The organism is Sphingobacterium thalpophilum (assembly GCF_038396785.1).
GTDB classification, from domain to species: Bacteria; Bacteroidota; Bacteroidia; order Sphingobacteriales; family Sphingobacteriaceae; genus Sphingobacterium; species Sphingobacterium thalpophilum_A.
Window position 1 is genome coordinate 4,902,077 of record NZ_CP151087.1, and the last position, 57,671, is coordinate 4,959,747.

The 57,671-nt window shown below is 41.4% G+C and carries 53 protein-coding genes, 2 tRNA genes and 1 pseudogene (1 of these 56 cut by a window edge); 36 read left to right on the forward strand and 20 right to left on the reverse strand.

The features are described 5' to 3' along the window. Together AACH28_RS21630 and AACH28_RS21635 are read left to right on the forward strand one after the other, a co-directional pair. A protein-coding gene (locus AACH28_RS21630) for a TonB-dependent receptor (RefSeq protein ID WP_341831478.1) crosses the window boundary here: on the forward strand, positions 1 to 1,463 show its 3' portion. It extends 1,216 nt beyond the left edge of the window; only the last 1,463 of its 2,679 coding nucleotides appear in the window; its start codon lies off the left edge, out of view; it ends in the stop codon at positions 1,461 to 1,463. Further along, complete coding sequence (locus tag AACH28_RS21635) at positions 1,460 to 2,431, forward strand: NAD(P)H-quinone oxidoreductase (RefSeq protein WP_312351829.1); 972 nt, start codon at positions 1,460 to 1,462, stop codon at positions 2,429 to 2,431. The genes AACH28_RS21630 and AACH28_RS21635 overlap by 4 nt, the downstream gene beginning before the upstream one ends. Here AACH28_RS21635 and AACH28_RS21640 read toward each other — a convergent pair. Next, positions 2,420 to 3,283: an AraC family transcriptional regulator gene (locus tag AACH28_RS21640; RefSeq protein WP_341831479.1), complete on the reverse strand. Its 864-nt coding sequence runs from the start codon at positions 3,281 to 3,283 to the stop codon at positions 2,420 to 2,422. The two genes, AACH28_RS21635 and AACH28_RS21640, sit on opposite strands and share 12 nt — an antisense overlap. Positions 3,284 to 3,427: 144 nt before the next feature. On the opposite strand from AACH28_RS21640, the gene fucP reads away from it, so the two are divergent. From fucP to AACH28_RS21680, 8 genes are all read left to right on the forward strand, one after another. Beyond that, the gene (fucP, locus tag AACH28_RS21645; RefSeq protein WP_341831480.1) at positions 3,428 to 4,693 is read left to right on the forward strand and encodes an L-fucose:H+ symporter permease; all 1,266 of its coding nucleotides are present in this window, start codon (positions 3,428 to 3,430) and stop codon (positions 4,691 to 4,693) included. A gap of 10 nt (positions 4,694 to 4,703) precedes the next feature. Further along, positions 4,704 to 5,036 carry an L-rhamnose mutarotase gene (locus tag AACH28_RS21650; protein WP_286735324.1) on the forward strand — a complete coding sequence of 111 codons (333 nt, stop codon included), beginning with the start codon at positions 4,704 to 4,706 and terminating at the stop codon, positions 5,034 to 5,036. Positions 5,037 to 5,038: 2 nt separating this feature from the next. After that, positions 5,039 to 6,697, forward strand: coding sequence for an altronate dehydratase family protein (locus AACH28_RS21655; protein ID WP_341831481.1), 1,659 nt, complete (start codon positions 5,039 to 5,041; stop codon positions 6,695 to 6,697). A gap of 49 nt (positions 6,698 to 6,746) precedes the next feature. Continuing rightward, complete coding sequence (locus AACH28_RS21660; RefSeq protein WP_341831482.1) at positions 6,747 to 8,060, forward strand: alpha-L-fucosidase; 1,314 nt, start codon at positions 6,747 to 6,749, stop codon at positions 8,058 to 8,060. Between the two features lie 2 nt (positions 8,061 to 8,062). Further along, positions 8,063 to 8,827: an SDR family NAD(P)-dependent oxidoreductase gene (locus AACH28_RS21665; RefSeq protein ID WP_075993924.1), complete on the forward strand. Its 765-nt coding sequence runs from the start codon at positions 8,063 to 8,065 to the stop codon at positions 8,825 to 8,827. 41 nt (positions 8,828 to 8,868) lie between these two features. Beyond that, a complete protein-coding gene (locus tag AACH28_RS21670; protein WP_120336222.1) occupies positions 8,869 to 9,726 on the forward strand; it encodes a fumarylacetoacetate hydrolase family protein in 858 nt (285 codons plus the stop codon). A 25-nt stretch (positions 9,727 to 9,751) separates the two neighbouring features. After that, complete coding sequence (locus AACH28_RS21675) at positions 9,752 to 10,579, forward strand: amidohydrolase family protein (protein ID WP_341831483.1); 828 nt, start codon at positions 9,752 to 9,754, stop codon at positions 10,577 to 10,579. A 181-nt stretch (positions 10,580 to 10,760) separates the two neighbouring features. Next, positions 10,761 to 11,552 carry an SDR family oxidoreductase gene (locus tag AACH28_RS21680; RefSeq protein ID WP_120336224.1) on the forward strand — a complete coding sequence of 264 codons (792 nt, stop codon included), beginning with the start codon at positions 10,761 to 10,763 and terminating at the stop codon, positions 11,550 to 11,552. A 215-nt stretch (positions 11,553 to 11,767) separates the two neighbouring features. On the opposite strand, the gene AACH28_RS21685 is transcribed toward AACH28_RS21680, so the two are convergent. Next, positions 11,768 to 12,751 carry a transposase gene (locus tag AACH28_RS21685; RefSeq protein WP_313262116.1) on the reverse strand — a complete coding sequence of 328 codons (984 nt, stop codon included), beginning with the start codon at positions 12,749 to 12,751 and terminating at the stop codon, positions 11,768 to 11,770. Beyond that, positions 12,744 to 13,097 (reverse strand): transposase, encoded by a 354-nt coding sequence (locus AACH28_RS21690; RefSeq protein ID WP_286767917.1) that lies wholly within the window; start codon positions 13,095 to 13,097, stop codon positions 12,744 to 12,746. Before AACH28_RS21690 ends, AACH28_RS21685 begins: the two co-directional genes overlap by 8 nt. Positions 13,098 to 13,223: 126 nt before the next feature. On the opposite strand from AACH28_RS21690, the gene AACH28_RS21695 reads away from it, so the two are divergent. From AACH28_RS21695 to AACH28_RS21735, 9 genes are all read left to right on the forward strand, one after another. After that, entirely contained in the window at positions 13,224 to 13,589 is a 366-nt protein-coding gene (locus AACH28_RS21695; protein ID WP_341831484.1) for a hypothetical protein, read from the forward strand. 115 nt (positions 13,590 to 13,704) lie between these two features. Further along, positions 13,705 to 14,253, forward strand: coding sequence for a transposase (locus AACH28_RS21700; RefSeq protein WP_341831485.1), 549 nt, complete (start codon positions 13,705 to 13,707; stop codon positions 14,251 to 14,253). A 44-nt stretch (positions 14,254 to 14,297) separates the two neighbouring features. Beyond that, on the forward strand, positions 14,298 to 14,627 hold the full coding sequence (locus AACH28_RS21705; protein WP_115049898.1) for a transposase: 330 nt from the start codon (positions 14,298 to 14,300) through the stop codon (positions 14,625 to 14,627). Next, the gene (locus AACH28_RS21710; RefSeq protein WP_341833135.1) at positions 14,624 to 15,490 is read left to right on the forward strand and encodes an IS3 family transposase; all 867 of its coding nucleotides are present in this window, start codon (positions 14,624 to 14,626) and stop codon (positions 15,488 to 15,490) included. Before AACH28_RS21705 ends, AACH28_RS21710 begins: the two co-directional genes overlap by 4 nt. Before the next feature lie 10 nt (positions 15,491 to 15,500). Beyond that, the gene (locus AACH28_RS21715) at positions 15,501 to 15,821 is read left to right on the forward strand and encodes a transposase (RefSeq protein ID WP_341833136.1); all 321 of its coding nucleotides are present in this window, start codon (positions 15,501 to 15,503) and stop codon (positions 15,819 to 15,821) included. A 30-nt stretch (positions 15,822 to 15,851) separates the two neighbouring features. Further along, entirely contained in the window at positions 15,852 to 16,217 is a 366-nt protein-coding gene (locus tag AACH28_RS21720; protein WP_149525777.1) for a transposase, read from the forward strand. 115 nt (positions 16,218 to 16,332) lie between these two features. Further along, positions 16,333 to 17,181, forward strand: a complete 849-nt coding sequence (locus tag AACH28_RS21725; protein ID WP_341831486.1) for a transposase — start codon at positions 16,333 to 16,335, stop codon at positions 17,179 to 17,181. A gap of 168 nt (positions 17,182 to 17,349) precedes the next feature. Next, positions 17,350 to 17,715, forward strand: coding sequence for a transposase (locus AACH28_RS21730; RefSeq protein ID WP_149525777.1), 366 nt, complete (start codon positions 17,350 to 17,352; stop codon positions 17,713 to 17,715). A gap of 115 nt (positions 17,716 to 17,830) precedes the next feature. Next, positions 17,831 to 18,679: a transposase gene (locus AACH28_RS21735; RefSeq protein ID WP_341831486.1), complete on the forward strand. Its 849-nt coding sequence runs from the start codon at positions 17,831 to 17,833 to the stop codon at positions 18,677 to 18,679. 143 nt (positions 18,680 to 18,822) lie between these two features. Here AACH28_RS21735 and AACH28_RS21740 read toward each other — a convergent pair. Continuing rightward, positions 18,823 to 18,895: transfer RNA gene (locus tag AACH28_RS21740), tRNA-Phe, on the reverse strand. A 42-nt stretch (positions 18,896 to 18,937) separates the two neighbouring features. After that, positions 18,938 to 19,010 (reverse strand) — tRNA-Phe (locus tag AACH28_RS21745). Positions 19,011 to 19,198: 188 nt separating this feature from the next. On the opposite strand from AACH28_RS21745, the gene mnmA reads away from it, so the two are divergent. Both mnmA and AACH28_RS21755 read left to right on the forward strand, forming a co-directional pair. Next, positions 19,199 to 20,290: a tRNA 2-thiouridine(34) synthase MnmA gene (gene mnmA, locus AACH28_RS21750; protein WP_313262122.1), complete on the forward strand. Its 1,092-nt coding sequence runs from the start codon at positions 19,199 to 19,201 to the stop codon at positions 20,288 to 20,290. A gap of 188 nt (positions 20,291 to 20,478) precedes the next feature. Then, complete coding sequence (locus AACH28_RS21755) at positions 20,479 to 21,543, forward strand: PA0069 family radical SAM protein (protein WP_341831487.1); 1,065 nt, start codon at positions 20,479 to 20,481, stop codon at positions 21,541 to 21,543. A gap of 126 nt (positions 21,544 to 21,669) precedes the next feature. Here AACH28_RS21755 and AACH28_RS21760 read toward each other — a convergent pair whose 3' ends face one another. The 4 genes from AACH28_RS21760 to AACH28_RS21775 form a co-directional block, all read right to left on the reverse strand. Then, on the reverse strand, positions 21,670 to 23,088 hold the full coding sequence (locus AACH28_RS21760) for an amino acid permease (protein WP_286775091.1): 1,419 nt from the start codon (positions 23,086 to 23,088) through the stop codon (positions 21,670 to 21,672). A 385-nt stretch (positions 23,089 to 23,473) separates the two neighbouring features. After that, positions 23,474 to 23,635 (reverse strand): FeoB-associated Cys-rich membrane protein, encoded by a 162-nt coding sequence (locus AACH28_RS21765; protein WP_075993917.1) that lies wholly within the window; start codon positions 23,633 to 23,635, stop codon positions 23,474 to 23,476. 6 nt (positions 23,636 to 23,641) lie between these two features. Beyond that, a complete protein-coding gene (gene feoB, locus AACH28_RS21770) occupies positions 23,642 to 25,744 on the reverse strand; it encodes a ferrous iron transport protein B (RefSeq protein ID WP_341831488.1) in 2,103 nt (700 codons plus the stop codon). Further along, on the reverse strand, positions 25,744 to 25,983 hold the full coding sequence (locus tag AACH28_RS21775; RefSeq protein ID WP_286775093.1) for a FeoA family protein: 240 nt from the start codon (positions 25,981 to 25,983) through the stop codon (positions 25,744 to 25,746). Before AACH28_RS21775 ends, feoB begins: the two co-directional genes overlap by 1 nt. A 128-nt stretch (positions 25,984 to 26,111) precedes the next feature. Between AACH28_RS21775 and AACH28_RS21780 the strand changes: the two genes are divergently transcribed. Beyond that, positions 26,112 to 26,561: a MarR family winged helix-turn-helix transcriptional regulator gene (locus tag AACH28_RS21780; RefSeq protein ID WP_075993915.1), complete on the forward strand. Its 450-nt coding sequence runs from the start codon at positions 26,112 to 26,114 to the stop codon at positions 26,559 to 26,561. Positions 26,562 to 26,566: 5 nt separating this feature from the next. Here AACH28_RS21780 and AACH28_RS21785 read toward each other — a convergent pair whose 3' ends face one another. Together AACH28_RS21785 and AACH28_RS21790 are read right to left on the reverse strand one after the other, a co-directional pair. Continuing rightward, positions 26,567 to 27,376, reverse strand: a complete 810-nt coding sequence (locus AACH28_RS21785) for a ZIP family metal transporter (protein WP_075993914.1) — start codon at positions 27,374 to 27,376, stop codon at positions 26,567 to 26,569. Then, positions 27,376 to 27,957: a phosphatase PAP2 family protein gene (locus AACH28_RS21790; RefSeq protein WP_075993913.1), complete on the reverse strand. Its 582-nt coding sequence runs from the start codon at positions 27,955 to 27,957 to the stop codon at positions 27,376 to 27,378. The genes AACH28_RS21785 and AACH28_RS21790 overlap by 1 nt, the downstream gene beginning before the upstream one ends. 200 nt (positions 27,958 to 28,157) lie before the next feature. Between AACH28_RS21790 and glmM the strand changes: the two genes are divergently transcribed. The 3 genes and pseudogenes from glmM to AACH28_RS21805 all read left to right on the forward strand — a co-directional run bounded on the left by glmM (position 28,158) and on the right by AACH28_RS21805 (position 31,704). Beyond that, positions 28,158 to 29,540: a phosphoglucosamine mutase gene (glmM, locus tag AACH28_RS21795; RefSeq protein WP_120336231.1), complete on the forward strand. Its 1,383-nt coding sequence runs from the start codon at positions 28,158 to 28,160 to the stop codon at positions 29,538 to 29,540. An 88-nt stretch (positions 29,541 to 29,628) separates the two neighbouring features. Further along, the gene (locus AACH28_RS21800; protein WP_286833617.1) at positions 29,629 to 30,216 is read left to right on the forward strand and encodes a nuclear transport factor 2 family protein; all 588 of its coding nucleotides are present in this window, start codon (positions 29,629 to 29,631) and stop codon (positions 30,214 to 30,216) included. Positions 30,217 to 30,219: 3 nt separating this feature from the next. Then, positions 30,220 to 31,704 (forward strand): annotated as a pseudogene (locus AACH28_RS21805) (Na+/H+ antiporter). A gap of 144 nt (positions 31,705 to 31,848) precedes the next feature. Here AACH28_RS21805 and AACH28_RS21810 read toward each other — a convergent pair. The 4 genes from AACH28_RS21810 to AACH28_RS21825 form a co-directional block, all read right to left on the reverse strand. Next, entirely contained in the window at positions 31,849 to 32,871 is a 1,023-nt protein-coding gene (locus tag AACH28_RS21810; protein ID WP_286833614.1) for an oxidoreductase, read from the reverse strand. A 13-nt stretch (positions 32,872 to 32,884) separates the two neighbouring features. Next, positions 32,885 to 33,358: a hypothetical protein gene (locus AACH28_RS21815; RefSeq protein WP_286775096.1), complete on the reverse strand. Its 474-nt coding sequence runs from the start codon at positions 33,356 to 33,358 to the stop codon at positions 32,885 to 32,887. Position 33,359: 1 nt separating this feature from the next. Next, the gene (locus AACH28_RS21820) at positions 33,360 to 33,848 is read right to left on the reverse strand and encodes a hypothetical protein (RefSeq protein ID WP_286775097.1); all 489 of its coding nucleotides are present in this window, start codon (positions 33,846 to 33,848) and stop codon (positions 33,360 to 33,362) included. Positions 33,849 to 33,944: 96 nt separating this feature from the next. After that, entirely contained in the window at positions 33,945 to 34,967 is a 1,023-nt protein-coding gene (locus AACH28_RS21825) for a LacI family DNA-binding transcriptional regulator (protein ID WP_286833610.1), read from the reverse strand. A 120-nt stretch (positions 34,968 to 35,087) separates the two neighbouring features. Here AACH28_RS21825 and AACH28_RS21830 point away from each other — a divergent pair, with 120 nt between their 5' ends. From AACH28_RS21830 to AACH28_RS25570, 9 genes are all read left to right on the forward strand, one after another. Beyond that, a complete protein-coding gene (locus AACH28_RS21830; protein WP_286775099.1) occupies positions 35,088 to 36,572 on the forward strand; it encodes a xylulokinase in 1,485 nt (494 codons plus the stop codon). Position 36,573: 1 nt separating this feature from the next. After that, positions 36,574 to 37,902, forward strand: coding sequence for a xylose isomerase (xylA, locus tag AACH28_RS21835; protein WP_286775100.1), 1,329 nt, complete (start codon positions 36,574 to 36,576; stop codon positions 37,900 to 37,902). A gap of 51 nt (positions 37,903 to 37,953) precedes the next feature. Continuing rightward, a complete protein-coding gene (locus tag AACH28_RS21840; RefSeq protein ID WP_153845168.1) occupies positions 37,954 to 39,630 on the forward strand; it encodes a sodium/sugar symporter in 1,677 nt (558 codons plus the stop codon). 121 nt (positions 39,631 to 39,751) lie between these two features. Next, entirely contained in the window at positions 39,752 to 41,707 is a 1,956-nt protein-coding gene (locus tag AACH28_RS21845) for a gamma-glutamyltransferase (protein ID WP_313262136.1), read from the forward strand. Positions 41,708 to 41,749: 42 nt separating this feature from the next. Continuing rightward, positions 41,750 to 42,397, forward strand: a complete 648-nt coding sequence (locus AACH28_RS21850; RefSeq protein WP_341831489.1) for a 2'-5' RNA ligase family protein — start codon at positions 41,750 to 41,752, stop codon at positions 42,395 to 42,397. An 84-nt stretch (positions 42,398 to 42,481) separates the two neighbouring features. Next, complete coding sequence (locus AACH28_RS21855; protein WP_286735337.1) at positions 42,482 to 44,359, forward strand: Nramp family divalent metal transporter; 1,878 nt, start codon at positions 42,482 to 42,484, stop codon at positions 44,357 to 44,359. 120 nt (positions 44,360 to 44,479) lie between these two features. Then, positions 44,480 to 46,390, forward strand: a complete 1,911-nt coding sequence (locus AACH28_RS21860; RefSeq protein WP_201667404.1) for a class II glutamine amidotransferase — start codon at positions 44,480 to 44,482, stop codon at positions 46,388 to 46,390. 130 nt (positions 46,391 to 46,520) lie between these two features. After that, positions 46,521 to 47,783 carry a C4-dicarboxylate transporter DctA gene (gene dctA / locus AACH28_RS21865; RefSeq protein ID WP_341831490.1) on the forward strand — a complete coding sequence of 421 codons (1,263 nt, stop codon included), beginning with the start codon at positions 46,521 to 46,523 and terminating at the stop codon, positions 47,781 to 47,783. Between the two features lie 49 nt (positions 47,784 to 47,832). Then, positions 47,833 to 47,991 (forward strand): IS3 family transposase, encoded by a 159-nt coding sequence (locus AACH28_RS25570; protein WP_376746593.1) that lies wholly within the window; start codon positions 47,833 to 47,835, stop codon positions 47,989 to 47,991. A gap of 76 nt (positions 47,992 to 48,067) precedes the next feature. On the opposite strand, the gene lon is transcribed toward AACH28_RS25570, so the two are convergent. Continuing rightward, complete coding sequence (gene lon / locus AACH28_RS21870) at positions 48,068 to 50,545, reverse strand: endopeptidase La (protein WP_286775106.1); 2,478 nt, start codon at positions 50,543 to 50,545, stop codon at positions 48,068 to 48,070. A gap of 342 nt (positions 50,546 to 50,887) precedes the next feature. Between lon and AACH28_RS21875 the strand changes: the two genes are divergently transcribed. Both AACH28_RS21875 and AACH28_RS21880 read left to right on the forward strand, forming a co-directional pair. Next, positions 50,888 to 51,544, forward strand: a complete 657-nt coding sequence (locus tag AACH28_RS21875; protein ID WP_075993900.1) for a tetratricopeptide repeat protein — start codon at positions 50,888 to 50,890, stop codon at positions 51,542 to 51,544. Positions 51,545 to 51,804: 260 nt separating this feature from the next. Then, entirely contained in the window at positions 51,805 to 52,359 is a 555-nt protein-coding gene (locus tag AACH28_RS21880) for a ferritin (RefSeq protein ID WP_286775107.1), read from the forward strand. A gap of 98 nt (positions 52,360 to 52,457) precedes the next feature. On the opposite strand, the gene AACH28_RS21885 is transcribed toward AACH28_RS21880, so the two are convergent. The 4 genes from AACH28_RS21885 to gpmI form a co-directional block, all read right to left on the reverse strand. Next, on the reverse strand, positions 52,458 to 54,752 hold the full coding sequence (locus AACH28_RS21885) for a TonB-dependent receptor (RefSeq protein ID WP_341831491.1): 2,295 nt from the start codon (positions 54,750 to 54,752) through the stop codon (positions 52,458 to 52,460). A 163-nt stretch (positions 54,753 to 54,915) separates the two neighbouring features. Then, entirely contained in the window at positions 54,916 to 55,230 is a 315-nt protein-coding gene (locus AACH28_RS21890; protein ID WP_157626199.1) for a hypothetical protein, read from the reverse strand. A 213-nt stretch (positions 55,231 to 55,443) separates the two neighbouring features. Then, positions 55,444 to 56,031 carry a hypothetical protein gene (locus AACH28_RS21895; protein WP_286775110.1) on the reverse strand — a complete coding sequence of 196 codons (588 nt, stop codon included), beginning with the start codon at positions 56,029 to 56,031 and terminating at the stop codon, positions 55,444 to 55,446. Beyond that, a complete protein-coding gene (gene gpmI, locus AACH28_RS21900) occupies positions 56,012 to 57,544 on the reverse strand; it encodes a 2,3-bisphosphoglycerate-independent phosphoglycerate mutase (RefSeq protein ID WP_286775111.1) in 1,533 nt (510 codons plus the stop codon). Before gpmI ends, AACH28_RS21895 begins: the two co-directional genes overlap by 20 nt. Positions 57,545 to 57,671: the final 127 nt, after the last annotated feature.

Sequence of the window (57,671 nt, forward strand, 5' to 3'; positions counted from 1 at the left end):
ATAGTACAGAAAGTCCTGCAGCAGCTTTAGATCTTTTTTACGTGCGAAGTTTTACTAAACCGGGGCGGAAAGTACTTTATACATTGCATACGGATTTTAATTCCCTGGATAAAGATGAGGAAGTGCGCGATTTTAATAGAGCGATCGACAGCAGCACGAACGTGCCAAAAATAACGGAGACTTATCTGAATCAAATGGTCCGTTCCAGCAATGAGAATAAAAATATCCAAAGTCGGTTGTCGTTGGTGGAACCCGTTGATTTAGGGGGTACCTTGGAGATCAATTACGATTTCGACTATACCAAGATTGATGCTCGCCGCTCCACTTTTGATAATAACAATAATTTTAACAACGGCCCCATACTGGTAGACTCCCTTAGTTTGAAGTACGACTATTCCTTTGCTAGCAATAAAGTCGGCATGATTTATCGGCAAGATTTAAGCGACAAAGTGAAAGTGAACTTCGGTTTTGCTGTTCAGCCTTCCGAATTAACGGGAAGTTCAACGGACAAACTGATAAAAACCTCCTATTCAAATGTTAACCTCGTGCCTTCTGCTGGATTGAAATGGAAGTTTACCAAAGAAGAGGATCTTTCCATGGACTACTATGGACGTAATAACCAGCCTAGCTTCTATCAGATACAGCCTGTGGTGGATAATACCAACACACAAAATATTGTGATCGGAAATAAGGATCTGAAATCCGAATTTGCACATAGTATTGTTTCAAAGTATCGGAAATCCATTACACGAAGGGGGCAATATTTAGAGGCCAGTCTGGCTTTTAACTTGGTAAATGACAAGATTGTAGCAAACCGGACAATTGAACCCAATTCAACGATACAGAAAACGACTTATCGCAATACAGAAGGTTATTATGATATTAAGAGCTATTATTTGTTTACAGCTTCTTTATTGTCGGATAATTTGCAGATGAGCTTGAATGGTAATGCAGATTATTACAACAATATTTCCTATGTCAATGATAAAAAGAGCTTTGGTGGACACTTTTTGTTTACGCAGGCTCTTCAATTCCGCTATACCTGGAGTGATATCTTTGAAGCCGAATTAAATGGAAACTATTCTTTAAACAGGGCGACATTTGACTGGCCTGTACAAGATAATATCACGGCGCATTCCGGGATTGTTGGGTTGGGATCTAAAGCGTATTTAGGGAAACATTTTACCATGGGACTTGAGCTTTCTCAAAAATTTAATGCGGGTTATTCGAGCTCATGGAACAATATTAATCCGACGATAATCAATGCCTATATGGAATATACTTTTGGAAGGAATAACTTGGGGATGTTGAGATTTCAGGGATTCGATCTGATGAATCAGAATACTGGTATTTCACGTGCCGTGGTGGGAAATGATATTTTAGATGTTCGGAACAATCGTTTGGCTCGTTATTTTATGCTTTCGCTCAATATAAGGTTACAGAAATACCCAAAAAAATCATGATGAAAGCCGTTATTATTACTGAACCGGGTGGACCGGAAGTTTTGGAAGTCCACGATGTGGAGATGCCACAGATCGGTGAACTGGAGGTTTTGGTGGAAGTAAAGGCTGCAGGAGTAAATAGGCCTGATGTTTTTCAGCGTAAAGGCAACTATCCGGCACCTCCCGGTGTGGATGCGCGAATACCGGGATTGGAAATAGCAGGGATTGTAGTCGCTAAAGGGAAGGATGTGGTTGATTGGTCTATTGGTGATCGTGTATGTGCACTTGTTGGCGGAGGAGGCTATGCTTCCTACGCAAAAGTCTATCAGGGACATTGTTTACCTATTCCCGATCATTTAGATTTTGCGGAGGCTGCTTCGCTGCCCGAGACCGTTTTTACGGTCTGGGACAATGTCTTTCGACGGGGAAGGTTGCAGGCCGACGATCATTTTTTGGTGCACGGTGGTGCTGGTGGGATCGGCAGTACGGCCATTCAATTAGCGACCTTGTTTGGTGCGGTAGTCTATACGACAGTCAGCTCAGCTGAAAAGGCTAGCTTTTGTAAATCATTGGGAGCCAGCAAAACAATAAATTATAAAACCGAGGATTTTCTGGAGGTGCTGAAGCCTTTGGGGGTTGATGTTATTTTAGACAGTATTGGCGGATCATATTTTGAGAAAAATATCAATCTATTGAACCCTGATGGCCGGTTGGTTTACATTAATGCGATGGAAAGCGCAAGAGTCGAGTTAAACTTGCTCAAATTAATGCAGAAACGGATTGTTTTAACGGGAAGTACACTGCGGGCGAGAGACCGTGAATTTAAGCAAGTGTTACGGGATGATATCTGGTCTCAAGTATGGCCCAAGCTTAGCGCTGGCGATTTCAGACCTACTTTATACCGTGTGCTTCCTTTTGCGGAGGCCGCTGAAGCCCATCGATTGATGGAAGATTCAAGCGTATTGGGTAAAATCGTCTTAAGTTTTTGATCGCTGAAAGCTGAGCGGTGTCGTGCCAGTTACATTTTTGAAGTATTTATGGAAGCTCGAAAAGTTTTGAAAGCCCGATTCAAAGCAGATCTGCTTCACCGTCTGTTTGTTTTCTATTAATAAATTGCAGGCTGTCTTCACACGCATTTCGATCAGAAACTGAAAGAGTGTTTTTCCGATTTGTGATTTGAAATAACGGCAGAACGAATTGGGGGTCATTCCCGTTAGGGAAGCAAGTTCCTGCAGTCGTATCTGGTCGCGATAATTTTCACCGATATATTGCATGGCAATCTGCATACGGTTGGCGTCCTGATCTTGCAGCTGTATGCTAAAAGTGGGACTCGTTAATAGATCATGTTGTTCTTCGGCCGAAATATATTGTAAAATTTCTAATAAATGAATAATACGTGTGGTACCTGTTGCTGCCAGTATAGCATCAATTAATTGAACAGTTTTTAGTCGGCTGCTCTCCAATAATGAAATGCTTCTTTTGGCTACACGTATAAGGTCTTTGATGGATTTATTTTCAGGTAAATTGATGAAATCATTTCCCCAAAAATTTTCCTTAAAATGAAGTACACGAATATCTGCACTCTCTGCTTCTTCCTCTTGAAGATAAATTTCGTCAAATAACCAATAGTGAGGCAGGTTTGAACCAACAAGGGTAATATCGCCCGATTCAAAGCGCCGGACGCTATCGCCAATAAATTGGGTACCTGAGCCTTTGGCAAAATAAATCAATTCCAGTTCTTCATGGTAATGCCAAAGATTATGGTACTGGGGCGTATTGTCTCTTCTCGCGTTGAACGAATGCTCAAGATTGCTGTTTAAATGAAGCAGCTGTGCTTTCATAATTATGAAATATATGCAGTAAAGTTACATGATTGTGTTTGGTTATGGTAATATAGCTTAATAATTTGATAATATACTTGAATATTGTCTAGCATTTTTAAGCTTATTTTACATTAAATAACTACTTATAACCATTTGAAAAATATGACGAATAAAAAGAGTTACGCATTTGCCTTGATTTTGGTGACAACCTTGTTCTTTTTTTGGGGATTTATTCATAACCTTGATCCAATTTTAATTCCGCATTTGAGGAATGCGTTTAGTTTATCCCATTTCCAGGCTTCCTTAGTCGATTCAGCTGTATTTATCGCTTATTTTGTGATGGCGATTCCTGCAGGAATTATCATGAAAAAATATGGCTATAAAGCCGGTATTTTGATCGGATTGATCTTTTTTGCCATTGGCTGTTTCCTTTTTGTACCTGCGGCCAATACGATAAGTTATGTTTTCTTTTTGGGGGCTTTGTTCGTTGTTGCTTGTGGTCTTACTATTCTGGAAACTGCAGCAAATCCGTATGTAGCGATTTTAGGAGATCCAGTTTCGTCGGCGCAACGACTTAATTTTGCACAGTCCTTTAATGGGTTAGCAGCCTTTGTTGCTCCGATTTTTGGTGGAAAATTTATTTTATCCCATGAACCCAAATCACAGGAAGAACTGGCGCAAATGGCTGAGCAGGCAAAGATGGCGTATATTCAGTCCGAAACAGCTGCTGTGAAATTGCCTTATGTGGTACTAGGGATATTGATTTTATTGATCGCTGCGTTGTTTTTCTTTACCAGATTACCTGATATCAAAGATGCTGAGGAAGAAGGTAGAGCCGGTTTTTTCCACGCGTTGCGTCATAAAAATGTGCGTTGGGCAGTGGTGGCTCAATTTTTCTATGTCGGAGCGCAAGTTTGTATTTTAAGTTTCCTCGTATTATATGCAACAGAAGCTGCCGGCATATCGGGTAAGGATGGTGCCGATTATGCTGGGTTCGCTGGATTGGCTTTTATGTTGGGCCGGTTTATCGGTACATTTTTTATGCGTTTTGTATCAGCATCCAAGCTTCTGATCATCTATTCCGCTATAGCGATCGTTCTATCCCTATTTGTCATCTTCGGATCAGGTATTCAGACCCTATATGCGCTGATTGGCATTGCGTTTTTTATGTCCATTATGTTTCCAACAATATTTGCGTTTGGTGTACAAGGTATCGGTGCCGATACGAAATCTGCGTCTAGTTTGATCGTCATGTCTATTGTTGGCGGCGCTTTATTGCCTCCAATATTAGGTTTTATCTCCGATAAAACGGGACATTTCCAATATGGCTATTTTGTACCATTGGTTTGTTTTATTGTTGTCTTGTTGTTTGCTTTCCAAAATAGAAATGTCAGTATTGCGGAAACGGAAAATCTTAAATCACATTAATTAGTTAGTAATGAAAAGATATGTCATGGCCTTGGATCTTGTGGACGATCCACAATTGATCAAGGAATATGAGGATTACCACCGCGAAGTGTGGCCGGAAATAAAACGCTCGATTCTGGATACAGGTATTCTGCAGATGGAGATCTATCGTTTTGAAAATAGATTGTTTATGAACATGGAGGTGGGTGAAGATTTTTCATTTGAGAAAAAATCAGCTATGGATGCTGCTAATGAAAAAGTTCAGGAATGGGAACAGCTGATGTGGAAATATCAGGCGGCTATTCCGGGGGCAAAGCCAGGAGAGAAATGGGTAATGATGACAAAAATATTTGAATTAGTATAATTATGGCTATACAGCGCTATTTACAGATCCATCCAATGGATAATGTCCTTGTTGCATTACAGGACTTGGCTGAGGGAACAACGATTGTTTTTGAAGGTAAGGAATTTACATTAAAGCAAGCTGTTGCTGCCAAACATAAATTCACGATCCAGCCAATGGAACAAGATACAGAGATATTGATGTATGGTGTTCTGGTAGGGAAATTGAATACTCCATTAGCTGAAGGGGAACTTATTACCACCGAAAACTTGCGCCATGCATCGGAAGATTTTAGAATGGGCAACCGTAAGACAGCTTGGACAAAACCTGATGTTGCTGCATTTAAAGATAAAACGTTCAATGGATTTCATCGTTCAAATGGGACTGTTGGAACGGCCAATTACTGGTTGGTTATTCCATTGGTTTTTTGCGAAAATAGAAATGTATTGACCTTGAAGGCTGCATTTGAGGAGAAGCTGGGCTATAAAGTAAAAGCGAATAATTACATCTCTGAAGTAGAAGATCTCATCGGCCTATATAAGTCTGGTGCTGATGTAAATGCGATCCTTAGTCAGGATCTGCTTGCTAATTCGACTTCCAGTGAGCAGGAACGCCTATTCAAAAATGTCGATGGAATCAAGTTTTTGAATCATGAGATGGGATGCGGTGGAACGCGTATGGATTCGGATGCTTTATGCGGTCTTTTGGCTGGCTATATTACCCATCCGAATGTTGCGGGGGCAACCGTGTTGAGTTTGGGATGCCAGCATGCGCAGGCTTCAATTCTGAAGGCTGAAATAGAAAAGCGAAGTCCGGGTTTTGACCGTCCGCTGTATATTTTTGAACAGCAGAAAGAGGGCACTGAAAAAGAATTGATGCAAAAGGCTATTAAAGCAACTTTTGCGGGGATGATGCAAGCGGATAAGAATGAGCGTCAACCAGCCACATTGGACAAATTGTGTATTGGACTGGAATGTGGTGGCTCGGACGGATTCTCGGGTATCTCTGCCAATCCTGCGCTCGGTTTTGTGTCGGATATTTTGGTGACTTTAGGCGGATCGGTGATTCTGGCGGAGTTCCCTGAATTATGTGGCGTGGAACAGGAGTTGAGTGATCGTTGTATCGATGAGCCAACTGCGGAGCGTTTTATGTCGCTGATGCGTACGTATAATGCAAAAGCCGAGGCTGATGGCTCGGGTTTCTATATGAATCCTTCTCCGGGAAATATTCGTGATGGCTTAATTACTGACGCGATTAAGTCTGCAGGGGCAGCCAAAAAAGGAGGAACCTCACCTGTTGCAGCAGTGATTGATTATCCTGAATTGGCCAACGGTCCGGGGTTAAACTTATTATGTACTCCAGGTAATGATGTGGAAAGTACCACTGCAGAGGTGGCCGCAGGTGCCAATATCGTTTTATTTACGACGGGCCTAGGTACACCTACAGGTAACCCGATTACACCTGTTGTGAAACTATCCACAAATACCAAGACTTTTGAGAAAATGCCCGATATCCTGGATTTGAACTGTGGTACCATTATCGAAGGTACAGAGACTATTGAGGAGGCTGCACATCGTATTTTGGATTATGTGATAGAAGTTGCTTCCGGTGAAGTGAAACCAAAAGCGGTGTTATTGGGGCAAGACGATTTCATTCCATGGCGTAGAGGTGTTTCATTGTAGTTGAGTATAATGAGTTTATTGAAAATCCATGACAACTAATTATTTACATATGAAACTTAAACATGTAATCTGTGGTTTGGCCTTGCTGATGGGATCTGTATCCGCGAGCTATAGCCAGCAACATTATCAACCGAGTCCCGAAAATCTAAAAAATAGGGAATGGTTTGAACAATCTCGGTTTGGTGTTTTTATCCATTGGGGGGTATATAGTGTGCTGGGAGATGGTGAATGGGTCATGAATAACCAAAATATCAGTTTGGATGAATATGCATTGCTGCCTAAATTTTTCAATCCAATTTCCTTCAATGCGAAAGAATGGGCGAAGTTATTTAAACAGGCCGGAGCAAAGTATATCACCTTTACCACCAGACATCATGATGGGTTTTCGATGTGGGATAGCCAGATTTCGGATTATAACGTGGTGAAGAAATCGCCCTTCAAACGCGATATTGTGAAAGAGTTGGTGGAAGCTTGCCATGCTGAAGGGATAAAAGTGATGTTCTACTATTCACTTTTAGATTGGCACCGGGATGATTATTTACCCGTTGGTAAAACGGGTGGCGGCATTGCGGGCCGCGATTCAACAAAAGGGGATTGGAATCATTATGTCCAGTTTATGAAAAGCCAATTAACGGAGCTGTTGAGCAATTATGGCAACATCGATGGGATTTGGTTTGATGGTCATTGGGACAAGCCCAATGAAGATTGGCATTTCAAAGAAATCTATGAATTGATTCATAAGTTACAGCCACAATGTTTGGTGGGGAACAATCACCATTTGGCACCATTTGAAGGTGAAGATTTTCAGATGTTCGAACGTGATTTACCTGGGGAGAATACCACTGGGTTCGGCACGAAAGCACATGATGTTGGGATATTACCGAAGGAAGTATGTGGAACAATTGCTGGATCGTGGGGATTTGAGCTGAAAGATCGGACACGAAAATCTTTTCAGGAAGTGCTGAAATACCTGGTCAAAGCAGCTGGTCATGGCTCCAATTTATTGCTCAATGTAGGTCCAATGCCGAACGGTGAGATTCAGGACTATCAACAGGAGCGTTTGAAAGAACTTGGAAAATGGCTATCGGTGTATGGTGAAACAATCTATGGAACAGCGGGTGGGGCGGTGTCGCCAACAGACGATTATGCGTTGACAAAAAAAGGAAATCAGGTGTATCTACATGTGTTTAAAACGGATAAAAAGGAATTGTTGATCAATAACCTGCCTTATCAGGTGAAAAAAGTAAGCACATTTATCGGAAAGAAAGAGATTAAGTTTAGTCATAAGAACAATAGTCTACGCGTGGATTTGCCAACATCGACAGATGAAGCAGATTTGGTATTGACATTAACAATTAAATAACAATGGGAAAATTAGAACAAAAAGTAGCTGTAATTACCGGTGGTGGTAGTGGGATAGGCCGTGCGATCAGTCTGCAATTTGCTGCAGAAGGAGCAAAAGTTCATATTCTGGATTTGAATGAAGACGGTGGTAATGCTGTGGTTGATGAGATCTTGGCTTTGGGTGGTCAGGCTGTGTTTAATCGTTGTAATGTAACTGACCAGCAAGAAATTACTGCTATAGCACAAAATATCGGAAAAATTGATATTTTGGTAAATAATGCAGGTATTGCTCATGTTGGTAATTTGGAAAATTGTCAATCAGAAGATTTTGAGCGTGTTTTTAATGTGAATGTTAAGGGCGCTTATAATGCATTGCATGCTATCGTGCCGATGATGAAAGCGCAGGGTTCTGGAGCAATCCTTAATCTAGCATCCATCGCTGCATGGGTTGGTATCACGGATCGTTTTGCTTATTCGATGAGCAAAGGTGCTATTTACGCGATGTCAATGTCTGTTGCAAGGGATTACATGGCATACGGTATTCGTTGCAATAGCATTTCGCCTGCACGTGTACATACGCCATTTGTGGATGGATTTATCGCAAAAAACTATCCTGGAAAAGAGGAAGAAATGTTTGAAAAATTATCAGCAAGCCAGCCAATAGGCCGCATGGCACAACCGGAGGAAATTGCCAAATTAGCACTTTTCCTGTGTAGTGACGACGCGGGCTTTATCACTGGAAATGACTATCCAATTGATGGTGGTTTTATTAAATTGAACAATTAAAAAGCTAAAAATAAAATATCTATTATCTCAATACTATAAAAATGAAATTAATACGTTTTGGAGCTCAAGGCAAAGAGAAAATCGGTGTTCAGATCGATGGTGTAAATTACGATGTAAGCGCATTTGGTGGTGATTACAATGAGCAATTCTTTGCTGAGGATGGTGTAGCTCGTTTAGAAGAATTTGTGAAGGCAAATGAAGGTAAGTTGATTGAAGTTCCTCAAGGCGAGCGTGTCGGAGCACCTTTTGCCCGCCCATCCAAAATTGTTTGTATTGGATTGAACTATTTAGACCATGCAAAGGAGACCAATGCACCTATTCCTGCTGAACCGATCATCTTTATGAAATCGACCACTTCGTTGGTAGGTCCATACGATAATGTGATGATTCCTAAAGATTCTCTAAAAACAGATTGGGAAGTGGAATTCTGTATCGTGATCGGTAAAAAAGCCTCTTATGTAGAAGAGCATGAGGCCTTAGATTATGTGGTTGGTTATGTGTTGCACAATGATGTTTCCGAACGTGAGTATCAGTTGGAACGTGGCGGTACCTGGGATAAAGGAAAAGGATGTGATACTTTCGCACCAATGGGACCCTTCATGGCGACAAAAGAAGAAATCAAAGATATCAACAATGTGCGTCTATGGTTAAAGGTAAACGGAAAAACTTATCAGGATGGCAATACCAAGGATTTGATCTTTTCGGTAGCACATGTGGTATCGTATGTGTCTAAATTTATGACCTTGTTGCCTGGCGACGTTATTTCAACAGGTACACCTGCAGGTGTTGGTTTAGGATTTAATCCACCGATTTACTTGAAGCCTGGCGATGTTATCGAGTTAGGAGCAGATGGTCTTGGGGAGTCCCGTCAGACTGTTGTAGCGTATTCAAAAAATTAATTGCTCATCAGGTTTTCATTTCATTATGCGTATAGATACCCATCAGCATTTCTGGAAATTCGACCCAATTAGAGATCGTTGGATTACCGAAGAAATGCAGGTCATAAAACGTGATTTCAGCCCTTTAGATATTCAGTTTGTGCTTGAACGAAATGGATTCGGAGGGAGTGTTGCTGTTCAGGCAGATCAATCCAAAGAAGAGACTGCTTATTTGGTTCAGCTGGCTAATGATTATCCTTTTATTAAAGGCGTTGTGGGCTGGATTGATCTTCAAGCAGCAGATATTCGACAACAGTTGGATGGCTATCAATCAGATACGGTCATCAAAGGATTTCGTCACATTGTTGAAGGAGAAGCGGATCCTGATTTTCTTATCCGCCCTGCCATACTAAATGGACTGAAGGCATTGGCAGATTATGGTTATACTTATGATCTGCTCATCCGTCCACGTCATTATGCAGCAACACTGGATTGTGTGCAGCAAAATCCAAATCTACAATTTGTGTTGGATCATATTGCCAAACCGCCAATCAAGTCGAAAGCATTTGATGAGTGGGCAACGTTTATCGATGCGCTATCGGCTTTTCCGAATGTTGTATGTAAAGTTTCTGGACTTGCAACAGAGGCCGATTGGGAGGGATGGAAGCTTGATGATTTTAAACAATATCTGGAGCATATCTTTGCACGTTTTGGAAAGGAGCGCATTATGTACGGGTCAGATTGGCCGGTATGTCTATTGGCGGCATCTTACGAAGAAAGTATTGCCATAGTTGAAGATAAACTAGGGCAATTTACAGCTGCAGAGAAGAACGCATTTTGGGCAGAGAACGCTATACGCGTGTATAATCTTTAAAAAGAAAAACTTCAGCATGTTATGAAAGGGAAAAATAGCATGCTGAAGTTTTTTATTGGCCATGAAGCCGGATAAATGGGCTGAATAAAGTCAATATAAAATTAATCAATAACCAGAGAACGAGTTCATTGTTGCGATTGTTAATCACAATCAATGAAACAAACCATTCAATAAAAGTATTATGGATCTTCATTTAAGAGATAAAGTTGTTATTGTTACCGGCGGAGCAAAAGGAATCGGGCGGGCCGTAGTTCATGCCTTAGCTAAAGAACAGGCTATTCCGGTCATTGTTGGTCGTAAACAGGCGGATAATGAAAAAGTCAAGGAAGAAATCAAGCAATTTGGTGTGGATGCACTCTGTATTGAAGCAGAGTTATCTAAACCCGAAGATTGTGAACGAGCAGTCCAAAAAACATTGGAAGTATATGGCCGTATCGATGGTTTGGTGAATAATGCTGGGCAAAATGATGGTGTCGGATTAGCATCCGGTAATTATGAAAAATTTGTTGCTTCGCTGCACAAGAACTTAATTCACTACTATCTGATGGCACATCACGCCTTGGATGCATTGAAAGCTTCTAAGGGCAGTATTGTGAATATTTCGTCCAAAACTGGCGAAACAGGACAGGGGAATACCTCGGCTTATGCGGCATCCAATGGCGGGCGTAATGCGCTTACACGCGAGTGGGCTGTAGAATTGTTGCCTTATTCGATTCGTGTAAATGCCATTATCGTGGCAGAATGTGCCACTCCGCAATACGATACCTGGATTCAAACCTTATCAAATCCGGAGGAGACCTTGAAGAAAATTACGGATCGCATTCCATTGGAGCATCGCATGACGACAGCAGAAGAAATCGCCGATACAACAGTCTTTTTGCTGTCTAACAAGTCAAGTCATACAACTGGCCAATTGATACATGTGGACGGTGGCTATGTGCATCTGGATCGCTCTATTATTGCTGAATCGTAGCAGAGCAGCGATTGGATTTTGGAAAATAAACTTGTGTGGTTTTGAGGTCACAACTCCGGTTCATTTCCAAAATCCATGAGCGTTTTTTGATATTGCCCTTCAATCAATGAAAACATCGCCCATCGAAATCGAGTAGTAGGGATATGGTACATGTTCTACACAGCAGAGGTGAAGGGGAAGTTGGATCATACCGAAAGTTTGGGGGGTAATCATTTTTAAGCATACAATTTCATCACTCTGTACAGGAAGAATGTTGTATCCCTTACTCCACGGAAGACGCTCCTGAAAGCTTTGAGTTTTGCATTGAAGGACTTTGCGGATGCATTGGTGCTTCTATTGTCGAAGTAGTGGAGAATGTATTGATGATGTGCTGCAATGGATCTTGCGACACTCTCGAATGAAGCAATACCCGCGTTCTCAACCTGGTTGTGCCACAGTCCTAACTTTGTGAAAGCAACTTTTTTATCCCTGCATTTATTGAAGATGTCACCTAAGGCAACTCCAAGATCATAAGCCTGTTTTAGCTTGGGAAACCTAATGAACAGCAGTTCTGCACGGCGTTTTTGGCTTTCCGACCATCGACTTGGATGCTTGAACAGGAGGTGTCTCGACCTAGCTAATAGCTGTTTGAGCGTATCACCATTAGGCAACAACTCGGGGTCATATGGGATACCCCGTTTTCGCGATTCCATTATTTTTTTGCTTTCTGCATCTAAGACTTCCCATCGGTATTTGATACGGAGTTCCTGAACAGCATCATAAGCAAGTTTTTGTACATGAAACCGATCGATAACCCTTCTGGCATTTCTGAAACACCTACGGATAGCCTTTGCCATATTGGGGGCCATATCCATCGTTACTTCCCTAACTTTGTTCCTTAGTTTAAGTGGAATGCGCTCTAATACAGCAATAATATCTTCCGCCTTTGTCCCTCTTATGGTAGCCAATATGGTTCCCTTCCTGCCCTTTGCTGATTTACTGCTTACGATCGTGTAAAGTTCACCGTTGCTAAAGCTGGTCTCATCGATGCTCAGGTGTTCCGATATGTTATCAGGAAAAAGGGTCCATTGCTCTGCGTGTGGCTTTTGGTCCCAGTCCTGGAAGTCACTGAGATGGTTCTTGTATTGATCCTGTAGTTGCTTACCGTCCATTTGGAAGAACAGACCTACCAATTGGGCGCTTACAGGATGATTATCCAAATATCTTCTTTAAAAAAAGCCCGAATTCCGTAGTCATTCGAGCACCCTCACGCACCAGATTCCAATCTCTTGTGATGATCTCTCCGGTATCCAGGACCGTCCAGCGACGACGGCGGATATGTAGCGTAACTTTCTGGCCTCGAATGGGAAAGTCTGAAATCTCAGTGGAAGGCATGAAGCCCTTTGACTCCAACTTGCTGTTCTGATAGCCTGTCGGAGCAATATTAAGCTCATCTAAATAAATGTGGAGCTGATTGTCAACCTGATCGACTTCTAAAATCTGAAAGTATTCCAATAGCCCTTCGGGCATCAATAGGGACAGTAATTTACGTTCGGCTTCTTGCAAGGGATATCTGTATTAAGGATGCTAAACTAAGAAATTTTTGACATTCCCCCCAAGAATTGGATCATGTACAAAAGTTGTGGAGGGGATAAAAAATAATTAGATATTTGTGCTTTGATATTTATACAGATGCACGAATCTTTCAACGCGTTAATGCCCTTAATTATTCCCGAAGGAGTTTCCGATTATTTTGAGATGCCCCACTATTCCAAAGAAGAAAAAAGACTGGATATCTTTCTGGAGGAACTCAATAATACACCTGAAGAATATCAAGGCCAGAAGTTGATTTCCAAGGGGTTTTTCGAACCCGTTACCCTTCAAGATTTTCCTATCCGTGGCATGCAGGTCTATCTTCATGTCAAGCGCCGCAGGTGGCTCAACCAGGATACCGATAAAGTAGTCTACAGAAATTGGGAACTAGTAGCCAAAGGGACGCGCATCACACAGGATTTCGCAGCTTTTTTAAAAGGTATCAGCGGACAACCAGGCTCATAGCATTCAGACCATCAGTTCATTCTATGGGATATCAGCCAGTAAACTAAGGAGATACTACCGCAATAAACTGAGCGGTTTCCAGGATTGGGAGCATCGCGAAAATGCGCGAGATGGATTGACCTTCCCACAGAATGTCAGCGGCCATCTTTCTATTGACGAGACCTGCCTATCCCATGGCGAGCTCTATACCGTTGTCACCAATAAAGAAGCACGGGGCAAAAAAGGGACCATTGTAGCCATACTGAACGGGACAAAATCAGAGAACATTATCCCGATCCTTCAAAAGATCCCACAGAGATTACGAAATAAAGTTCAAGAGATAACGCTTGATTTAGCCGGTAATATGGGATTGATAGCCAAAAGATGCTTTCCCAATGCTGTTCAGGTAATAGACCGTTTCCATGTTCAGCAACTTGCTAACGAAGCGCTTCAGGAAATAAGGATAAAGCACCGCTGGCAGGCCATTGACGATGAAAATCAAGCAATTGACCAAGCACGAAAGAATAAGGAAACCTATTTTCCGGAAGTCCTATCCAACAGTGAAACCATCAAACAGTTACTTGCAAGAAGCCGATACCTGCTTTATAAAAGTGAACATAAATGGACTTACGAGCAAAGAGAAAGGGCTGCTGGAGTTGCTACATTTGACCGGAGACTTTTTTAAAGGAAAAATTTACAACTAAAAGAGTTAACAATTAAATTTGAGGCATGGGTAAGCGACCACGTTTTTTTGATTCAGAATTTAAAATCATGGCAGTAGAACTGTCGTACGCAAAAGGGACAGCAGCATCAGCAGCGAAAGAGCTGGGTATAAATGAGTCTATGCTGGGTAAGTGGCGAAGGGATTCCAGGTTCAATTCACGTATTGATGAGTTGAATCTGAGAATTGATCTCAATTCCAGTGACACTAGCAGGAATCTAGAACAGGAAAACAAGTTGTTGAGAAAGGCATTAAAAGATGCCACAATTGAAAGAGATATTTTAAAAAAGGCCATCAGCATCTTCTCCAAGGGAGACCGGAACGATATAGATTTATAGCAGATCATAAGGATAATTTTTCGGTTGGGAAGATGTGCAAAGTAATGCAAGTGAGCAGTAGCGGTTATTATGATTGGCAGAATAGAGATCAGGATATCTCCAAAATCAAAGCAAGGAAAGACCTTCTAAAAAAAATAAAGGCCAGCTATGACTCCAGTGACAGTACATATGGCAGTCCAAGGATTACCAAGGATCTACAACGACAGGGTATACAGATTTCACGCCCATGTGTAGCGCGGATAATGAGAAAGGAAGGTATCCAGAGTATCATCCGCAAGAAATGGAAGATATCAACAACAGATTCGAAACATAAATTCCCGGTATGTGATAATATTCTGAACAGGGACTTTCATGCCGATCAGATAGGCACTAAATGGGTAAGCGATATTACTTATCTGAAAACAGGTGAGGGTTGGTTATATCTCACAGCTGTAATGGATCTCGCTGATAGAAAAATTATTGGATGGACACTTAGTGAAGGAATGTCAGCAGAGCAAACCTCTCTTGCGGCATTAGAGAGGGCTCTAAAAGCCAGAAAAGTAGAAAATGGTTTAATATTTCATTCAGATAGAGGTGTTCAGTATGCGTGCAATGACTTTAAAGACAAGTTAAAAGCATTAAAGATCGATGTTGTTCAAAGTATGAGCAGAAAGGGTAACTGTTGGGACAATAGTGCAATGGAAAGCTTTTTCAAAACGGCTAAAAGTGAAAAATTCAACCGTTACAACTTTAAAACCAGGCAAGAGGCTAAGTTATGTGTGTTTAGGTATATTGAGGGTTGGTATAATAAAGGCAGATTACATTCAGCAATTGGGTATAAGACACCTGGTGAGCTAGAATTGGAAATGGAAAAAGCTGCTTAAAAAGTCTCCGATTTACTATTGCAATTCCACTGCTGTACTCTTTGAGCGATATCCCGATATTGAAAAGGCGTACAGGCTATCCCAAGAACTCTCTTGGATATTCAACACCACCATAGATAAGATCTACGCCTTTACAAGGTTGGCAAAATGGGCGGATAAAGTGGAACAGGCCGGCTTCAAGTCATTCAACACCGTCTCCAGAACCATAAATATCCATCACAAAAAAATATTGAACTACTTCGACAACAAGAGTACAAATGCTTCAGCAGAATCTTTCAATGCAAAGATAAAAGGGATCATGTACAAAAGTTGTGGAGGGGATAAAAAATAATTAGATATTTGTGCTTTGATATTTATACAGATGCACGAATCTTTTAACGCGTTAATGCCCTTAATTATTCCCGAAGGAGTTTCCGATTATTTTGAGATGACCCACTATTCCAAAGAAGAAAAAAGACTGGATATCTTTCTGGAGGAACTCAATAATACACCTGAAGAATATCAAGGCCAGAAGTTGATTTCCAAGGGGTTTTTCGAACCCGTTACCCTTCAAGATTTTCCTATCCGTGGCATGCAGGTCTATCTTCATGTCAAGCGCCGCAGGTGGCTCAACCAGGATACCGATAAAGTAGTCTACAGAAATTGGGAACTAGTAGCCAAAGGGACGCGCATCACACAGGATTTCGCAGCTTTTTTAAAAGGTATCAGCGGACAACCAGGCTCATAGCATTCAGACCATCAGTTCATTCTATGGGATATCAGCCAGTAAACTAAGGAGATACTACCGCAATAAACTGAGCGGTTTCCAGGATTGGGAGCATCGCGAAAATGCGCGAGATGGATTGACCTTCCCACAGAATGTCAGCGGCCATCTTTCTATTGACGAGACCTGCCTATCCCATGGCGAGCTCTATACCGTTGTCACCAATAAAGAAGCACGGGGCAAAAAAGGGACCATTGTAGCCATACTGAACGGGACAAAATCAGAGAACATTATCCCGATCCTTCAAAAGATCCCACAGAGATTACGAAATAAAGTTCAAGAGATAACGCTTGATTTAGCCGGTAATATGGGATTGATAGCCAAAAGATGCTTTCCCAATGCTGTTCAGGTAATAGACCGTTTCCATGTTCAGCAACTTGCTAACGAAGCGCTTCAGGAAATAAGGATAAAGCACCGCTGGCAGGCCATTGACGATGAAAATCAGGCAATTGACCAAGCACGAAAGAATAAGGAAACCTATTTTCCGGAAGTCCTATCCAACAGTGAAACCATCAAACAGTTACTTGCAAGAAGCCGATACCTGCTTTATAAAAGTGAACATAAATGGACTTACGAGCAAAGAGAAAGGGCTGCTGTACTCTTTGAGCGATATCCCGATATTGAAAAGGCGTACAGGCTATCCCAAGAACTCTCTTGGATATTCAACACCACCATAGATAAGATCTACGCCTTTACAAGGTTGGCAAAATGGGCGGATAAAGTGGAACAGGCCGGCTTCAAGTCATTCAACACCGTCTCCAGAACCATAAATATCCATCACAAAAAAATATTGAACTACTTCGACAACAAGAGTACAAATGCTTCAGCAGAATCTTTCAATGCAAAGATAAAAGCTTTCAGAAGTCAGTTTAGAGGTGTAGGTGACATCAATTTCTTCCTGTTCAGATTGACCAAATTATTTGCGTAGTCCACAGGTTTTGAAACTGATCCGATAAAAGCTTTCAGAAGTCAGTTTAGAGGTGTAGGTGACATCAATTTCTTCCTGTTCAGATTGACCAAATTATTTGGGATCATGTACAAAAGTTGTGGAGGGGATAAAAAATAATTAGATATTTGTGCTTTGATATTTATACAGATGCACGAATCTTTTAACGCGTTAATGCCCTTAATTATTCCCGAAGGAGTTTCCGATTATTTTGAGATGACCCACTATTCCAAAGAAGAAAAAAGACTGGATATCTTTCTGGAGGAACTCAATAATACACCTGAAGAATATCAAGGCCAGAAGTTGATTTCCAAGGGGTTTTTCGAACCCGTTACCCTTCAAGATTTTCCTATCCGTGGCATGCAGGTCTATCTTCATGTCAAGCGCCGCAGGTGGCTCAACCAGGATACCGATAAAGTAGTCTACAGAAATTGGGAACTAGTAGCCAAAGGGACGCGCATCACACAGGATTTCGCAGCTTTTTTAAAAGGTATCAGCGGACAACCAGGCTCATAGCATTCAGACCATCAGTTCATTCTATGGGATATCAGCCAGTAAACTAAGGAGATACTACCGCAATAAACTGAGCGGTTTCCAGGATTGGGAGCATCGCGAAAATGCGCGAGATGGATTGACCTTCCCACAGAATGTCAGCGGCCATCTTTCTATTGACGAGACCTGCCTATCCCATGGCGAGCTCTATACCGTTGTCACCAATAAAGAAGCACGGGGCAAAAAAGGGACCATTGTAGCCATACTGAACGGGACAAAATCAGAGAACATTATCCCGATCCTTCAAAAGATCCCACAGAGATTACGAAATAAAGTTCAAGAGATAACGCTTGATTTAGCCGGTAATATGGGATTGATAGCCAAAAGATGCTTTCCCAATGCTGTTCAGGTAATAGACCGTTTCCATGTTCAGCAACTTGCTAACGAAGCGCTTCAGGAAATAAGGATAAAGCACCGCTGGCAGGCCATTGACGATGAAAATCAAGCAATTGACCAAGCACGAAAGAATAAGGAAACCTATTTTCCGGAAGTCCTATCCAACAGTGAAACCATCAAACAGTTACTTGCAAGAAGCCGATACCTGCTTTATAAAAGTGAACATAAATGGACTTACGAGCAAAGAGAAAGGGCTGCTGTACTCTTTGAGCGATATCCCGATATTGAAAAGGCGTACAGGCTATCCCAAGAACTCTCTTGGATATTCAACACCACCATAGATAAGATCTACGCCTTTACAAGGTTGGCAAAATGGGCGGATAAAGTGGAACAGGCCGGCTTCAAGTCATTCAACACCGTCTCCAGAACCATAAATATCCATCACAAAAAAATATTGAACTACTTCGACAACAAGAGTACAAATGCTTCAGCAGAATCTTTCAATGCAAAGATAAAAGCTTTCAGAAGTCAGTTTAGAGGTGTAGGTGACATCAATTTCTTCCTGTTCAGATTGACCAAATTATTTGCGTAGTCCACAGGTTTTGAAACTGATCCATTATTTGCGTAGTCCACAGGTTTTGAAACTGATCCCAAGAATTCAGCTTGATCCGGAAGTTGTATGAAATGCAGTTAGCTAAAACAAAAAAAGCCTGTTCAATGAACAAGCTTTTTTTGTGGTGCCACCTGGGTTCGAACCAGGGACACAAGGATTTTCAGTCCTTTGCTCTACCAGCTGAGCTATGGCACCAGTTGACCTTTTATTTAAATCTGTGATCATCAGATTGAAGCGTGGTGCCACCTGGGTTCGAACCAGGGACACAAGGATTTTCAGTCCTTTGCTCTACCAGCTGAGCTATGGCACCGCTTTTCTGCTATGGGTTTGTTCCCCTATTGCGATGCAAATATAGTCCGATAATTTGAATTCTAAAACTTTTATGCAGATTATTTTCGTACTTTTTTCGAACGTGTTGATTTTGATCGAGATAAAATTACAAGAAACTAACATATAGGAAAAGGAATAAGCTGTATCTTTGCATTTCAATAATTAGAGATGAGTAAAAGAGGAAGAGTTTTAGTTGCAATGAGTGGAGGGGTAGATAGCTCCGTTGCTTCTGTCATGCTCCACGAACAAGGATATGAAGTTATCGGTATCACGATGAAGACATGGGATTATGCATCCGCAGGTGGTTCGTCGAAAGAGACCGGATGTTGTAGCCTTGATAGTATCAATGACGCTCGTACATTAGCCGTAAACTATGGTTTCCCTCATTATATATTAGATATACGTGATGAGTTTGGAGATTTTGTGATTGATAATTTTGTAGAAGAATATATTGCTGGACGCACGCCTAACCCATGCGTATTGTGTAATACCCACATCAAATGGGAGGCTTTAATGAAACGTGCTGACAAATTGGACTGTGAATTTATCGCTACCGGGCACTATGCCAATATCCGTATGCACGACAATGGTCGCTATGTGATATCAAAAGGTAAGGATGAAAATAAAGATCAATCTTACGTTCTGTGGGGCGTGTCTCAAGAAAACCTTGCGCGGACGCAGTTCCCTTTAGGATCTTTCACGAAAAAGGAAATTCGTCAGATGGCTTTGGATATGGGGCAAACAGAATTGGCCAATAAGTCTGAAAGTTATGAAATCTGTTTCGTTCCTGACAACGACTACCGTGCGTTTTTGAGACATAAGGTGCCAACATTGGATCAACAAATTGGTCCGGGGAATTTTATCCTTTCCGATGGTACCGTCGTCGGTAAACATATTGGCTATCCTTATTTCACCATCGGTCAACGTAAAGGCTTAGGTATTGCCTTGGGTAAACCGATGTTTGTGATCGAAATCCTTCCAGAAAGTAATACGGTGGTATTGGGTGAAGAACACGAACTTGAAAAGTCACATGCCTATGTTCGCAATGTGAACTTTGTGAAATATGCAGGACTGGATCAACCGATGGAAGCAATTTCAAAGGTACGTTATAAAGATTCTGGTGCTTTGTCGACCATCTCCCAAGAAGGCGATAAAGTGCGCATTGATTTTGTACACAATGTGAAGGGTATTGCTCCTGGACAATCGGCCGTTTTTTATGAAGGCAATGATCTACTCGGTGGTGGTTTCTTAATGAAATAAGAAGAAGCTGGACTGAGATCTAGCATAAGAATTTTAATCCCTATCCTGTAACGACAGTGTAGGGATTTTTTGTTTGGTTTAAAATGCGATTTATTTGGGCTTCAAACTCGAGAATATTCGCTTTGGGCCTTTGGGAAAATTAAGAGATCCAAATTTGTTTTTACTAATAATTTTAGTAATTTTAACTTATGAATTCGTCAGAATATTTTAAGGGTAGAGGGGCGCAGACCAATCTCAATAACAAATTTTTTTCTAACCAATACGTGCAGGAGCATGTTGAAGGGCTGGATGAGGAGTTTTTGGGGGCCGAAAAAACACAATTTATTCCGACTCATCCAAAATCCATTATTTCCAAGTCAAATAGTCCGGATCTCCGTTTTGAAAGATCCATTAATCCCTATCAGGGCTGTGAACATGGGTGTATTTACTGTTATGCGCGCAATTCGCATGAGTATTGGGGTTTTAGTGCAGGATTGGATTTTGAGCGTAAGATCCTGGTAAAACATAATGCGGCTCAGCTTCTCGAACAGGAGTTTAGAAAATCGAGCTATCAGCCCGATTTGATTATGCTTTCCGGCAATACAGACTGTTATCAACCTATTGAACGAAAGCTGGGTATCACACGTTCACTTTTAGAATTGATGGTCAAATACCAGCATCCGGTCTCTATCATCAGCAAAAATGTACTGATGCGGCGGGATTTTGATCTTTTGCGTGAGCTTGCTGCACGCAATCTGGTTTCCGTTGCAGTAACCATCAATTCGTTGCGCGAGGAGGTACGTCAGAAAATGGAACCCCGTACTGCAACGGCATCGGCCCGGTTGAAACTGATTGAGGGATTGGCAGGGATTGGTGTACCCGTCATGCTGATGATGGCACCCATCGTTCCGGGGATCAATAGTGATGAGATTTCAGATCTGATTCGTTCGGGAGCAGATGCGGGCGCAATTACAGCCTCTTATACCATCGTGCGGCTCAATGGACAGATCGGTGGTATCTTTAAGGATTGGCTCTATCAGAACTACCCTGACCGTGCTGAGAAGGTATTACATTGGATTGAAGCCTGTCATGGTGGAAAAATTAACGATACCGATTTCGGGCGGAGGATAAAAGGGGATGGTCATATGGCCGAGAGTTTACAGCATTTATTCAAGCTTTCTGTCAAGAAATATATGAATAATGGGACGCTCCCATCCTTGAGAAGGGATCTTTTTCGCTTACCCGATGCAGGCACACAGCTGGGATTGTTTTAGATGGTTGGAGCGATAATGATGAATTTGCTATTCTCGAGGAGGAATACCCGCTTTAAATTTTAGCAAAAAAGCCTTACTCATGCAATGAATCAGGCTTTTTTATTGATAAGATCGAGGTTCTGTGAACTAAGATTTCTTTCTTTTGATCAAAATATAACTCACATAGAGTAATATAAGCCAAACAGGGATCAATTCTACCGGAAGTTTCATTCCTGTTATCCACATGATGCCAAGTACAGCGATCAAAAAGATCAGACAGATATAATTACTTAGGGGATATAGAAAGGATGGGAACTTGGTCCGCAAGTGGGCATCGAGTTTATTTTTTCTGAAATACAAATGTGTAATGGAAATCATGACCCAGTTTATAATCAGTGAAGATACCACAAGCGACATCAAGATCTCCAAGGCATTTTTCGGCGCAATATAGTTGATAAATACACAGATCGCAGCGAAAAGTGCCGAGACCAAAATTGCGTTAATAGGCGCATGATTCTTGTTGAGTTTCGAAAGAAAACGAGGGGCATTCCCCTGTTCTGCCAGTCCATATAGCATTCTGCTGTTGCTGTACACACTGCTATTATATACTGATAATGCGGCGGTAAGGACAATGAGATTTAGCGCATTTGCGATAATTTTTGTGAAATAGAAAGTCTTTCCAAAGAGGGTAAATTCAAATCCATTAAGTTTGTCAAATACCAGTACAAAGGGACTTGTATCGGCGGTGATATTCGTCCACGGTGTCAAAGAGAAAAGAATAATGAGTGCACCTACATAAAAGATCAAGATCCGATAGATCACCTGGTTGGTCGCTTTGGGGATGTTCTTTTCGGGATGTTCGGCTTCTGCAGCAGTAATACCAACCAACTCTAGACCACCGAAAGAAAACATAATCAATGCCATGGCCGAAAGGAGACCTTCAAAATTGCCATCCGATGTTTCGTTAAACCAGCCTTTTGGAAAAAAACCGCCATGTGAAGTCAGGTTGCTGAGACTTGCCTGCTCACCTCCAGTACCGCTTACCAGTAAATATACGCCAAAAACAATCATTGCGATGATCGCAATAACCTTAATAATGGAAAACCAAAATTCCGTCTCGCCATAAATTTTGACAGAGGCAAGATTAAGGGCGTTGATTGCAAAGAAGAAAAATAAACTTGATGCCCATAGGGGTATTTCAGGCCACCAAAACTGCACATAAACACCTATTGCTGTGAGTTCGGCCATGCTCACCAAGATATACAGGACCCAATAGTTCCAGCCCGAAGCATAACCTGCAAAAGAACCCCAATATTTATTGGCGAAGTAGCTAAAACTTCCTGAAACAGGTTCTTCAACGACCATCTCGCCCAATTGGCGCATAATAAAAAAAGCAATAATTCCAGCGAAAGCATAGCCGAGTATAACTGCCGGCCCAGCCAGTGTGGCAGCCTTTCCGATACCTAGAAATAAGCCTGTACCAATTGCACCACCCAGGGCAATTAATTGAATATGTCTATTTTGAAGTCCTCTTTTTAATTCTTCCTTATTGTTCTGTTTCTCCATGTGTATGGTTAATACGGTTACTAGTCTGTTTTGACCGATCCTTGGCAGGGGAAACCTGTGAAGACTTTACTCCTTACCAGAATCGAATTGGTCAAAATTGCTGCCGCTGTATGATGTGCCGACGAATAACGTGGCTCCCAGTGCATCTTTTGCCCTAAGCGCATAAAGTTAATAAAACACTTAGGTATTTGTGCACATTCTGTTGTGCTTTTAATGTATTTCGTTGTTTTTTTATAAACAATGGCCGGAGCCATGTTTTTGGCTAAGAAATAGAAAGCGCCGTAATTTGGAAATACGGCGCTTTATGAATTAGTAGCTAGTGTGATTTTTGGCCACTCTAGCTAATAACGAAATCTTATTTGCAAATGCTACTCAAAAAGATAAATTAATTTGCTTTTTGTGTTTTTTCTACGCTGCAGTCGCATCCACAGCCTTTCGAGCAGCTCGACTTGCCCTTTAATGATTTTCGGACATTTTTAACGACATACCATACAGCCGCCAAAACGAGAATTCCTACGATGAGATATTGTACTGTTAAATTATCCATAGCTTTTTATTTTAAAAGTTGATAAGCAATTAAGGCACTGAAATAGGCCAAACCTGTCATGAAACCAAGCTGTATTAAAGTCCATTTCCATGAGCCTGTTTCCCTTTTTACTGCCGCAATTGTACTCATACATTGCATAGCAAAAGCATAGAACAGTAATAAGGATATACCGGAAGCTAAATTGTAAGCCGGTAAACCGGTATTCCGGTTAATTTCGCTTTTCATTTTGCCTAATACCGTTGTTTTAGATGCTTCATCTTCGATATCCACTTCATCACCAAGGCTATATACTGTTGCCATTGTGCCCACAAACACTTCACGGGCAGCAAAGGAAGAAATGAGACCTATGCCCATCTTCCAGTCATAGCCCAATGGTTTAACAACAGGTTCAATAGCCATGCCAAGATAACCAAGGAAGGAGTGTTCCAGACGATATGATGAAACTTCATGCTCCAAATCTGCTTCGGACAGGTTGGGGCTATTTTTTGTTACATATTCTTCTGCTTGGCTAAATTTGTCGTTTGGACCAAAACTACCTAATGCCCAGAGTATAACAGAAATGGCTAAAATAATTTTACCTGCGCCGAAGACAAAGCTTGATGCTTTTTCCCAGACATTTAAGGCTACATTTTTCCAATCCGGAGTCTTATAGGTGGGGAGTTCAAAGATGAGAAATGATTTGTGTTTTGATTTGATGACTTTGGTCAGGATAATCGCGGATAGCAAAGCTGCGAATATGCCAAGCAGGTACATCACAAACAATACAATCCCTTGTATTTGAAATCCTCCTAATTTCGTGTCCGGTATCACCAGTCCGATCAGAACGATATAAATAGGGAGACGCGCTGAGCAGGTCATAAAAGGTGTTACCAGAATAGTGACCAGTCTTTCTTTGCTATTTTCGATGTTACGCGCAGACATGACCGCAGGAACAGCACAGGCTACGCCCGAAATCAATGGAATCACTGATTTTCCATTTAGACCAAAGGGACGCAGCCAGCGGTCCATCAGGAAAACAACACGGCTCATATAGCCCGTTTCTTCCATGATCGAGATAAAGATGTATAAAATAACAATCTGTGGAATGAAGATTACAATTCCGCCAATACCTTTGATAATACCATTGCTGAGCAAGTCGGTTAACGGCCCTGCTGGCAATGCTGTTTGTATATAGGCTGCAAGATCACCAAATAAACCGTCGATAAAATCCATGGCTGGTCCAGACCAGGTATAAATTGCCTGGAAGATTAAAAAGAGGATGCCAAAGAAGATGACGTAACCAAAGATTGGGTGAAGCAGGATGCTATCAATCGTATTGGTCTTGTTTTTATTCGAGGATTCATCCTTTACATAAATTTCGGCAAGGCTGCTATCTAGGGATTTACTGCGCAATATGGCTTCGTCTTTTTGCAGCTTCTCGGCCCGCAATTGATATTTTTCACGGATTTGCTGGATAGCCTGATTTTTTTCTTTCGATAAAAAGGATACTTCGCCTTTGGCTAGGTATTGCCAGGTGTGGTATTCCGTATCTAATGGGAAAAGACGTTTAGTTTCCTCTAATGCCGCATCAGCTTCCGTTGGTAGACTGAATTTGCTGATATACATGGGCGGAACAGCATCAAAGTTTTTGATCAGCTGATCGATACCTTGCCCCGTACGCGCATTGGTTTCGTATACTTTTGTATTTAATAGGTGTTCAAGTTTCTGAACATCGATTGTAATTCCCTTTTCTTTGGCTTCATCGATCATATTGATGACAAAGATGGCCGGCAGGCCGAGCTCCCGGGCTTGTTGATAAAGAATAATAGACCGTTTTAGGTTCGTAGGTTCAGCGACGACAACGACGAGGTTTGGTCTGAAACTACTTTCTTTATTGACTAAAGTGTTGAAAACAACTTCTTCGTCCAATGAACTTGGGAACAGGGTATATGTGCCCGGTAAGTCAATAATACGATAAACTTTGTTGTTGGCTTTAACTTGCCCCTCACGTTTTTCGACCGTAATACCGGGATAATTTCCTACTTTCTGATTTAATTTTGTAATCCGGTTAAATAGCGATGTTTTACCCACATTTGGATTACCCAAAAGTGCAATAATCGGGTTATTCATTATTTCTGATCAATAAGGATGACTTTGGCTTCTGATTTGCGGATAGCAATTAAGGCGTTATTAGCATTAATATTTAGACATATAGGACCGTCCAAAGGTGCGATATGTTTCACCTCTACTTCAGTACCGGGAATAAACCCCAATTCGAAAAATTTAGCTGGAATTTCGTGTGAATCAAAATCTATAATTACCGCTTTTTCCCCTTTTTTTAGCTTATCTAAGCTAGTTCTATTACGCATTTGCCTGTTTTTTTGAATTCTTCAAATATACAGAATTTCTACCATTTAGAATGATTCTAATGTCATAGTTATGTATTTAGTAAAAAACAGCTATCTTTACTATTCAGAACGATTAATTATCAACCAGAATGAAGATTGAGGACGAAATCAAAGTAAGTAAATTCAGCAATGAATGGCATCGTTGTACGGTAAATATTCTTTACACGTACAATTGGATTAACAATGAGCTTGAACAGCGTGCTGCCAAAGAAGGAATCACTTTGAAACAGTTTAATGTCTTGCGCATATTGAGGGGCCAATATCCCAAGCCTGCAACCAATAATCTGATTAAATCAAGAATGTTGAGTACTACCCCGGACATCTCGCGTATGATTGATCGCATGGTTTCCAAAGAATTGGTTTCACGTTGTCAATCGGGTGGTGATAAAAGGGCAGTGGATTTGGTTATCACTGAGAAGGGCCTCGAGATTCTTAAGAGTTTAGATGAGGATATGTTGATGAAGGATCTTTTACCCGATCGAATTAGCGAAGAAGAGGCAATGACTTTAAGTGCACTGTTGGATAAACTTCGCGGCTAAAGAAATTAATGCGCATGGTCATGATGTTCATGATCATGCGGTTGTTGATGCTGATCGTGCCCATGATCATGTTCTCCGACAAATAAGAAACTTCCGAGTGCAATAGCAACACCGGCTATCACAGCAATCATTTTCTTTTTATTGAATTTATGATGGTCAATTGAGCCCGATTCAAAAAGTATCGTTGTCGATATGTGCAAGAAGATACCAATAACCACGGCCATGATTTTATCAAAATATTGCTGGATATTGCCTACTTCACCTGCACTGATGGCTTTGCTCAGCAAAAAGCCAAAAGGGGTCATTGCTGCAAATAAAGCTAGTGTAATGAGGATGGTGTTTTTCTTTAAATGCGTGCTTATTAGAATACTTCCCAATGCAAATGCCGCCGGAATGTGGTGGATGGATATGCCTAGTGCAAGTTCAGTCTGATGTGTTGCCGCGAGTGGCATGCCTTCAAGGAAAGCATGAAGACATAGACTGAACATAATACCTATTGGAAAACGATGATTGTGGTGGTCGTGATCATTGTCGGTATGGATATGGCCATGCTCGATCCCTTGGGAGAACTGTTCAAGAAAGAGCTGGAAAAGAAATCCAGCAAGCACATAAATACCCAATACCTCAGGTGAAGTATTGTTAGACTGATAGACATGCGGAATGAGGTGCAGTACCGTAATAGAGAATAAATAGGCTCCACTGAAAGAAAGGATGAGTTTAAGGAAACTGGTTCCTTTCTTTTGTACAAAAAATACAGCAATTCCACTTGCAAATGCAGGTATGAATAAAATTAAAATCAATAAAATTGAATTCATTATACGTGTTCAGTTTTAAAAAAGCTAGGCACAAACCGTTTGAATAAGTAGCCTGTTGCCAATCCAACCAGGATACCTAAGGCTGAACCACAGAGGACATCAAACGGGTAATGGACACCAACATAAATTTGAGAGACTGAAATTAGGGTTGCCCAGGTAATACAAAGCCAAAGCACATGTTTCCATCTTCTCCGGAAAAGTACAATCCAGAAAAAAGCAAGGGAAAAATGATTGGCCGCATGAGAGGAGGTAAAGCTAAAGCCGGAGCCGCATCGCACCCGGATGTTGACATTTTCTTTAAACTCCACGTCGTTACACGGTCTAATCCTTTTTACAGTCTTTTTGATCAAATGAGATGATATACCATCGGAAATTCCGAAGGTAACCAAGGTCATGGCAACAATTAGAATTCCCGTTTTTCCATAGGTCTTTATGAAAAATATGATCAGAAATAAATACAAGGGGGCCCAGGTATATGGATTGCGTAGTATAGGCAATAACCAATCAAACACGGGGTTACTCAAGCCCTGATTAATGGCCAGAAAAATCTCTTGATCGATGTGTACTAATTGTTGAATCATAAATGTTGTTGATGACAATGAAATTCCTAAACTTTAAAAACTCACTTTTCAAAAGTAAAAATAATTTCATTGCAAACGGTTGTTTCTTTTAAAAACAACTTTGTTGCAACAAATATACGTTAAATATTCCTTAATTATAATTTTAATTCGATATTTTATTGCCATTGTGCTAAATTTACACGTTACTCAATTCAAAAGAAATGACTTTAATTAAATCAATATCAGGAATACGAGGTACGATAGGCGGGCGTGCTGGAGAGGCACTTACCCCAATAGATATCGTTAAGTTTACAGCTGCTTATGGCAAAATAATTGTTAAGCAGAGTGGTATCAAAAAAATTGTTGTTGGAAGAGATGCGCGTGTTTCTGGTGAGATGGTAAGTAATTTGGTGATTGGTACCTTGCAAAGCATCGGTGTTGATGTGGTTGATTTAGGTCTTTCAACAACGCCAACGGTAGAGATCGCTGTACCTATGGAAAAAGCTGCTGGTGGTATTATTTTGACTGCTTCACACAATCCAGGTCAATGGAATGCGCTAAAGTTACTGAATGCAAAGGGCGAATTTATTTCAGATGCCGAAGGGCAAGAGGTATTGGCCCTTGGTGAATCCTTAGACTTTGATTTTTCCGAAGTTGAAGCATTAGGACAGGTTCATAAAGACTATTCATATTTACAGAAACATGTAGACGCTGTATTAGCGTTGGAATATGTTGATAAGGAAGCTATTAAAGCCGCTAATTTTAAAGTTGCTTTGGATGCCGTAAACAGTACAGGTGGTACATTTATACCTGCCTTATTGGATGCGCTTGGTGTGCAGACAATCTATAAAATCCATTGTGAGCCGAATGGTCAGTTTCCGCATAATCCCGAACCATTAAAAGAGAATTTGACAGATCTATCAGCTGCGGTTATTGAAAACAAAGCTGATTTAGGGATTGCTGTAGATCCAGATGTAGATCGATTGGTCTTTATGATGGAGGATGGTGAGTTATTTGGTGAAGAATATACCTTAGTGGCCGTAGCAGATTATTTATTGCAGCATAAAAAAGGAAATACAGTTTCTAATTTATCTTCTACACGCGCACTGCGTGATGTGACTAAAGCACATGGTGGCGAATATTATGCCGCTGCTGTTGGTGAAGTCAACGTGGTTACAAAGATGAAGGAAGTGGATGCGGTAATTGGCGGAGAAGGAAATGGCGGTGTTATCTATCCTGCATCTCACTATGGCCGTGATGCACTGGTAGGGGTAGCGATCTTCTTGACACATCTGGCTAAACTTGGTAAAAAAGCCTCCGAATACCGCGCCTCTTTACCGCAGTACTTTATGTCAAAAAACAAGATTACACTGACTCCGGAATTGGACATTGACAACTTATTGGCCAAAATGGAGGAAAAATATAAAAATGAAGACCATTCAACAATCGATGGATTGAAAATAGACTTTGAAAATGAATGGGTTCATTTACGTAAATCGAATACCGAACCGATTATTCGGATTTACTCGGAGGGACCTACGCCTGAAGCTGCTGAGCAGATCGCGCAGAAGATTATCCGCGAAATTGAAGAAATAATTAAATAAAGATAAAAAGCTGCCTATGCAGCTTTTTGTTTTAAGACTGATCTCATCGGAAGAGGATTGTCTTAGCTATTACGAAGTTTTATAATGTATGATTAGAAAGATCATTTTAGGTACGTATTGTTTTCTTAGTTTAATTTTATTTGTCTTTCCGACAAGTGCCCAGCAGCCTATGGACGAAATCAATGGGCTACTGGATCGTTGGCACAAAACTTCGGGTGAGGTAAAGTATGGTCCATTTTTGAATGTTATTGCTTCAGATGGCGTTATTTTGGGTACTGATCATGATGAAAGGTGGGATAAAGCCCATGCGGAGAAGTTCAGCGATCAATATTTCAATCCCAAAAATGCCTGGACTTACACCTATGACAAGCGGCATATCAGCTTTAATGCCGATAGCACGACGGCCTGGTTTGATGAAACGTTTAAGATCAATACCAAGTCCTTTCGTGGCGTGGGCGTATTAAGTAAGCAGGACAATGAATGGAAGCTTCGTCAATACAGCATGTCCATGTCGGCACCTTATGCGGATGTGAAAGCGGCCGTAGGTGGAAAGGCAGGTCAGAAAATTCACAGTAACCTGTTATTGGTGATGGTGCTGTTTTTCTTTATGGCTATGTTATTTGTGCTGAGCCAACGCCTCAAGATCTCTTACCCCATTCTGTTGGTTATTGGCTGACTTGTGATCTCGTTGATCCCAGGGGCACCTGTCATAAGTGTTGATCCCGATATCGTGTTTATGGTATTTTTGCCACCCTTGCTTTTTGAAGCGGCCTGGTATACCAATTGGGGGAATTTTCTAAAGTGGCGACGGTCTATTTTTATCATGGGCTTTGGTTTGGTCTTCTTCACATCGCTGGCGATTGCCTACTTTTCGGTCAGTATTATTCCGGGATTTACCTTGGCGCTGGGCTTTTTACTGGGTGGGATTATCTCTCCTCCAGATGCCGTGGCTGCTAGTTCTGTCCTGAAAGGGGTAAGTATTCCGAAACGTGGAATTGCGATATTGGAAGGGGAAAGCCTAGTGAATGATGCAGCCTCATTGACGGTATTTAGATTTGCATCCATTGCGATTCTTACTGGCCAGTTTGTGATGAGCAATGCGACGACGCAGTTTCTGATGTTATCGGTCATGGGGGTTGTCGTTGGTCTGGTCATCGGTCACATCCTCTATATATTCCTACGTTATGTTGCTAAGTCGTCGAGTATTTCAACACCCATAACCCTTATTGCACCTTACCTGATGTATATTGTTGCGGAGCATTTTGAGTAGTCGGGGGTCTTGGCCGTGGTTAGTGGCGGATTGTTTCTTTCCTTCCGGGCAGGGGATTACCTCAACTATCATACACGGATCCAAACCAAAGAAGTGTGGGCGACAGTGGGTTTTCTCTTAAATGGATTTGTCTTTATCCTCATTGGACTTGAACTCCCGGTGATCATCAATGGTTTGGGGGAATACTCCATGGAGGAAGCTATTGATTATGCATTGGCGATTTGTGTAATTGTTATAGTTTTGCGATTAATCGCCGTTTATCTTTCGGCTTTTGTTCCCAGGATATTGTTCAAACGGGTCCGCATCAAGGAAAAGAGTCCAGGATGGAAATTGCCGCTTGTCGTTGGCTGGGCCGGTATGCGCGAAGTGGTTTCTTTGGCATCAGCATTGGCAATACCATTGACTTTATATGATGGAACAGCCTTCCCACACCGTAACCTGATTTTATTCATTACATTTGTGGTTATTTTAGTGACGCTTGTTTTTCAGGGGCTTACATTGCCTTTGTTGATTAAATTGATAAAAATTGAAGAGGTCGATGAGCAAGCTTCGATGGAAGAACAGATCGATGAGATTCGGGTACGTCTTGGCAAAGAATCTATTGCGTATCTGGATAAACATTACGCAAAGGAAATGCTGGAGCATGAGACAATCGCCCGTGTTAAAGAGCAGATTATCCGGAGCGTAAATGCATCGGAACGAGCAAAAGAGGAGGATACCCGTGCGCAGCTTTCTGCAGTAAGGGGGCTCTATAATAAAATTATGTTGGAACTTTTAGCGCTACGTCGTGACGGTCTGTACAAGATCAAAGAAAGTAAGGCTTTTGACAGTGATGTTATTAAAGAGATCGAGTATTCCCTGGATTTGGAAGAATCGCGTTTGTCGCGCAAGTAGTTGTTTATAAACGAGTAAATCTCGGTTTTTTGCTCGTCGCAACCTAGTGTTGGCGTTGCAAGAAATGCGCTTAGTCGAGCAAAAAATAGTGCGCTAGTGTTGTAAGAAATAGCGTGCAGAGGTGCAAAAAATAGCGAATTTAGCTTATAATGCTAAATTCGCTATTTTGCCTTTATCGCCCACTAAAAATATCGCTCGACCTTTTTTTGCCTTTTGGACGGCATTGAAACTTTCCTTTCCAATAGGCGTCCAGTTTTTTCCGCCGTCATTCGATAGGTCTGTACCCGAAGTGCCCGTGCTGATCAGCTGTTTTTTTGAAAGATAAATAACGGCCGACTTAAAGCCAGCGGGTGCTGTCTGTGGTGCAGACCATGTTTTGCCGCCATCGTTGGTTAGCAGGCTATTTTTGTCTTTGTTTTTATCCGCCTTGTAATCGCCACCGACGACAATACCCGTTTTTGATGTGTTAAATGCGACAGAAAAAGGGCCGGTGCTATTTGTGCCCTGAATGATGGGGCAGCTGTAACGTTGCCATGTGTTACCCTGATCCTTGCTGCTGTAGATATTGGAAACTGTCCCACCTGTGGCAATCCAATATGTTCCGCTGTTATCGCAATATATTGATGTTCCACTGGCTGCAAAACCGGCCTCGCCATCGGTAATGGTAAAGTGCATATTCGGGGATATATCTTTCCAGGACCTTCCGAAATCGGTGCTTTTCAATAGCGGCATTTTTCCCTGAATGGCGTCGCCAAAGGCAATGCCGACCCCTTTTGATGTAAAAGCAAAACCGTCATAAAATATTTCGGGCCGCTTGTCATTGAATACTTCTTTCCAGCTTCGACCGCCGTCATGGGTACTTAAGATGATGGCAGGGGAACCGGCAGATATAATTAAGGCTTCATTCTCATCAAATGCTTCGATATCTCTAAAATCTGTTTTTTCGTAGCCAATTGGATTGACCCACTGCCAGTTTTTTCCGGCATCGGTGCTGAGCCCGACGGTACCGTTGCTTCCGCTTACCCATACCGTTGTATCATCGACCACGCTTAGGCCTCTGTAGCTGCTGTTTCGCTCTTGATTTACAAGGTTAATGGTTGTTTGTTGAGCGTTCAGATGGCCCAGGAACAAGATGTGGGTAATAAAAATCAGAAATAAAGGTTTCATGTGATTATACTTTTTATTTAAACAAATCTACTCGTCTTTTTGAAACTTTTCCTTGTTTTTTTAAGATTGTTTTGCGGAGCTGAAGAAATCCAACCGTCATTTTTCTCGGTGATTTAAAATAAGGAATGCTCAATACGACCAACAGCGCAATGCAGGCGGAAGTGCCGAGAGCTCCGCCATAACCAGTAAAAAATTTACTGGTATTGAGCAGTATTGTCGTGAAAATAACGCCAGCTAGAGCCAAACCGAAATAGGTTGATAACTGGTTTTTGGAGACCATGCCTATAAATGACGCGCCTATAAAAATAGGGGGGATGTACTGTGCGAGATAAGGAGAAACACTTTGTGGGAAGAAGTGAAGGAAACCTGCGACAACTAAGGTCAGCATTGCGGATGAGCGCACTGCCCCTTGGTGAAATTTGGTGTTGACATAGTATGTCGCCGTGCTCCCGATGATGCCAACTAGGTATAAAATGAATGTTTCCATATTACTTAAAAATATATAACAGCAGGTATGTCAATGAAACACCCAGGAAGGCCAATGTTCCTAGTTTACCGCCGACACCATTCAATAGACTTTTCGATACAACCAGAAAGATCGCTGTAAAAATACTGGCGGCTAAAATAAAAGAGAATCCATGAGCCACCTGCGCATTGGACATTCCTACAAATGCACCGCAATAAATTGCTGCAGGGAGGTGGGGCAGATAAGTTGAATTTTTGTTGATATTTGGAATAAAAGAGGCTATGGTACCTGTCAGCGCTGCCCCCAATACAGGGCCCAAACCGAAGATCTGATTGAAATAGTAGGATGCAATCGCCCCTATAGGTACCCAAAGGGCAATTTTGATCGATTCATATTCATGCCTGTGATGATGAATGGGCGACCTGAGGTAACTGTATAAAATCAGTAAGGACAATAGGCCGATAAAAGCCAATACAATATAAGAATGTGTATTTTCTACAAAGATGGCCACTAAAAAAAGGGCCTGAATGACAAATAATAAGCAGATGCTTATTATCCTAAATTTCTGCCGGGCTTGCATTTAAACAAATTTAGGCAAAGGTACTGATTATTTGTCTATTCTATTGGTAGATTTTCTTTTTATCAATATGGGATCAAGAACAATCTGTTCGATTGCTTCGTACGGACTTTTTTGTTTAACCATTTTCAGAAAGAGTTTTGCACATTCTTCCCCCATTTTGTTGGCCTGTTGATCAATACTTGATAGTGTAGGGGTGATAAAGGAAGAAAAGGTCTGGTTTGCAAAACCGATCACTCCTGTCGCTGGAATGGCAATATTTGCAGTTTTTAATGCCTGTATAATTCCCACGGCTGTAAAGTCATCACCACCAATAAAGGCGTCCGGTTGGATTACAGATTTTAGAATCTGTTCGGTTCCTTTGATGCCGGCTTCAATGGATAAGTCGCCACGAATGATAAAGTCTTTCTGCGGGGAAATCTGCGCATCTTTTAAGGCTGCTTCGAAACCATGGAAACGATCCTGGAAAATAGCGATTTCTTTGTCCGTTGTGATAAAGGCAATGTTTTTGTAACCCTGTTCGAGCAGGTGCTGTGTTGCAAGGTAGCCTGCTTTAAAATCGTCAAGTTTGACCACAGGAGCAGGAATATCTTTATGGGTACGGTCAAAAATAACCAGGCATTTGCGCTGATTGATCACTTCCTGAAAATGCTGGGTTTCCTGCGTCTCCAGCGACAACGAAGCAATGATGCCGTCTACCTGAGCTTCAAGTAAGGTCTTCACGCCATTGACTTCATCTTCAAAAGATTCATTCGATTGATAAAGCAATAGGCTGTAGTTGTGTTTTTTTAACTCTTTTTCAATGCTATGCACGGCTTCTGCAAAAAAATGAATTTGCATGGTAGGAACAATGACACCGATGGTATTGGACTTGCCCGAGGAAAGAGAAGAGGCCAACTTATTGACGCTGTAATTCAATTCCTTTGCTTTGTCTAACACCAGTTTTCGTGTCGCCTCACTGATCGTAGGCACATTATTCAGTGCGCGCGATACGGTAGAGACTGTCACTCCAAGCGCACGGGCTATATCATAAATTGTCGTTTTTTTATTCACGCTCCAAAGTAAATAATTTTATTTAATATTTTGATAATTCAGAAACATGCCCTACTTTTATGCAACCGGTTGCAGTATAAGGCCGATGTTGTTTTTTATAACCAATTAGAATTGATTACCATGTATTTATTAGGTATAGACGTAGGTACTTCTTCCGTAAAAGTTTCAATTGTTGAGGCATCTTCACAACGTAAGGTTTGCTCAGTGCAATATCCGGACGTAGAAGCTCCTATCATTACGTTGGAGCCCAATTGGGCTGAACAGAACCCGCTCGATTGGTGGGACTACTTTAAACAGGCTCTGTTGAAGGCAAACAGGCTGGGCCTGTATGACCCCAAAGCAATTTCGGCCATTGGTATTGCCTACCAGATGCACGGTTTAGTTGTGGTCGATAAAGATCAGCATGTGTTGCGAAATGCCATTATCTGGTGCGACAGCAGGGCTGTTGAATTGGGAAATATCGCTTTTGAAGAAATCGGAAGGTCTTTCAATCTGAGTCATCATCTGAATTCACCCGGTAATTTTACAGCGTCAAAGTTGGCCTGGGTAAAAGCAAACGAGCCGGAAATTTATGAAAAAATAGATAAGATCATGTTGCCGGGGGATTTCATCGCTATGAAACTTTCGGGGCAGGTGACGACTTCCATCTCAGCCTTGTCTGAGGGGATATTCTGGGATTTCAAGGATAATGTATTGTCGCGTACGATTATGGATTATTATGGCTTTGATGATCATCTTATTCCTGAGATCTTACCTGTGTTTTCAACGCATGGTCAAATTAAAGCCGCTGTTGCTGAAGAACTTGGGCTATCCAGTACAGTGACCATCAATTATAAAGCCGGCGACCAGCCCAACAATGCACTTTCGCTGAATGTCCTTCAACCTGGCGAAGTTGCTGCGACGGCTGGCACTTCAGGGGTGATCTATGGCGTCAGTGACAAACTGATCGCCGACCGCGAATCGCGCGTAAATACATTTGCCCATGTGAATTATCAGGAGAATGATATCCGGACAGGTGTACTGCTCTGTATCAATGGAACAGGCATTATGAATAGCTGGGGGAGACGTTTGTTGGGCCACGATTTGTCTTATGAGCAGATTAATGCGATGGCTGGCGCATCTCCTATCGGTAGCAAAGGATTGCAGGTTATCCCATTTGGCAACGGTGCCGAACGGATGCTCAACAACCAAACTGTTGGGGCTTCAATTTCGGCGATAGATTTGAATAGGCATGAGACAAGCGATATGCTGCGTGCTATACAGGAAGGTATTGCATTTGCTTTTCGCTATGGTTTGGATATCATGCGCGAAAATAATCTGCATCCAAATATGATTCGTGCAGGTTATGCGAATTTATTCTTGAGCTCCGTTTTCAGGGAGTCATTTGTGGGGGCCACTGACGTTCCTGTAGAAATCTTTAATCATGATGGCAGTATTGGTGCCGCTCTTGGAGCAGGTATAGGAAGTGGGTATTATGCCGATTTTACAGAAGCTTTTCGTTCTTTGAAACCGGTTTATACAGTGGAACCTCAATTTGTAGCGCAATATGAGGAGCACTATCAGCAATGGAAGGAATTATTAAACAAACAAATAAATAACAAATAAGATGAATATTATCAAAGGGAAAAAGGAATTTTTCAAAGGCGTTGGCCAAATTCAATTCGAAGGAAAAGACAGCACAAATCCATTGGCTTTCCGTTATTATAATCCAAAACAAATTGTTGGTGGCAAGACCATGGAAGAGTATTTTAAATTTGCCTGTTCATACTGGCATTCTTTCAACGGTAACGGATCTGATCCATTTGGCGGACCGACACATCAATTTCCATGGGATGAAAGCAACGACGTAATCATGAGGGCAAAAGATAAAATGGATGCAGCATTCGAATTTATCAGTAAAATAAATATCCCCTATTATTGCTTTCATGATGTGGACTTAGTTGATTATTCGGATAATGTGGTTGAAAATGAAAAACGTCTGTCAACTATCGTTGATTATGCGAAGGAAAAACAACAGGAAAGCGGTATAAAATTGCTTTGGGGAACAGCCAACCTTTTTAGCCATAAACGCTACATGAATGGAGCTGCAACTAACCCTGATTTTCATGTTCTTGCACATGGTGGAGCACAGGTCAAGGCAGCCTTGGACGCAACGATTGCTCTTGGTGGTGAAAATTATGTTTTCTGGGGTGGAAGAGAGGGGTATATGAGCCTTTTAAATACCAATATGAAGCGTGAGCAGGAACATCTTGCACAGTTTTTACACATGGCCAAGGATTATGCCCGCAAAAATGGTTTCAAAGGAACTTTCTTTATCGAGCCGAAACCATGTGAGCCTACAAAACATCAATACGATTATGATGCGGCTACTGTGCTGGGCTTCCTGCGTCAGTATAATCTTTTGGAAGATTTTAAATTAAATTTAGAGGTAAACCATGCCACATTGGCCGGACATACGTTCCAGCATGAGCTACAGGTTGCTGTAGATGCAGGTAAATTGGGCTCCATTGATGCTAACCGCGGTGATTATCAAAATGGATGGGATACGGATCAATTTCCGAATGATATTAATGAATTGACCGAAGCCATGTTGATTATTTTAGAAGGTGGTGGATTCCAAGGTGGAGGTGTGAATTTTGATGCCAAAATACGCCGCAACTCGACAGATCCTGAAGATTTGTTTTATGCACATATCGGTGGTATGGATCTTTTTGCACGCGCGCTTGTTACGGCAGATCGTATCCTGCAAGACTCGGATTACAAAAAAATACGGGCCGATCGTTATGCTTCTTTTGATACAGGTCATGGTGCATCATTTGAAGAACGAACACTGACCCTGGAGAACTTAAGGGATTTAGCTGTGGAATTAGGAGAACCAAAAACGATTAGCGGTAAGCAGGAGTATTTAGAAAATTTGGTCAATAGATATATATAGTTCTAAAAATATTTCTATATTAGGCGATCAAATTAAACCAATTACCAATACATGAATAATTATTTAAGCACAAAAGATTACATCGTTTTCCTGATATACTTTGTTATTGTAGCAGGTTATGGATTATGGGTGTATTATCGCAAGAAATCTGAATCTGTAGGCTCCAAAGACTATTTTTTGGCTGAGGGGTCATTGACTTGGTGGGCTATCGGAGCTTCACTTATTGCGTCCAATATTTCGGCCGAGCAATTTATCGGTATGAGCGGTTCCGGATTTAAGATGGGATTGGCTATTGCGACTTACGAGTGGATGGCTGCCATTACACTGATTGTCGTTGCGGTATTTTTTATCCCGGTATACTTAAAGAACAAGATCTTTACGATGCCACAGTTTCTCCATAAACGATATAATGGGACTGTTGCGATGATCATGGCCGTTTTCTGGTTATTGTTGTATGTTGTAGTTAATTTGACATCCATCCTCTATTTGGGAGCCATTGCGGTAAGTAGTATTTCCGGTATCAGTCTGGATGCCTGTATGTATGCAATTGCGATTTTTGCTGTGATCATTACATTGGGGGGAATGAAAGTAATCGGTTATACGGATATTATTCAGGTTTTCTTTTTGGTATTGGGTGGTTTGGCGACCACTTACCTAGCCTTGAACCTCGTTTCAGAGCACTATGGTGGATCAGGAGTATTGGAAGGCTATCACTTGATGACCGAAAAAGCTTCCGACCACTTTCATATGATTCTGGATCGTAAGAATGAGAACTATCTCGATTTACCGGGGCTAACCGTATTGATTGGCGGTATGTGGATAGTTAATTTGAATTACTGGGGATGTAATCAATACATCACGCAACGCGCGCTTGGAGCAGATTTGAAAACCGCGAGAAACGGTATCTTGTTTGCCGCATTTCTGAAGTTATTAATGCCTATCATTGTTGTGTTGCCGGGTATTGCAGCCTATGTCATGTGGAAAGATGGCTTGTTCCAAAATGAAATGATGCAACATGGTGAGGTAAACCCTGACCACGCTTATCCAGTTTTGTTGAATTTATTGCCAGCAGGTTTAAAAGGCTTGTCTTTTGCGGCATTAACAGCTGCAGTGGTCGCTTCTTTGGCAGGTAAAGCAAACAGTATCGCGACAATCTTCTCCTTGGATATTTATAAAAAGGTATTCAATACAGAAGCATCGGATAAGAAATTGGTCAATATCGGCAAGCTAACTGTTGTGGTTGCCATGATCTTGGGTGTGCTGATTGCTCCACATTTGGGTATCGATAAAAAAGGTGGATTCCAATATATTCAAGAATATACGGGTTTTGTATCTCCAGGTATTTTTGCGATGTTCATTTTAGGATTCTTCTGGAAGAAAGCAACTTCAAATGCGGCTTTGTTTGCAACAATTGGAGGTTTTATTTTCTCCATCATCTTCAAAAAATTGCCGGATTGGGTCGATCTGTCATTCTTGTCATCGACAGGTTTCTCTGTTCCAAATCCAACAACAGGAGTCTACGAAATTCCATTTTTGGATAGAATGGGATTCGTCTTCGTGATTTGTATTATCGGTATGATTCTCATTAGTATCATCGACAATAAGCGTGGTGTCGTGCCAGCTGGATTGGAAGTTGATACCACGATGTTTAAACCACACCGGGCGTTTTTGGTCATTGCATTGATCGTAGCGCTATTGGTTACAGCATTATATTCTATTTATTGGTAATCCAATAGCAAATAAGATTTTAAAAACTCCTATCAATCTCGGTTGATGGGAGTTTTTTGTTTGTTTTAAAAATACCTATCTTGGTTTTACTAAAACCATTGCTTAACGAAAGATTGCTGCTATGAAAAGAAGATCCCCCTTGCTACTGATGACGCTGTTTGGATTGCTCACTACCTGTACGCCGATGCTGAGTTCCGCCCAGCGTACACAGAAACCACCTTTACATGGAAAACATTGGATGGCTATTACGGGCAAACCCTTGGCGGCAACAGCGGGTGCCCAGCTATTTCAACAAGGGGGAAATGCGGTGGACGCTGCTTGTGCAATGCTCGCAGCAACCTGTACGATGTGGGATGTACTGAGTTGGGGTGGAGAGACGCAGGCCTTAATTTATCATCCGAAACTAAAGAAGGTCATTGCGATAAATGCCTTGGGGGTAGCACCCAGTGGAGCGACAGTCGATTTTTTTAGATCAAAGGGCTACGAATTTCCGCCAGAATATGGTCCTCTTGCTGCTGTCACGCCAGGTACACCCGGCGGATTGTGCTATATGTTGGCTCATTATGGAACGAAAAGTTTAGCAGAAGTATTAGCTCCTGCTCTTGAAATGGCTGCAGGGTACCCGATTGACGCGCAAACTGCAACGAGTATTGAGCGAGGTAAAGAGCGCATTAAGGAATGGCCCTACAGTAAAAAGGTATTTTTAGTACATGAAGGTAAATCCTGGGAAGCTCCTGAGGCGGGAGAGGTTTTCGTGCAGCAGGATCTGCATAATACCCTGTCCAAATTGATAGAAGCGGAAAAGAAGGCTCTTGCAGCGGGTAAAGATCGGAAGGCTGCAATCATGGCTGCTTATGATCGGTTTTACACCGGCGATATTGCAGATGAATTTGTCCGTGGCAGTAAGGAGCAAGGAGGCTTAATCACGAAAGCAGACCTAGCCAATTGGAAACCTATTGAGGAGGAGCCATTGCATGTCAATTATAAGGGGGTTGACGTGTATAAATTACAAGAATGGACACAGGGACCGGCCATGCTGCAGAGTTTGCAGTTGTTGAAAAACTTCGATCTAAAGGCAATGGGTTATAATTCGGCTCCCTATATCCATACACTCTATCAAGTTATGAACTTGGCCTTTGCCGATCGGGATTTTTATTACGGTGATCCTTACGGTAAACCTAAGACACCTATTCAAGGTCTTTTACATGAGTCCTATGCCAAGGCGAGGGCCGCAACCATTGATCTTAAGCAAAATAACCCAAATGTACTTCCCGGAGACCCTTATCCCTACGAAGGTAAGCAGAATCCGTATCTTTCGTTACTGGAGCAGCGTAAGAAAGAGTTTACGCCACATACGGAGCTGAAAAATGATTTTGTTCCTAAACATGACGCACGCTCAAGTTCGTCGCTAACGGAATTGCCAAAAACAGCTCTTTTGGCATCTTTAACCGTGGATAGTGCTTATGTCGACCGTTTATTGCGGGGAACAACAAGCGTTGAAGCTGCGGATGAAGAAGGTTGGGTTGTTTCGATCACACCGAGTGGTGGTTGGCTCCCTGCCTGTATTGCCGGGAATACCGGGGTGGGCATGAGTCAGCGCTTACAGAGTTTTGTCTTAGATTCGTTGATTAACCCGTTCAATGTGGTCGAGCCGGGCAAAAGACCGCGTGTAACGCTTACGCCTTCGATGGCTTTGAAAAACGGAAAACCTTACCTTTCTTTTGCCGTGCAGGGCGGAGATACACAGGATCAAAACCTATTGCAGTTTTTCTTGAATATGGTCGAGTTTGGTATGACGCCACAACAAGCCAGCGAGGCGGCCAATATCAACAGTAACCAGCTTTGGCTATCGCTGGGGGGAACGAAGACCGACGATCGAAAGCCGCGCTCAGGTAGCCTTCTATTGGATAAAAATACAGCACCAGCAATTATTGAACAATTAAAGAAAATGGGGTATAGCATACAGCTCGGTGATCGTACCAGTGGACCTATAAATGCTATTTATTTCGACCAGCAGCACCATACACTTTGGGGTGGCAGCAGCAACAATGGGGAGGACTATGGCATCGGGTGGTAGTGTCTCATTAGCTTGCTGCTGGGTTTTGGTTTTGTTATCTCCATGGTATTTGTTATCTTACCTACTGATCGGAAACTGATTTTTGTTATGGAGGGTAGTGTCAATAAATATTCGTTTGTTTTTCAGCCTGATGAAGCTGGTATTGTCTTGGTAGATGGCTTAAAACGGCGACTACGTGCATCGTTAGCCGAACTGTTTCCCGACAAAAACAAAGGCTGGTATCCCAGTTGCAATTCCAAAGCCCATGTAACGATATGTGCTTTTGAAGCAGATGGGAGTAAACTGACAATGGCTATTGAGGCTTTGCAGGAGACTTTGGTCTATGAGCGGAGTCAGTATGTTTATTTTGATCATTTTTCATCATTCGCCGGTGGTGCGTACTATATTGCACCGACTGTACATGCCCGGAGTTATCTCAAGGACCGGGCGCGAAAGGTTGTTCAAACTTTAGCGGAGTTTGATTTGATCGAGATTAGCGACGAACCCCATATTTCGATTGGACGACGTCTGGAGCCACAACAGCTTGAAATTGCAAAAGAACAGTTGCGGTCTGTCGACCTGAGCTTTATGTGCAAGGGCGTTCATGTGCGGCAGTTTAAACCTGATTTAGGGCAGTACGAGATCATCGATTTCATCCAATTTGGCAACCAATCAAAGGAAAATTCTGGCCAGCTGGCATTTAAATTCTAATAATATCGCGGTTTAATTGCCTAATAATGTAAAGCTTTTTATCTTTAAGGCCGACAATAGACGATATTGCACTTATAGTACTTTATGCATTACGACGAATCTCATCATAAATCCCTATCTGATATCCATGAAAGTGTAGATGTCAATCAAGGGAAATCCAAATTTAAGAAGATACTTAGTTTCTTTGGTCCGGCTTATCTCATTAGTGTGGGGTATATGGATCCAGGTAACTGGGCTACCGATCTTGCTGGAGGAAGCCAATTTGGCTATACCCTGATTTGGGTGCTGTTGATGAGTAATATCATGGCGCTAGTACTACAGAATCTATGTGCCCGTTTAGGTATTGTACGCGGTAAAGACCTTGCGCAGTGTAACAGGGAAACCTATCCTAAACGGATGAATTTTGTGCTCTATGTACTTGCTGAAATTGCAATTGCAGCCTGCGACCTGGCGGAGGTTTTGGGTATGGCCATCGGTCTTAACCTCCTTTTCGGCATTGATCTGCTCTGGGGGGTAATGATCAGTTTTGCAGATACTTTCTTATTGCTCTATCTTCAGAAGCTAGGGATGCGGAAAATGGAACTTTTTATCATTGGCCTGATTGCGCTTATCGGCATGTGTTTCATGGTAGAAATGTTTTTGGCGAAACCGGATTTTGCCGAGGTGGCCACTGGATTTATACCCAGTATCCCGAATAGTGCCGCACTATATATTGCCATAGGCATTATAGGCGCGACCGTCATGCCGCATAATCTATATTTGCACTCGGCTCTTGTACAGACACGGAAGATTGACCGGAATGAGGTTTCTATTCGAAAATCGCTCAAGTATAACTTTTGGGATAGTGCCATTGCCTTGAACCTGGCCTTTTTGGTAAATGCCGCGATATTGATTCTTGCAGCCTCTGTTTTTCACAAAAACGGTATGCATGACGTAGCCGAACTTGAAGATGCTTACCACCTACTGGGCAATCTTCTTGGAACGGAATGGGCCTCAAAATTATTTGCTGTTGCCTTGATTCTTGCCGGACAGAGCTCAACGGTGACGGGAACCCTAGCTGGTCAGATTGTGATGGAGGGATACCTTCGATTGCGGATCAGTCCGACTTTGCGAAGGATTATAACCCGGCTTTTGGCGATTATCCCGGCTGTATTGGTGATTCTTATTTCGGGCGAAGGTCGCGTTGGACAGCTGCTGATCTTTAGTCAGGTGATCTTGAGTATGCAGCTCGCTTTTGCCGTCATTCCGTTGATCCATTTTGTGAGCGATAAAGTCAAGATGGGTATTTTTGCCATTAAACCGCTAACAAAAATTGTGGCCTGGCTGATCGCGGCCATTATCGCTGTTCTGAATTTTAAATTGGTCTACGACGAAGTGGTCGGCTGGATTGGTGAAGCTGATAATATTGTGGTAACGGTATTATTGGTGATGGGCGCTGTGGGTTTGTTTGCCTTATTGATGATGACCGTATTATACCCCATTTTACTCAAATCGAAACCAACGGAGCTGGAGGTTCACCCACCATTTGAGGCATTGCATTTTGAACATAAGGGCTCTTTTAAGAAAGTTGTGATTGCGTTGGATTTCTCAAATTCAGATCAGAAAGTAATCCAATATGCTTTACAGTTGTCGCATGACGACACGACCTTTGTCGTTGTACATATTGTTGAGAGTGCATCGGTGAAATATACCGGGGATTCGACGGATGATTATGAATCGCGTCAGGATTTGGAACGGCTGAAATTGTATGCTGATTTTTTATTGTCGCAAGGACATCAAACTGAATATGAACTTGGATACAATAACCGGATCAAGAGTATTGCAGAAGTATGTGAAAAATACGGCGCCGATCTATTGGTCGTTGGAAGCCATGGGCACAGCGGTGTGAAGGATTTTGTTTTTGGTGAGACAGTTAACAAGCTACGGCATGCGGTGAAAGTCCCTGTTTTTATCGCCCAATAGGCCTTAAGGAGCTATCCCAAAGAGCATCTGTCTATTCACTGTAATTTTATTGCTGAAAAAGTGAAGGGAGGGGTCGGTAAGTGCTAAATAATTTGTACTTTTGCGACATCAAATCAAGATATGAGCGACGCTATTAAACACGAGTGCGGAATCGCACTAATTCGCCTGTTAAAACCCTTATCTTATTATCAGGAAAAATATGGTACGCCATTTTATGGCATCAACAAATTGTACCTATTAATGGAAAAACAGCATAACCGTGGACAAGACGGGGCTGGAATTGCAACCATTAAATTTGATGTTAAACCTGGAAATCGTTACATTTCGCGTTACAGAGCAATGGGCTCAACTGCTGTGGCAGACATATTCGAATATGTACAGAAAAAATTTGCTTCTGTTCAGAAAGCATTTCCAGAAGAGTCAAAAGATACGCAATGGTTAAAAGATAACGTAAGTTTTACGGGAGAAGTACTTTTAGGACATTTGCGCTATGGAACGCATGGAAAGAACAGTATCGAAAGCTGTCACCCATTTTTAAGACAAAACAATTGGATGTCTCGTAATTTGGTGGTAGCGGGTAACTTCAACATGACCAATGTGGATGAATTGTTGCAACAATTATATGAGTTGGGACAACATCCAAAGGAAAAAGCAGATACCGTAACCGTTTTGGAAAAAATTGGCCATTTCTTAGATGATGAGAACCAGGATCTTTTCGATCAATTCAAAAAAGAAGGTCATTCTAATATTGAGATCAGCTCGCTGATTGCTAAAAATATTGATGTTACCAAAATATTGAAGCGTTCGGCCAAAACTTGGGATGGCGGTTACACCATCGCAGGTATCTTTGGTCACGGTGATGCTTTTGTTATGCGCGACCCAGCTGGTATCCGTCCGGCGTTTTATTATCAGGATGAGGAAATCCTGGTTGTAGCATCGGAAAGACCGGTCATCCAAACTGCATTCAATATTCCTATTGGTGCTGTGAAGGAAATTAAACCAGGCCATGCCCTGATCGCTAAAAAAGATGGTACAGTATCCCAAGAGATGTTTAGACAGCCCGTAGAACAACGTTCTTGTTCTTTCGAGCGTATTTACTTCTCACGTGGATCAGATGCTGATATCTATCAAGAACGTAAAGAATTGGGTAGATTACTGGTACCTCAGGTATTGGAATCTGTCAAAAATAACATCAAAAATACCGTATTCTCGTTTATTCCAAATACAGCTGAAGTATCTTACTATGGCTTAATGGATGGAATCAATACCTATGTTCGGGATTTTCAAAAAGATACTTTATTGAATCGTTCAGAAAAAATTTCTGATGAAGAATTGGATGAGATCTTGAGTATTAAACCTCGTTTTGAAAAACTTAACGTGAAGGACGCTAAACTGCGCACCTTCATTACGCAGGATGCGGACCGTACAGATATGGTACAGCACGTATACGATACAACGTACGGTATTGTAAAGGATCACGAAGATACGATCGTTGCCATTGATGACTCGATTGTTCGGGGAACAACATTGAAACAAAGTATTTTAACGATCCTAGATCGTTTGAATCCGAAAAAAATCGTGATTGTTTCATCTGCGCCTCAGATCCGTTACCCAGATTGTTATGGTATCGATATGTCACGTATGGGTGAGTTTGTCGCTTTCGAAGCCGCAATTAATCTCCTAAAACAACGTGGTATGGCACATATTATCGATGAAGTTTATCAAAAATGTGTGGTATCAATGACCCAAGATGTCAATGATATCGATAATTATGTCAAAGCCATTTATGCGCCTTTTACTGATGAAGAGATTTCGGAAGAAATCGCTCGTATTGTAAGACCTCACCACCTGAAAGCAGAGCTTGAAGTAGTTTATCAAACTTTGGATAATTTACACAAAGCTTGTCCAGATCATAAAGGTGATTGGTATTTCTCCGGCGATTACCCAACCCCTGGAGGAAACAAAGTTGTCAATAAAGCATATATGAACTGGATTGAAGGAAAGAATGTAAGAGCATATTTCAGCAACTAAGTTCAAAATTATAATAGGAAGGGATGCATTTATGCATCCCTTTTTTTTATATTCGTACTCAGAAAATTCTGAATCCTAAATAAAAAACCGATTAAAGCAAAGGGAATTACTGTCCGTAAATAAATCGATCATGAAGCATATTTTTAAGAGCCTCTATTTTCAAGTCATCGTAGGTATACTTGTGGGGATCATCTGTGGTATCTATTACCCCGATTTTGCTGTTAAGCTAAAACCATTAGGAGATGCTTTTATTAAACTGATCAAGATGGTTATTGCGCCATTGATTTTTAGCTCCATTGTGATCGGTATAGCAGGAATGCAGGATACGAAAAAAGTAGGAAAAATCGGTTTAACCTCCATTATCTATTTCGAGATCATGACAACAATTGCCCTGATTATTGGTTTGGTCTTTGTTAATTGGATACAACCGGGTACGGGAATGAACGCCGATCCCGCTAGTCTTGATGTATCTTCGGTATCCCATTATATTTCAGAATCCAAAGAGCCACATGGTTTTATGGATTTTATCATCGGGATCATTCCAGGTAATGTGATTGCTGCGGTGGCGTCGGACAACATGTTGCAGGTACTCGTTTTTGCGGTGCTATTTGGGATCGGTATGACAAAAATAGGGCAGAAAGCATCTGAGCCTGTGCTCCATGTATTGCAATCTTTTCTGAAGGTTCTCTTCTCCATTATCAAAATGATCATGTATTTGGCTCCAATCGGGGCAATGGGAGCAATGGGTTTTACGATCGGTAAGTTTGGAATCCAGGCCTTATCTAAACTCGGTATGCTGATGTTGAGCTTCTACCTGACCTGTATTATCTTCGTGATCATTGTGATTGGGGCGGTATTGTATTTTTATCTCAAGGTGAACGTTTTTAAGTTTTTAAAATATATCAAAGAAGAGATTTTAATCGTTTTGGGGACCTCCTCTTCTGAGTCGGCTTTGCCGGGCATTATGCAGAAGATGGAAGATGCGGGCTGTGCCAAGCCTGTTGTGGGCTTAGTTATCCCCACGGGTTATTCTTTCAATCTCGATGGGACAAGTATCTATTTGACGATGGCAGCGGTCTTTATTTCGCAGGCCCTCAATATGCATCTCAGCCTGGAGCAGGAGATTACCTTGTTGCTGGTATTGCTATTGACCTCCAAAGGGGCTGCGGGCGTAACAGGAAGTGGTTTCGTTACCCTTGCTGCGACCTTGCCTGTGGTTGGCCATGTACCGATAGAATCTGTCGCTTTGATCTTTGGTGTGGATCGTTTTATGAGTGAAGCAAGGGCGATAACCAATTTGATCGGAAATTCAGCGGCAACGCTGGTGATTTCAAAATATGAAGATAGTTTGGACGAGGAGCTCCTACATGAAAAGTTAAGTTCTAAACGATGATTTCTGTAATCAAAAGCTATGATCAAATAGGCTTTGCTCCAACAAAGAATTGTTTGGAAATCAGTTCAAACTGTTTAAGAATAGCTTAGAAGGTTCTGTGAGCGAAATAGAAGATTATATCTCCTATTACAATAATCAACGGATAAAACTAAATTTAAATGGAATGAGCCCGACAGAATATCGAGCTCATTATTACAAATCTAATTAACTAAATTTGTCCAATCTTTTGGGGGCAGTCCAAATTTTGGATAGCCCCTTTCTATTCAAAACCTTTCGGGGATCTATTAATTCTCTTTTTTGGTATTTTCTAAATCTTGTGTCAGATCGATGGCGCCAGTTACTTTTTCTTCCAATAACGCGAGTTTGATCACCTGCGACATTTCAGTCACATAGTGGAACTGCATATCTTTGATATAATCTTCCTTGATCTCCAGGATATCTTTTTCATTGGATTTACACAGGATAATATCTTTGATGTTCGCGCGTTTTGCAGCAAGAATTTTCTCCTTAATACCGCCAACAGGCAATACTTTTCCACGTAAGGTAATTTCACCTGTCATGGCTAATTTTTCCTTCACTTTACGTTGGGTAAATAGCGATGTCAGCGCGGTAAGCATTGTTATACCTGCTGAAGGGCCATCTTTTGGAATGGCACCCGCAGGAATGTGAATATGGATATCCCAATGGTCAAAAACGCGATAGTTAATGCCGAAATCCGAAGCGTGGGCTTTCAGGTAGGCTAGTGCAATCGACGCAGATTCTTTCATGACATCACCCAAATTACCTGTCAGGCTCAAACGTCCTTTCCCAGGGCTCAGCGAAGATTCTATAAATAAGATATCGCCACCTACGGAAGTCCAGGCCAAGCCCGTTACGACACCAGCAACATTGTTATTTTCGTAGATGTCCTTATCAAATATTGGAGCGCCTAGGATATCGAGCAGATCTTGTTCGTTAATACTCGGACTGTAATCCTTTTCCATGACAATGCGTGTTGCAATACCACGTACCACAGAGCCGATCTTTTTTTCTAATCCACGCACACCAGATTCGCGTGTGTAATCTTCGATAATCTGTTCGATGATCTTCGCTTTTAAAGAGACATCTTTGGATGCCATTCCATGCATTTCGCGTTGTTTTGGCAAAAGGTGCTTTTTCGCGATTTCGATTTTCTCCTCGATGGTATAACCATTCACTTCGATAATTTCCATCCGATCCAATAACGCAGGTTGAATAGCACTCAAGGAATTGGCGGTCGCAATAAACATTACTTTGGAAAGGTCAAACTCCATTTCGACATAATGATCATAGAAATGTGTATTTTGTTCCGGATCCAATACTTCCAATAAGGCCGACGAAGGATCTCCTTTGAAGTCCGCGCTCATTTTATCGATTTCGTCCAAAATAAAAACCGGATTTGCTGCTCCTGCTTTTTTCAGGGACTGGATGATACGGCCCGGCATTGCGCCGATATAGGTTTTGCGGTGTCCTCTGATTTCTGCTTCATCGCGTACACCACCCAAGGCCATACGGGTATATTTACGCCCCAATGCTTTGGCAATAGATCTTCCCAAAGAGGTTTTACCGACTCCAGGAGGGCCTACTAAACAAAGAATAGGTGCTTTCATATCATTTTTTAATTTCAATACCGCAAGGTATTCAATGATACGTTTTTTTACTTTCTCAAGCCCATAATGATCTTTATCGAGCACTTTTTGTGCTTTGTTTAAATCAAAATTGTCTTTTGTTGTTTCATTCCAGGGTAGATCAAGTAGTAGCTCAAGGTAATTGAGCTGTACCGAATAATCTGCAGCCGCAGGATTGATACGCGATAGCTTTTCGAGTTCTTTTGTGAAATGTTTTTCTACATCAACATTCCATTTCTTTTTCTTACCCCGTTTTTTAAGCTCTTCCAGCTCAAGATCGGGCGTGTTTCCACCCAGCTCTTCCTGGATTGTTTTGAGCTGTTGGTTCAAGAAATAATCACGTTGTTGCTTGTCAAGGTCGACACGTACTTTATTCTGGATCTGGTGCTTTAGTTCCAGCATCTGGATTTCTGTTGTCAGGAGCTCCAATAAAAGTTTGGCACGATTCTCTACTTTAGGTATTTGAAGTAGTTCCTGTTTTCTGACCATTTCGACATTGATATTCGACGAAATAAAGTTGATCAGAAACGAGGGACTTTCAATATTTTTGATGGCTATACCAGCTTCACTAGGTAAGTTTGGCGAAAGTTGGATGATCTGCAGCGCCATTTCTTTTAAAGTAGAAATTGTCGCTTTAAAGTGCTTGGTCATCTTCGGTTTCGCTTCGTTGAATTTCTCCACACGCGCCTTTAAATAAGGTTCGGTTTCGACAATTTCCAACAAGTTGAACCGTTGTTTTCCCTGGATAATGACGGTGGTATTACCATCAGGCATTTGGAGTACTTTAATGATATGAGCTACAGTGCCCACTTTATTTAGTTCTTCAAATCCTGGGTCCTCTACAGTCATATCCTTCTGAGAAACAACACCAATAGTTTTGCTGCCTTTATAAGCTTCTTTGACTAATTTGATGGATTTATCTCGACCTACGGTAATCGGAATGACAACACCGGGAAATAATACGGTATTACGTAAAGGCAAAATAGACAATGCTTCTGGAATTTCAGCATTCGCCATATTATCTTCATCCTCTTGTGTAAGTAAAGGGAAGAATTCGGTATCCTCTGCAACGATTGGAATTGCTTGACTGAAATCAAAAGTTTCGAATTTGCTCATAGTATTTATTTTGTGTATTTGGCAGTCGCTGACATGTTGACGGCTGACTTTCAAATTTTAAGCTTCTATTATTGTTTCCCCTATATTGCAAGGGAAGTGCCAATTGCTAAAAGTGAGCAAAATTACAAATCTATTTTCTAGAATAGGAAAAAAAGGCAGGTTAAATAAAATTTATCTGCCATTTGTTGGAGAAATAGGCATAATAATTGTAATATTGGAATGTGAAAGGGCGCCGATGGCAGTTTTTAAGTTTAAAGAAATCAATCGGATGCTTTTTTACAGATGTAGAAACGATCACAAGTGATCATTAAAGAGTGAATATAAAAACGTAACTATTTAGATATGAATTTAAAATCATTTAAATTGGGTTTGTTTACTGGGGTTTTTGCCTTAGTTGCTTTTAGCGCGAATGCGCAACAACCAAAACAGGCTGAGCATAGCAACGCTAATGTGAGAATGGGGCAGAAAGCTCTTTTGGATGGTGATTTCAAGAATGCCGAGTCATACTTGACTAAAGCCCTCCCTCAAGAAGGGAAAGATCCGGACGTATTATATATGTTGGGATATTCTCAATTTCAAAATGGTGACTATAAAAAATCAGCTGAAACTTTTGGAAAAGTAGTTGCATTGAACGGTAAAAATGCAAATGCCTTATACTTCAAAGCGAAAGCAACAAACAATCTTGCTACTCAATCCACAAATAAGACATCTGTTGCTAACAAAGAGCAGTTGTTGAAAGTTGCTATTGAGGATTATTCAAAAGCAATTGCTATTACACCGACTGATTCGAAATTCTATCAAAATAGAGCGATCGCGAATCGCGATTTAGGTATCTTGATCGGAACGGAGGGTACGCCTAACTACAATAAGGCAATGGCAACTGACGCTTATAACAATGCAATCAAGGATTACGAAAAAGTGTTGAGCTTTGATGCATCGAAAAAAGATATCCAAACAGAAATCAAAAAAGCGAAAGTATATAGAGATAACTTGAAATAGTATCGCTATAAAAGCATAGAAAAAGGGAATACCAATGGTATTCCCTTTTTCTATGCTTATTAATTTTCTACCTATTGATTTTGTAACTATTGATTTGTGCCGGTTGAAATGTACTTGTTGGAATGTAACGGTCGGAATATGCCTGTCACAAATGAGATCCGGTTTCATTTAAAGGTGCGGATTTTCGGCAGTTTTTCCTCGATAAATTTCAAACGAAATAAGCACTGAAACTGTTCTTTTCCTAAATCAAAATGAATATTATGGAAACGAATAGATTGTCAAAGGAAATGCAGCAAATTTTAATCAGCCAGATGACTAAAGAAGCTGAGGCTGCACAGATTTATTTGGCGTTGGGCATATGGGCAGATGATCAGGGGTATGGCGGCATCGCCAATTTCCTTTATAGACATGCCCAGGAAGAGCGTAATCACATGACTAAGATTATGGGGTATATTCTGGAAAGAGGTGGCCGCCCCAGAATACAGGCTATTGCAGCGCCGCCCGCGGACCCGCAATCGCTGACCGAATGCTTTAATCGCGTTTTTAAGCACGAAGTCGATAATACCGAAGCGATCTATAACATTGTCAATTTAGCGTTGGCTGAGAAGGACTGGGCAACATGGAACTTTGCACAGTGGTTTGTTAAGGAGCAGATCGAGGAAGAGAAGTTAGCATTGGAATTAATTGATAAATTGAAAATCGCCGGTGGTGACCGCGCATCAGATGAATCCTTGTTCGCGTTGGATTCCTCCTTGGAAGCCATGCCCGACGAAGTGACTTTGGCAAGAGAAGCAACAGCAGATGATCCCAAATAAGTATAAAATAGAAAAGCGGGATCTTCAAGATCCCGCTTTTTTATTTTGCCGTGTACTAATCTTAATCGATCTCACGATCATTTATTATCAGGCTTAATTTACTTTATGCTCAATGGCAGATACACACCGAAGGTGATGTTTCTACCCATATTGTAGACACCAAAGCTCGTGTCTTCCTGTGAAAGACGTCCTGGGCGCAATCGGCTCAACGCATCGTAATAACGTTTGTTGGTCAAGTTTGAAGCTGCTGCAAATACTTTCAGTTGCTGCGATCCGAGATGTAATGTCGTACCGATTCCTGCGTTCAATAAAGTATACGAGTTTGCTGGCGTTTCGAAGGTTTCATCAATGCGGCTCTGTTTGGAATAATTGTCTAGCCCCACAGAAACGTAGAAAGCATTCAAACCGCTAATCTTGGGCTCAAGACGCAATGTATTGTGTACAACACCAGCTGGAATCAATGCCAAGGGTCTGTTAAAGGTATTGTTCTGTGCATGGGTATAGCTAAATGTATTATCCAGGTGTATCCAGTTTAACAAATGAAAATTCAGGCTTCCTTCGACACCGTAAAGATTGGCGTTTACCTGGCCATAGCGATATACGTCGTAGGTATGAGAATCGCCATCTTCACCCACAACGGTTTTCGTGTCGCCTTTTGTTGTTGAGGCATAGATAAAATTGTGGATATAGTTTTCATAGATTCCGATACTTCCGGTAACGATGCTATGTCCAAACTCGAGGGTTGCATCCGCTTGGTAACTTCGTTCAGGTTGCAGGTTTTCATTACCAACTTCATAGCGGTACGTTCCTTCGTGTACACCGTTGGAACCTAATTCTGCCGGATTAGGAGCTCTAAAAGCCGAACCGGCATTTGCTTTAAAATTGAGGTCTTCGCTGAAAATATGGGTATATCCAAGTGCTCCACTAACATTGCTGAAACTATTTTTAAAACCAGCGAACTGCTCTTCGTTTTCAATAAAGAGTTGCTTGCCTTTGTTATTGACGTAGTCATAGCGTAATCCAACGTTAAAGGTATTTTCGCCCCAGGTTTTCTTTGCATAGCCAAAAGCGCCCAATTCCAACTGATCATAGGCCGGAATTAAGAATTCAACGCCTTTATTTAAACTGTGTTCCTGGCTAGCACTAATGCCAAATACATGTTGCCAGCCATTTTTTTCACTTAAAGAATATTTTGCGTCAAGTGAATACGTATTCAGGTCAAAGAATAAGGAAGGTGTTGCTTCTTCAAGCTCCCGACGTTGATTTTTTTGATAGCCCAAATCAAGTTTTAAACTACCAGAACCGATGATAAAGTTATTGTTAAGGGCCAGTTTGTAATGGCGGATGTCCTGCTTGGGGAAATCCAAAGTACGGCTTTTTGAGTTTATGTAAAGCGGGTCACCAGGTTCGGCGTCGTAAAAGCCGATATTATTTTTCAGGTATGAAAAATTCAGATGAGAGTAGCCCCATTGTTTGTTTAGCCCGAGCATACCGCTGAAATTACTGGTATTAAAACCACTATTGCCATATCGGCCTGCGGGTGTATTATAAGAATATGCATTTTGATAAGAACCACGCCCACGCCATACGAAGCCATTTTCATTACCGGTAAGCATAACCGAACTATTGGTTAGTCCGTTGTTGGTGGAGTAGCTGCTCAATACTTCACCTTTAATTTGCCCAGCTGTAGGAACATTTGGTTCAAGCACATTGATTACACCGCCAATAGCATCAGATCCGTACATCAAAGAGGCTGCACCACGTAGGACCTCCACACGATCCGGTTGATTTTGGTCGATTTCAATACCATGTTCGTCTCCCCATTGCTGTCCCATCTGTTTGACACCATCACTTACCGTGACGACACGATTATAGCCAAGACCCCGTATAACAGGTTTTGAAATGCCTTGTCCCGTTGTGATCTGGCTTAGTCCGGGAACTTGTCGGGCAAGCGCATCAATAAAATTCGTCGCATTTCCCTGTAATTCATCTTTGGAGATTACAGCAACCGAGGTACTGTTGCGCCGGCTCTGTGAAGTGACCAATGTACCTGTAACGACGACTTCATTGGTTTCAATAATACTTTCGGTTAGGGCGAAATCAAGGGAAAGATTTTCTGAAGTTAAATCGACGGTCTTGACAACGGACTGATAGCCCAAGAAACGGACTTCAACCAGATAGCGTCCACTTGAAGGAAGTGATTTAAAGCTATAATGACCTTGCTGGTCTGATGCGGTGCTCGAACGAAGCTGTTGCAGTGATATTGTTGCACCGGCAATGGGTAGATTCGTTTTTGCATCCGTTACTTTACCGCTGATTGTTGCGGCAAGGGCCGGAAATATGGAGAAATAGGAGACAAGCATAAAAATGCAGCCTATAATTTTAAGTTTCATCTGTACGAATAATTTTTACGTATATATAACATCAAGGATAATAGCAACCCAATAACTCATCGTATGAATTCTTGAGATTGTCTAGTTCTAAAAACTTTTATGAAGTTGTTTGTCGCAATAATGAGAAGAATATAGGAGTGACATTATTGGACTTATGTAAAAACTAAGCGATGGGGGGACCACGGTTGCCAGAAAGCAGTGATCGAATAATTTGATCTCCCGTGATAAACAGGCCAAATTCAACTTGCTGCGTCGGGAGTATTAATTCGCGTAGCGTAAAATGAAAAACAATTTGTGGATGTGAATTTTGGTCACAGATGGAACACTTCGGATGGTCTGCATGGTGTTTTTTTGCAGGACTGTCTACGATACTGAGTGCAGTTTGCGGATGCGCATGGGTATACACAATGAACTGACCAATTAAGAAGGTCATTAAGAGCATGAATGCTGCAAATTTGTTCAATGAGATATCTTTCACGCTGAAATCACTACGTTTAAACCCATTTATCCGTTGAGTTATTTTGTTAATCTGGTCAAAGATAAGGAAAATAAAATATAAAGCAATTGTGTTGCATTTATTATTGTTGTGACATTGTATAAATGTCCGCTTAAAAGATAAGCTGAATTTACAGAAAAGCCATCAAAAATGGATGCTATTCTTGAGGGCTGTGTATGGTGCTGATCAGGCTGTCTATTTTTTGGAAGGAATAAACTTGCCTTCAATTTCGTATTGATTGGCATCCAAACCTTGGACATCCTGCAGTTTGACAATTCGATACAGCGAGTCGCTGTAATAGTCTAATTTTTCTTGACTATCGTATAAGGTATTTGTTATCTTTTTATCGATATGGATGTGTTTTACCTTTTCGTTTTTGTCAAACTCGATACGCAGTTTCTGTATCTGCAGTTCTTTCTTTTTAGCTGTAAATTCTGTCACACAGTCTACAGCTTTGACTTCATACAGTGATGGGTCGAAGTTTTTGCTGATATCGGCAGACTGAAAAGCGGAGAGTTCATTTTTCCAGTTGCCAATTTTCAGTTCCTTTTGTTCTTTTTCCCCGTCTTTGCTGACAGATTTCAGAACTGCGGGATTGAGCTGCTGCAGACGATTAACCTCGGCAGTAAAGAATGAATCAACAGAAAATATGTCTGAAGATTTTTGAGGACCTTTTGAAGAGGAGGGAGATTCACAGCTCCAAAAAAGCAGTGCACTGCCCAGAAAAAGGGAAAGTGCTCTGCCACTATTTATAAGTAAATTATTATTCTGATACCAATACATTTCCTGTCATTTCAACGGGGATATTGACGCCTAAAAGTTGTAAGACGGTTGGGGCAATATCACCTAATTTACCATCTGCTATTTTCTTATACTGATCGTCAATTAAGATACACGGAACCAAATTGGTTGTATGTGCCGTATTTGGCGATCCATCTTCATTGACCATAAACTCGGAGTTACCATGATCGGCCAAAATAATAAAGGAGTAACCATTTTTAAGGCCTGTTTCAACAACCGTTTTTGTACATTGATCAACAGTTTCTACCGCTTTTATGACAGCGTCAAAAACACCGGTGTGACCAACCATGTCTGGATTCGCAAAATTCAGGCAGATAAAATCAGGTTGAAGTGTTTCCATATCGTTGACGATAGCTTCTGTAATTCCTTTAGCAGACATCTCTGGCTGAAGATCGTAAGTCGCTACTTTTGGTGATGGAACTAGCAAGCGGTTTTCACCTTCAAACTGTTGTTCACGACCTCCTGAAAAGAAAAATGTCACGTGCGGATATTTCTCTGTTTCGGCAATACGCGTTTGTGTTTTATGGTTTGCTTCTAACACTTCACCCAAGGTATTGGTCAAGTTATCTTTTTGGAAAACGACTCTGACATTTTGGAATGTTTCATCGTAAGATGTCATTGTCACATAATATAGATCTAATGGTTGTAGATCATATTCTGGAAATGCCTTTTGTGTCAACGCAATTGTAATCTCGCGGCCACGATCTGTTCTGAAGTTGTAACAGAATACAACATCACCTTCTTGGATTGTTGCCACTGGCGCGCCGTTTGCATCTACCAATGCAATTGGTTTCACAAATTCATCGGTTACACCTTCGTCGTATGATTTTTGGATCGATGCAACAAGGTCATTGGATTTTTCACCTTCCGCTTTGACTAAAAGATCGTATGCTAATTTTACACGTTCCCATCTGTTGTCGCGGTCCATTGCATAATATCGGCCTATTGCAGAGGCAAAAGTACCTGTTGTCGTCTTTAAATAGTCTTGTAAGTCTCTAACATAACCAATGCCGGAGTTTGGATCCGTATCACGGCCATCTAAAAATGCATGTATAAAAACTTGGTCGCTTGTCAAGCCGGCCTGTTTTGCAGCATCACATAAGCCTTTTAAGTGCTTTGTATGTGCGTGTACACCACCATCGGAAAGTAATCCGATAAAGTGTACCTTTTTGTTATTTTCTAATGCATATTTAAATGCGTCTTGAATAATAGGATCCGAATTGAATACACCGTCGTTGACAGCTTTGTGAATACGACCCAATTCTTGGTAGACGATTCTTCCGGCACCAAGATTCATGTGACCAACCTCCGAGTTACCCATTTGTCCAGCAGGTAAGCCTACAGCTTCACCCGAAGCCTCTAAGCTCGAGTTTGGATAAGCTTCTAATAAATGATCTAAAAATGGGGTGTTTGCAGCTTCAACTGCATTTGATTTATCATGTTTTCCATATCCTAGTCCGTCTAGGATCATGAGTGCAACTTTTTTCTTATTCATCGTATAACAAAGATAATCTTAATTTTAGAATCTATCAACGCATCTTAAAAAGTTCCCTTGTTAATCCCTAATAATTTTATAGGTTTGTGGCATAATTTATGTTTGGTTAAAAAACGGAGCTACCTAA

Bases quoted from the DNA above. Each gene is read 5' to 3' on its own strand.
- AACH28_RS21785 (WP_075993914.1), bottom strand. From the start codon at position 27,376: ATGAATTCAATTTTATTGATTTTAATTTTATTCATACCTGCATTTGCA.
- dctA (WP_341831490.1), top strand. From the start codon at position 46,521: ATGAAGCATATTTTTAAGAGCCTCTATTTTCAAGTCATCGTAGGTATA.
- AACH28_RS21730 (WP_149525777.1), top strand. From the start codon at position 17,350: ATGCACGAATCTTTTAACGCGTTAATGCCCTTAATTATTCCCGAAGGA.
- AACH28_RS21695 (WP_341831484.1), top strand. From the start codon at position 13,224: ATGCACGAATCTTTCAACGCGTTAATGCCCTTAATTATTCCCGAAGGA.
- AACH28_RS21855 (WP_286735337.1), top strand. From the start codon at position 42,482: ATGCATTACGACGAATCTCATCATAAATCCCTATCTGATATCCATGAA.
- AACH28_RS21810 (WP_286833614.1), bottom strand. From the start codon at position 32,871: ATGAAACCTTTATTTCTGATTTTTATTACCCACATCTTGTTCCTGGGC.
- AACH28_RS21840 (WP_153845168.1), top strand. From the start codon at position 37,954: ATGAATAATTATTTAAGCACAAAAGATTACATCGTTTTCCTGATATAC.
- AACH28_RS21705 (WP_115049898.1), top strand. From the start codon at position 14,298: ATGGGTAAGCGACCACGTTTTTTTGATTCAGAATTTAAAATCATGGCA.
- AACH28_RS21830 (WP_286775099.1), top strand. From the start codon at position 35,088: ATGTATTTATTAGGTATAGACGTAGGTACTTCTTCCGTAAAAGTTTCA.
- AACH28_RS21675 (WP_341831483.1), top strand. From the start codon at position 9,752: ATGCGTATAGATACCCATCAGCATTTCTGGAAATTCGACCCAATTAGA.
- mnmA (WP_313262122.1), top strand. From the start codon at position 19,199: ATGAGTAAAAGAGGAAGAGTTTTAGTTGCAATGAGTGGAGGGGTAGAT.
- AACH28_RS21680 (WP_120336224.1), top strand. From the start codon at position 10,761: ATGGATCTTCATTTAAGAGATAAAGTTGTTATTGTTACCGGCGGAGCA.
- feoB (WP_341831488.1), bottom strand. From the start codon at position 25,744: ATGAATAACCCGATTATTGCACTTTTGGGTAATCCAAATGTGGGTAAA.
- AACH28_RS21880 (WP_286775107.1), top strand. From the start codon at position 51,805: ATGGAAACGAATAGATTGTCAAAGGAAATGCAGCAAATTTTAATCAGC.
- fucP (WP_341831480.1), top strand. From the start codon at position 3,428: ATGACGAATAAAAAGAGTTACGCATTTGCCTTGATTTTGGTGACAACC.
- AACH28_RS21760 (WP_286775091.1), bottom strand. From the start codon at position 23,088: ATGGAGAAACAGAACAATAAGGAAGAATTAAAAAGAGGACTTCAAAAT.
- AACH28_RS21650 (WP_286735324.1), top strand. From the start codon at position 4,704: ATGAAAAGATATGTCATGGCCTTGGATCTTGTGGACGATCCACAATTG.
- lon (WP_286775106.1), bottom strand. From the start codon at position 50,545: ATGAGCAAATTCGAAACTTTTGATTTCAGTCAAGCAATTCCAATCGTT.
- AACH28_RS21660 (WP_341831482.1), top strand. From the start codon at position 6,747: ATGAAACTTAAACATGTAATCTGTGGTTTGGCCTTGCTGATGGGATCT.
- AACH28_RS21780 (WP_075993915.1), top strand. From the start codon at position 26,112: ATGAAGATTGAGGACGAAATCAAAGTAAGTAAATTCAGCAATGAATGG.
- AACH28_RS21860 (WP_201667404.1), top strand. From the start codon at position 44,480: ATGAGCGACGCTATTAAACACGAGTGCGGAATCGCACTAATTCGCCTG.
- AACH28_RS21885 (WP_341831491.1), bottom strand. From the start codon at position 54,752: ATGAAACTTAAAATTATAGGCTGCATTTTTATGCTTGTCTCCTATTTC.
- xylA (WP_286775100.1), top strand. From the start codon at position 36,574: ATGAATATTATCAAAGGGAAAAAGGAATTTTTCAAAGGCGTTGGCCAA.
- AACH28_RS21640 (WP_341831479.1), bottom strand. From the start codon at position 3,283: ATGAAAGCACAGCTGCTTCATTTAAACAGCAATCTTGAGCATTCGTTC.
- AACH28_RS21800 (WP_286833617.1), top strand. From the start codon at position 29,629: ATGATTAGAAAGATCATTTTAGGTACGTATTGTTTTCTTAGTTTAATT.
- AACH28_RS21720 (WP_149525777.1), top strand. From the start codon at position 15,852: ATGCACGAATCTTTTAACGCGTTAATGCCCTTAATTATTCCCGAAGGA.
- AACH28_RS21665 (WP_075993924.1), top strand. From the start codon at position 8,063: ATGGGAAAATTAGAACAAAAAGTAGCTGTAATTACCGGTGGTGGTAGT.
- AACH28_RS21765 (WP_075993917.1), bottom strand. From the start codon at position 23,635: ATGGATAATTTAACAGTACAATATCTCATCGTAGGAATTCTCGTTTTG.
- AACH28_RS21875 (WP_075993900.1), top strand. From the start codon at position 50,888: ATGAATTTAAAATCATTTAAATTGGGTTTGTTTACTGGGGTTTTTGCC.
- gpmI (WP_286775111.1), bottom strand. From the start codon at position 57,544: ATGAATAAGAAAAAAGTTGCACTCATGATCCTAGACGGACTAGGATAT.
- glmM (WP_120336231.1), top strand. From the start codon at position 28,158: ATGACTTTAATTAAATCAATATCAGGAATACGAGGTACGATAGGCGGG.
- AACH28_RS21655 (WP_341831481.1), top strand. From the start codon at position 5,039: ATGGCTATACAGCGCTATTTACAGATCCATCCAATGGATAATGTCCTT.
- AACH28_RS21775 (WP_286775093.1), bottom strand. From the start codon at position 25,983: ATGCGTAATAGAACTAGCTTAGATAAGCTAAAAAAAGGGGAAAAAGCG.
- AACH28_RS21670 (WP_120336222.1), top strand. From the start codon at position 8,869: ATGAAATTAATACGTTTTGGAGCTCAAGGCAAAGAGAAAATCGGTGTT.
- AACH28_RS21815 (WP_286775096.1), bottom strand. From the start codon at position 33,358: ATGGAAACATTCATTTTATACCTAGTTGGCATCATCGGGAGCACGGCG.
- AACH28_RS21635 (WP_312351829.1), top strand. From the start codon at position 1,460: ATGATGAAAGCCGTTATTATTACTGAACCGGGTGGACCGGAAGTTTTG.
- AACH28_RS21895 (WP_286775110.1), bottom strand. From the start codon at position 56,031: ATGTATTGGTATCAGAATAATAATTTACTTATAAATAGTGGCAGAGCA.
- AACH28_RS21790 (WP_075993913.1), bottom strand. From the start codon at position 27,957: ATGATTCAACAATTAGTACACATCGATCAAGAGATTTTTCTGGCCATT.
- AACH28_RS21845 (WP_313262136.1), top strand. From the start codon at position 39,752: ATGAAAAGAAGATCCCCCTTGCTACTGATGACGCTGTTTGGATTGCTC.
- AACH28_RS21755 (WP_341831487.1), top strand. From the start codon at position 20,479: ATGAATTCGTCAGAATATTTTAAGGGTAGAGGGGCGCAGACCAATCTC.
- AACH28_RS21850 (WP_341831489.1), top strand. From the start codon at position 41,750: ATGGTATTTGTTATCTTACCTACTGATCGGAAACTGATTTTTGTTATG.